This window comes from Ensifer sp. Root1252, from assembly GCF_001425885.1.
GTDB classification, from domain to species: Bacteria; Pseudomonadota; Alphaproteobacteria; order Rhizobiales; family Rhizobiaceae; genus Ensifer; species Ensifer canadensis.
Window position 1 is genome coordinate 1 of sequence record NZ_LMDT01000010.1, and the last position, 57671, is coordinate 57671.

Annotated in this window: 45 protein-coding genes and 2 pseudogenes (1 of these 47 running past the window's edge); 23 read left to right on the forward strand and 24 right to left on the reverse strand. The window is 60.1% G+C overall.

What is annotated here, in order from left to right:
- The first annotated feature begins 23 nt into the window (after positions 1-23).
- Positions 24-1172 carry a zinc-binding dehydrogenase gene (locus ASD02_RS39730; protein WP_244494208.1) on the forward strand — a complete coding sequence of 383 codons (1149 nt, stop codon included), beginning with the start codon at positions 24-26 and terminating at the stop codon, positions 1170-1172.
- A gap of 383 nt (positions 1173-1555) precedes the next feature.
- On the opposite strand, the gene ASD02_RS11590 is transcribed toward ASD02_RS39730, so the two are convergent.
- From ASD02_RS11590 to ASD02_RS11600, 3 genes are read right to left on the reverse strand one after another with little or no spacing between them, the layout of a single operon-like run.
- A complete protein-coding gene (locus ASD02_RS11590; RefSeq protein ID WP_057209569.1) occupies positions 1556-1867 on the reverse strand; it encodes an antibiotic biosynthesis monooxygenase in 312 nt (103 codons plus the stop codon).
- 54 nt (positions 1868-1921) lie between these two features.
- The gene (gene lsrK / locus ASD02_RS11595; RefSeq protein ID WP_057209572.1) at positions 1922-3484 is read right to left on the reverse strand and encodes an autoinducer-2 kinase; all 1563 of its coding nucleotides are present in this window, start codon (positions 3482-3484) and stop codon (positions 1922-1924) included.
- Between the two features lie 8 nt (positions 3485-3492).
- Positions 3493-4440, reverse strand: a complete 948-nt coding sequence (locus ASD02_RS11600; RefSeq protein WP_057209575.1) for a sugar-binding transcriptional regulator — start codon at positions 4438-4440, stop codon at positions 3493-3495.
- A gap of 239 nt (positions 4441-4679) precedes the next feature.
- On the opposite strand from ASD02_RS11600, the gene lsrA reads away from it, so the two are divergent.
- The 5 genes and pseudogenes from lsrA (at position 4680) to ASD02_RS11625 (ending at position 10575) form a co-directional block, all read left to right on the forward strand.
- Positions 4680-6182: an autoinducer 2 ABC transporter ATP-binding protein LsrA gene (gene lsrA, locus ASD02_RS11605; RefSeq protein ID WP_057220880.1), complete on the forward strand. Its 1503-nt coding sequence runs from the start codon at positions 4680-4682 to the stop codon at positions 6180-6182.
- Positions 6175-7206, forward strand: a complete 1032-nt coding sequence (gene lsrC, locus ASD02_RS11610) for an autoinducer 2 ABC transporter permease LsrC (RefSeq protein ID WP_057213586.1) — start codon at positions 6175-6177, stop codon at positions 7204-7206. Before lsrA ends, lsrC begins: the two co-directional genes overlap by 8 nt.
- Complete coding sequence (locus tag ASD02_RS11615) at positions 7203-8219, forward strand: autoinducer 2 import system permease LsrD (RefSeq protein ID WP_057209588.1); 1017 nt, start codon at positions 7203-7205, stop codon at positions 8217-8219. Before lsrC ends, ASD02_RS11615 begins: the two co-directional genes overlap by 4 nt.
- Complete coding sequence (lsrB, locus tag ASD02_RS11620) at positions 8216-9247, forward strand: autoinducer 2 ABC transporter substrate-binding protein LsrB (RefSeq protein WP_057209592.1); 1032 nt, start codon at positions 8216-8218, stop codon at positions 9245-9247. Before ASD02_RS11615 ends, lsrB begins: the two co-directional genes overlap by 4 nt.
- 72 nt (positions 9248-9319) lie before the next feature.
- Positions 9320-10575, forward strand: a pseudogene (locus ASD02_RS11625) (class II aldolase).
- Between the two features lie 403 nt (positions 10576-10978).
- On the opposite strand, the gene ASD02_RS11630 reads toward ASD02_RS11625, so the two are convergent.
- The 3 genes from ASD02_RS11630 to ASD02_RS11640 all read right to left on the reverse strand — a co-directional run bounded on the left by ASD02_RS11630 (position 10979) and on the right by ASD02_RS11640 (position 15100).
- Entirely contained in the window at positions 10979-12070 is a 1092-nt protein-coding gene (locus tag ASD02_RS11630) for a GSU2403 family nucleotidyltransferase fold protein (RefSeq protein WP_057209599.1), read from the reverse strand.
- A gap of 889 nt (positions 12071-12959) precedes the next feature.
- Positions 12960-13655 (reverse strand): response regulator transcription factor, encoded by a 696-nt coding sequence (locus tag ASD02_RS11635; protein ID WP_057209602.1) that lies wholly within the window; start codon positions 13653-13655, stop codon positions 12960-12962.
- A complete protein-coding gene (locus ASD02_RS11640) occupies positions 13652-15100 on the reverse strand; it encodes a HAMP domain-containing sensor histidine kinase (RefSeq protein ID WP_057209603.1) in 1449 nt (482 codons plus the stop codon). The genes ASD02_RS11635 and ASD02_RS11640 overlap by 4 nt, the downstream gene beginning before the upstream one ends.
- A gap of 390 nt (positions 15101-15490) precedes the next feature.
- Here ASD02_RS11640 and ASD02_RS11645 point away from each other — a divergent pair, with 390 nt between their 5' ends.
- From ASD02_RS11645 to ASD02_RS11660, 4 genes are all read left to right on the forward strand, one after another.
- On the forward strand, positions 15491-22360 hold the full coding sequence (locus tag ASD02_RS11645) for an autotransporter outer membrane beta-barrel domain-containing protein (protein ID WP_057213589.1): 6870 nt from the start codon (positions 15491-15493) through the stop codon (positions 22358-22360).
- Between the two features lie 169 nt (positions 22361-22529).
- A complete protein-coding gene (locus ASD02_RS11650) occupies positions 22530-22934 on the forward strand; it encodes an invasion associated locus B family protein (protein WP_082523715.1) in 405 nt (134 codons plus the stop codon).
- Positions 22935-23021: 87 nt separating this feature from the next.
- Entirely contained in the window at positions 23022-23465 is a 444-nt protein-coding gene (locus ASD02_RS11655) for a hypothetical protein (RefSeq protein ID WP_146160953.1), read from the forward strand.
- A 321-nt stretch (positions 23466-23786) separates the two neighbouring features.
- Positions 23787-24239 carry a DUF2721 domain-containing protein gene (locus ASD02_RS11660; protein WP_057209609.1) on the forward strand — a complete coding sequence of 151 codons (453 nt, stop codon included), beginning with the start codon at positions 23787-23789 and terminating at the stop codon, positions 24237-24239.
- A gap of 36 nt (positions 24240-24275) precedes the next feature.
- Here the strand turns inward: ASD02_RS11660 and ASD02_RS11665 are convergent, their stop codons facing one another.
- From ASD02_RS11665 to ASD02_RS11685, 4 genes are all read right to left on the reverse strand, one after another.
- A complete protein-coding gene (locus ASD02_RS11665; protein ID WP_057209611.1) occupies positions 24276-25052 on the reverse strand; it encodes an ATP-dependent Clp protease proteolytic subunit in 777 nt (258 codons plus the stop codon).
- On the reverse strand, positions 25039-26346 hold the full coding sequence (locus ASD02_RS11670) for a hypothetical protein (protein ID WP_057209613.1): 1308 nt from the start codon (positions 26344-26346) through the stop codon (positions 25039-25041). Before ASD02_RS11670 ends, ASD02_RS11665 begins: the two co-directional genes overlap by 14 nt.
- A 360-nt stretch (positions 26347-26706) precedes the next feature.
- Positions 26707-27753 carry a PAS domain-containing sensor histidine kinase gene (locus ASD02_RS11680; protein WP_063963344.1) on the reverse strand — a complete coding sequence of 349 codons (1047 nt, stop codon included), beginning with the start codon at positions 27751-27753 and terminating at the stop codon, positions 26707-26709.
- Between the two features lie 475 nt (positions 27754-28228).
- Positions 28229-29122, reverse strand: a complete 894-nt coding sequence (locus ASD02_RS11685; RefSeq protein WP_057209617.1) for an NmrA/HSCARG family protein — start codon at positions 29120-29122, stop codon at positions 28229-28231.
- A gap of 92 nt (positions 29123-29214) precedes the next feature.
- Here ASD02_RS11685 and ASD02_RS11690 point away from each other — a divergent pair, with 92 nt between their 5' ends.
- Positions 29215-29625 (forward strand): helix-turn-helix domain-containing protein, encoded by a 411-nt coding sequence (locus ASD02_RS11690; RefSeq protein ID WP_057209619.1) that lies wholly within the window; start codon positions 29215-29217, stop codon positions 29623-29625.
- Between the two features lie 306 nt (positions 29626-29931).
- Here the strand turns inward: ASD02_RS11690 and ASD02_RS11695 are convergent, their stop codons facing one another.
- From ASD02_RS11695 to ASD02_RS11725, 7 genes are read right to left on the reverse strand one after another with little or no spacing between them, the layout of a single operon-like run.
- Positions 29932-31239 carry an NtaA/DmoA family FMN-dependent monooxygenase gene (locus ASD02_RS11695; RefSeq protein ID WP_057213595.1) on the reverse strand — a complete coding sequence of 436 codons (1308 nt, stop codon included), beginning with the start codon at positions 31237-31239 and terminating at the stop codon, positions 29932-29934.
- A gap of 15 nt (positions 31240-31254) precedes the next feature.
- Positions 31255-31905: an NAD(P)-dependent oxidoreductase gene (locus tag ASD02_RS11700; protein WP_057213598.1), complete on the reverse strand. Its 651-nt coding sequence runs from the start codon at positions 31903-31905 to the stop codon at positions 31255-31257.
- A 19-nt stretch (positions 31906-31924) separates the two neighbouring features.
- Positions 31925-33175, reverse strand: a complete 1251-nt coding sequence (locus tag ASD02_RS11705; RefSeq protein WP_057213602.1) for an NAD(P)/FAD-dependent oxidoreductase — start codon at positions 33173-33175, stop codon at positions 31925-31927.
- 5 nt (positions 33176-33180) lie between these two features.
- Positions 33181-34071 (reverse strand): NmrA family NAD(P)-binding protein, encoded by an 891-nt coding sequence (locus tag ASD02_RS11710; RefSeq protein ID WP_057213605.1) that lies wholly within the window; start codon positions 34069-34071, stop codon positions 33181-33183.
- Complete coding sequence (locus ASD02_RS11715) at positions 34068-35102, reverse strand: ABC transporter substrate-binding protein (protein WP_057209634.1); 1035 nt, start codon at positions 35100-35102, stop codon at positions 34068-34070. Before ASD02_RS11715 ends, ASD02_RS11710 begins: the two co-directional genes overlap by 4 nt.
- Positions 35103-35112: 10 nt before the next feature.
- On the reverse strand, positions 35113-36345 hold the full coding sequence (locus ASD02_RS11720) for an acyl-CoA dehydrogenase family protein (protein WP_057213608.1): 1233 nt from the start codon (positions 36343-36345) through the stop codon (positions 35113-35115).
- A 12-nt stretch (positions 36346-36357) separates the two neighbouring features.
- Positions 36358-37398 carry an ABC transporter substrate-binding protein gene (locus ASD02_RS11725; RefSeq protein ID WP_057209637.1) on the reverse strand — a complete coding sequence of 347 codons (1041 nt, stop codon included), beginning with the start codon at positions 37396-37398 and terminating at the stop codon, positions 36358-36360.
- A gap of 293 nt (positions 37399-37691) precedes the next feature.
- Between ASD02_RS11725 and ASD02_RS11730 the strand changes: the two genes are divergently transcribed.
- The 5 genes from ASD02_RS11730 to ASD02_RS11750 are packed head-to-tail and all read left to right on the forward strand — an operon-like array spanning position 37692 to position 42684.
- Positions 37692-38678, forward strand: coding sequence for an ABC transporter permease (locus ASD02_RS11730; RefSeq protein WP_057209638.1), 987 nt, complete (start codon positions 37692-37694; stop codon positions 38676-38678).
- A complete protein-coding gene (locus ASD02_RS11735) occupies positions 38678-39685 on the forward strand; it encodes an ABC transporter permease (protein WP_057209639.1) in 1008 nt (335 codons plus the stop codon). The genes ASD02_RS11730 and ASD02_RS11735 overlap by 1 nt, the downstream gene beginning before the upstream one ends.
- A 2-nt stretch (positions 39686-39687) precedes the next feature.
- Positions 39688-40686, forward strand: a complete 999-nt coding sequence (locus ASD02_RS11740) for an ABC transporter ATP-binding protein (protein ID WP_057213614.1) — start codon at positions 39688-39690, stop codon at positions 40684-40686.
- Entirely contained in the window at positions 40664-41608 is a 945-nt protein-coding gene (locus ASD02_RS11745; RefSeq protein WP_057209642.1) for an oligopeptide/dipeptide ABC transporter ATP-binding protein, read from the forward strand. The genes ASD02_RS11740 and ASD02_RS11745 overlap by 23 nt, the downstream gene beginning before the upstream one ends.
- 14 nt (positions 41609-41622) lie before the next feature.
- Complete coding sequence (locus ASD02_RS11750; RefSeq protein WP_057209644.1) at positions 41623-42684, forward strand: aldo/keto reductase; 1062 nt, start codon at positions 41623-41625, stop codon at positions 42682-42684.
- Here ASD02_RS11750 and ASD02_RS11755 read toward each other — a convergent pair.
- Together ASD02_RS11755 and ASD02_RS11760 are read right to left on the reverse strand one after the other, a co-directional pair.
- Entirely contained in the window at positions 42659-42997 is a 339-nt protein-coding gene (locus tag ASD02_RS11755; RefSeq protein ID WP_063963345.1) for an amidohydrolase family protein, read from the reverse strand. The two genes, ASD02_RS11750 and ASD02_RS11755, sit on opposite strands and share 26 nt — an antisense overlap.
- Positions 42998-43303: 306 nt before the next feature.
- Positions 43304-44164, reverse strand: a complete 861-nt coding sequence (locus ASD02_RS11760; RefSeq protein ID WP_156407937.1) for a hypothetical protein — start codon at positions 44162-44164, stop codon at positions 43304-43306.
- A 582-nt stretch (positions 44165-44746) separates the two neighbouring features.
- Between ASD02_RS11760 and ASD02_RS11765 the strand changes: the two genes are divergently transcribed.
- Complete coding sequence (locus tag ASD02_RS11765; protein ID WP_244494205.1) at positions 44747-45898, forward strand: hypothetical protein; 1152 nt, start codon at positions 44747-44749, stop codon at positions 45896-45898.
- Positions 45899-46408: 510 nt separating this feature from the next.
- Here the strand turns inward: ASD02_RS11765 and ASD02_RS11770 are convergent.
- Positions 46409-47347, reverse strand: a complete 939-nt coding sequence (locus tag ASD02_RS11770) for a LysR family transcriptional regulator (RefSeq protein ID WP_057213620.1) — start codon at positions 47345-47347, stop codon at positions 46409-46411.
- 214 nt (positions 47348-47561) lie between these two features.
- Here ASD02_RS11770 and ASD02_RS11775 point away from each other — a divergent pair, with 214 nt between their 5' ends.
- The 5 genes from ASD02_RS11775 to ASD02_RS11795 all read left to right on the forward strand — a co-directional run bounded on the left by ASD02_RS11775 (position 47562) and on the right by ASD02_RS11795 (position 52234).
- Positions 47562-48143, forward strand: a complete 582-nt coding sequence (locus tag ASD02_RS11775; protein WP_057209650.1) for a flavin reductase family protein — start codon at positions 47562-47564, stop codon at positions 48141-48143.
- Positions 48143-48574 (forward strand): nuclear transport factor 2 family protein, encoded by a 432-nt coding sequence (locus ASD02_RS11780; RefSeq protein ID WP_057209652.1) that lies wholly within the window; start codon positions 48143-48145, stop codon positions 48572-48574. Before ASD02_RS11775 ends, ASD02_RS11780 begins: the two co-directional genes overlap by 1 nt.
- A complete protein-coding gene (locus tag ASD02_RS11785) occupies positions 48571-50172 on the forward strand; it encodes a 4-hydroxyphenylacetate 3-hydroxylase N-terminal domain-containing protein (RefSeq protein ID WP_057209654.1) in 1602 nt (533 codons plus the stop codon). Before ASD02_RS11780 ends, ASD02_RS11785 begins: the two co-directional genes overlap by 4 nt.
- Positions 50173-50243: 71 nt before the next feature.
- Positions 50244-51305: a maleylacetate reductase gene (locus ASD02_RS11790; protein WP_057220881.1), complete on the forward strand. Its 1062-nt coding sequence runs from the start codon at positions 50244-50246 to the stop codon at positions 51303-51305.
- A gap of 17 nt (positions 51306-51322) precedes the next feature.
- The gene (locus tag ASD02_RS11795; protein WP_082523713.1) at positions 51323-52234 is read left to right on the forward strand and encodes a dioxygenase; all 912 of its coding nucleotides are present in this window, start codon (positions 51323-51325) and stop codon (positions 52232-52234) included.
- Positions 52235-52969: 735 nt separating this feature from the next.
- Here ASD02_RS11795 and ASD02_RS11805 read toward each other — a convergent pair.
- The 4 genes and pseudogenes from ASD02_RS11805 to ASD02_RS11820 form a co-directional block, all read right to left on the reverse strand.
- Positions 52970-53413 carry a carboxymuconolactone decarboxylase family protein gene (locus ASD02_RS11805; protein WP_057209658.1) on the reverse strand — a complete coding sequence of 148 codons (444 nt, stop codon included), beginning with the start codon at positions 53411-53413 and terminating at the stop codon, positions 52970-52972.
- Between the two features lie 35 nt (positions 53414-53448).
- On the reverse strand, positions 53449-53856 hold the full coding sequence (locus ASD02_RS11810; protein ID WP_057209659.1) for a cupin domain-containing protein: 408 nt from the start codon (positions 53854-53856) through the stop codon (positions 53449-53451).
- A 206-nt stretch (positions 53857-54062) separates the two neighbouring features.
- A pseudogene (locus ASD02_RS39735) lies at positions 54063-54257 on the reverse strand (IS110 family transposase); the annotation flags it as partial.
- A 1138-nt stretch (positions 54258-55395) separates the two neighbouring features.
- Positions 55396-56325 (reverse strand): LysR substrate-binding domain-containing protein, encoded by a 930-nt coding sequence (locus tag ASD02_RS11820; RefSeq protein WP_057209715.1) that lies wholly within the window; start codon positions 56323-56325, stop codon positions 55396-55398.
- A 240-nt stretch (positions 56326-56565) separates the two neighbouring features.
- On the opposite strand from ASD02_RS11820, the gene ASD02_RS11825 reads away from it, so the two are divergent.
- On the forward strand, positions 56566-57671 hold the 5' portion of the coding sequence (locus ASD02_RS11825) for a TonB-dependent siderophore receptor (protein ID WP_244494206.1). 943 nt of this gene lie beyond the right edge of the window; only the first 1106 of its 2049 coding nucleotides appear in the window; its start codon is at positions 56566-56568; its stop codon lies off the right edge, out of view.

Genomic DNA, 57671 nt, shown 5'->3' on the forward strand with positions numbered 1-57671 from the left:
TCTGTTCCCGGCGATCCTCGGCCATGAGGGTGCCGGCGTCTCTGTTCCCGGCGATCCTCGGCCATGAGGGTGCCGGCGTCGTCGTTGATGTCGGCCCGGGCGTGACCTCGGTCAAGAAGGGCGACCATGTCATCCCGCTCTATACGCCGGAATGCCGCTCCTGCCCGTCGTGCCTGTCGCGCAAGACCAACCTGTGCACGGCGATCCGCTCGACCCAGGGCCAGGGCCTGATGCCGGATGGCACCTCGCGCTTTTCGATCGGCAAGGACAAGATCCATCACTATATGGGCTGCTCCACCTTTGCCAATTACACCGTGCTGCCGGAGATCGCGCTGGCCAAGGTCAATCCCGACGCGCCGTTCGACAAGATCTGCTACATCGGCTGTGGCGTCACCACCGGCATCGGCGCGGTGATCAACACGGCCAAGGTCGAGATGGGTGCGACCGCGATCGTCTTCGGCCTCGGCGGCATCGGCCTCAATGTCATCCAGGGCCTSMGGCTTGCCGGCGCCGACATGATCATCGGCGTCGATCTCAACAACGACAAGAAGGCCTGGGGCGAACGCTTTGGCATGACCCACTTCGTCAATCCGAAGGAGGTTGGCGACGACATCGTGCCTTACCTCGTCAACATGACGAAGCGCGGGGCCGACCAGATCGGCGGCGCCGATTATACCTTCGATTGCACCGGCAACACCAAGGTGATGCGCCAGGCGCTCGAAGCCTCGCATCGCGGCTGGGGCAAGTCGGTGGTCATCGGCGTTGCCGGTGCCGGCCATCGTGCCTTACCTCGTCAACATGACGAAGCGCGGGGCCGACCAGATCGGCGGCGCCGATATACCTTCGATTGCACCGGCAACACCAAGGTGATGCGCCAGGCGCTCGAAGCCTCGCATCGCGGCTGGGGCAAGTCGGTGGTCATCGGCGTTGCCGGTGCCGGCCAGGARATCTCCACCCGYCCGTTCCAGCTCGTCACCGGCCGCAGCTGGATGGGCACCGCCTTTGGCGGCGCSCGCGGCCGCACCGACGTGCCGAAGATTGTCGACTGGTACATGGAAGGCAAGATCGAGATCGATCCGATGATCACCCACACCTTGGCCCTCGAAGACATCAACAAGGGCTTCGAGCTGATGCACTCCGGCGAGAGCATCCGCAGCGTGGTTCTATTTTAGTCCAATGAAGGATCACGGTCGACCGGTCGGAATTCCATAAACCCCTCAGGGAATAGGGCAGCCCTCCACCTGTCCTATGCCGAGTTCCCGCTCGGCAAGCAGCGACCGCATTTGTGGTCGCCGCAACAAAATCGCGTAACAAAATCGCAGAATGTATCGACGGAACGCGGCGGTTGCAGCGATGGTGGCTTCCCCTGAGGGAGCATCAAAGCGGTGCCCTGCTCGGGTTGCACTCAGGATGAGAGCAGGCCGGTGTGGCTCCACCTAAGTTTGAGACACCGGCCTCTTCGCCTGGGACGGAAAAATTCACACGGCTGCAGCGTGGGCGCAATTTCGACCAAGCGCGAAGTTTGCATCGCCGCAGTTTTTCCAGAAGCTAAATTCTAAGCCGTCTTCTCAAGAAAGTCTGCCATCTCGGCGTTGTAGTAGACCTTGGTCCGTGGACCAGCAAGAATTGGGTCAATCATGCGGACGCACTCTTTGTAGTGCTCAGTCTTGCGATGGTCCTCCAGAGCCTCGGCCGATTGAAAGACTTCATAGATCAGGAACGTGTTTTCGTCCTGCGGATCGCGCAAAACATCGAAGCGCAGATTGCCGGGCTCGCGGCGTGTGCCCTCGTAGTTGATGCGAAAGGCTTGGAGAAATTCGGCCGCATGGCCTTCCTGGACCTTGATGCTGACCATCTGAATGAGCATGTCGTTTTCCTTGGTAAAGTTAGAGCGGCACGCTGGTGCGTGCGAAGAAAGGGTTTAGAGACCGGGAGCCTTCCACATGGCGGTGGTGACGCCTTCATCGACCAGTTGACGTTGAAGAGCGTAGGCTCGGGCCCAACGCTCGCCGGCATTGTCGTAGATCGCCTTGTGTTCGAGATTGGGTTCGAAGTGTCGGTCCCAACGAACCCAGCTTTCGGCGGCCTCGACGAAATTGCGGTGGAATCCAACGCCGATTGCCGCCGACGCGGCACAGCCGAGAGCAGTCGCCTCCTTGACGACGGGTGTTACCACCGGCAAGCCGGTTGCATCGGAGAGGATTTGTGACCAATGGGCGGACTTGGAGGCGCCGGCCGCAAAGACGATCTTGTCAGGTATTTTGCCGGAAAGTTTGAAAATGGCGGCAAGGTTGCGGGCCGCAACAATGGCGGCGTTTTCCTGCAGAGCGCGAAAGATTGCCGCCTTGCCGGATTTTTCCGGATCGATGGAGAGGTTCAGCAGTGACGGGGCCGCGTGATACCATTTTCCATAGTGCATCACGTCCGAGAACACCGGGATGATGCCGTACGCACCTGGAGGAACAAGGGCCGCCTTCTGCTCCAGCAAGCGATAGGCGTCGCCGCCGGGGCCGACGGTTATGATTTCCTCAGCGCCGAAGCTGTCGCGGAACCACCGCATCACGATGCCGACGAAGAAGCTGATTGCCTCGGCCTGGTTGAGACCCGTGACGACGTGGGGGTTGATACGCAAATCCATCGACGGATCCGTAACAGACGGCGCCACATTGACCACCTGCTGCCAGAAGGTGCCACCAAGCACCGCGCAGTCACCTTCGTTGACGATCCCGAGACCGGCGGCGCCGATCTGGCAGTCACCGCCACCCATGACGACCGGCGTGCCGGCGGCAAGACCGGTTTCTTGCGATGCCTGCGAAGTAACGCGGCCGATCACAGTGCCCGGCTCGGCACTCGGCGGGAAGATATCGTCACGCATACCGACCTTGGACATGGCATCCGGAAGCCAGTTGCGCGCCGCCAAGCTATAAAGACCGGTCGTGCCAGCGTTCGAGGGATCGCTCGCGATCACGCCTGAAAGCCGGGCGAGCACCCAGTCCGAAAGCATGCTGACGCGATGAACACGATCGTAGACGTCGGGAAGGTTGCGCTTCAGCCAGAGTAGACGGGGCAGGGCGCCCAGCGCAAAGGTTTGGCCGGATTGGGCATAGAGTTCCGCCTCAAGCTGCGGAAAGTCCTGCTTCAGGTCGCGAACCTCGTTGTTGGCGCGGCTGTCGACATTCGCGCAAGCCCAGATTTCGCGACCGTCGCGATCATAGGCGACAATGGCTTCGCGCATGCTGGTGGCACTGACGGCCGCAATATCGGCTGCCCGGATCCCCGCATCAGCAATGACGCGGCGGATCGCCCGCGCCAAAAGTGTCCAGTTGCCCGTAACATCGAAATCCATCGAGCCGGCAAAGCGCGGATCAGCCTTGTGCCACCACTCATGCTGGGCGCTGGCGAGCTGGTTGCCGTCGTGGTCGAAGATGACGGCGCGGCCGCTCCCCGTGCCAGCGTCGACGGCCAGGAGATATCTTGCGTTCATCGTGATGCTCAGTCCTTGATCTCGAGCAGGCCGGCTGCGGTGGTTTCATCGGTGATGAGGATACCGACGAATTTTCCCCGCAATGCAGAATGGATGGCTTGTACCTTTTGCAGGCCGCCTGCCGCGGCCACGACCTTTTCGGCGCGCGACAGGGTCGCGAGCTTCACCCCGATCACGCGATCGTGCAGCGGCAGATCGAGCACCTCGCCCTGTTCATTGTAGAACTGACAAAGGATGTCTCCGACTGCGCCCTTGCGGCGCAGCGGCTCCACTTCATCAGGGGTGACATAACCGGAGCGCACGACCGTCGAGGCAGGCGAAAGCTCGCCGATACCAACGAGCTGAAAGGATGCGTTGAGCGCCATGTCGAGCAGGTTGGCGACTGCCGGTTCAGAGGAGAGGTTGCTTGCAACCTGCGGGTCTCTGACGACAAGAGGGGCGGGGACGAGATGGACGCTGCTTCCCCAATTGGCGGTGCGCATACCGTCTACATAGGTTCCGACGCCGCCGGTGAGGCTGACAAGGCCGATATCGCGTTCATTGGCGAGATGGCCGAGCCGCTGAATCGTGTTGCTGACGGTGGCGCCCCAGCCAACCGCCAGGAGGTCGCCATGCTGCAGGCGCTGCATGAGGAACTGGGCGGCCGCCTGGCCCAGACGGTCGCTCGGATCCTGATCGGGCAGTTGCGGCACGACATAGGCCTCCAGCAATCCGTAGCGCTCCTTGATCTGACGTTCGAGTGCCAGACATCCCTGATAGCGCGAATTGATGCGCACCTGGATAATGCCCGAACGCCGACCGCTTTCCAGAAGACGCGACACCTTGATGCGCGACATGTTCAGCCGTTCGCCGATCTCGTTCTGAGTCAAGCCGTCATTGTAGTAATACCAGGCAATGCGGGTGAGGGTCTCCTCGTCCGCATCCGCGTAACTCCACTCGCCATTGTCCGAAGCCATGCGGCCCATTCCTTTGGGTTGTTGTGATCATTTGAATATTGCAAAAACATTTGATACGTCAACGGTGTTGAGTGCCGAAATAATTTATTGATCGGCAACCGACTGATATTGCGCGACTATTTGCGCGTCTGGTCCTCATGTAGTCATTTCCTTCTCCGTTCGACACAGATGACCATATTGACGGTGGTAGGGCATTATGATCACATGATGATAACAGAATACATTTGAACAGGTGGGGAATGGTGAAGGAACAAGCGGCCGGGAAGGTCGCCCTTCTAGAGGACATCTGGAAATCCTTTGGTGCGGTGCCGGTCTTAAAGGGCGTCTCGCTGGCGCTCGAAGCCGGAGAAGTGCACGCGCTTCTCGGAGGCAGTGGCGCAGGCAAATCCAGTCTGATGAAGATTATGTCCGGAGTTATCCCGGCCAACTCCGGCCGCATCGAAATCAACGGCCGGACGTTGATGCATGCCTCGCCGGCTCTCGCCCAAGACCTCGGTCTCTATCTGGTGCCGCAGGAAGCGCATATCCTGCCAAACCAGACGGTTTTGGAAAATATCTGTCTGGGCTTGACGCTGTCACCACGCTCGCTGCGGCCTCGCGTCGAGGCGCTTGTTGCCGAGCTTGCCGTTGCGGTGGATCTCGATGCGCAGGCAGCATCGCTCGAGATCGCCGAACGGCAGATCGTCGAAATTCTGCGTGGCCTGGTGCGGGACGCGCGCGTCCTCATCCTCGACGAGCCAACCTCGGCTCTGACACCCTTCGAGTCGAGCGCACTTTTCGAACGTGTGCGAAAACTGCAGGGGCAGGGCGTCGGCATTTTCTTCATTTCCCACAAGCTGCGTGAAATCCGAGAAATCTGCAGCGCGATCAGCGTGCTTAGGGACGGTGTCATCGTGCTCTCGGGGCCGCTCGACGACCATACGGACGCCGAGATCGTGGAGGCAATGAGCCGTGTACCGCTTGCAGCCGGCAACGGACCCGCCAAGCTCGGGCGCAAGGTGGCGCAGATCGGTCAGCCGAGGCTCACGGTGCGCGGGCTGTCGGGAGAGGGCTTTCGCGACATCGACCTAGATGCCAGGGCAGGGGAGATCCTCGGTCTTGCCGGTGTCGTCGGTGCCGGGCGCACGGAGTTTGCCGAGACACTTTTCGGCTTGCGCAGACAAACCGCCGGGAGCGTGCATCTTGAAGGCAAGGAGCTGAAGAACCGGCAGCCACGGTCGTGCATCAATCACGGCCTCGTCTATCTGCCGGAAGACCGCCAGCAGAACGGCCTTTTCCTCGAAGCGCCGCTCTACTGGAATGTCTCGTCCTATCTTATCCATCGCCTGCCGTTTTTCCTGCGGCCGGGAATTGAACGCCGGATCTTCGACGGCTTTCGCGACAGCATGGGCATAAAATGCACCGGCGCCGGCCAGGCAGCGCGTGGCCTTTCCGGGGGCAACCAACAGAAGGTTCTCATGGCAAAATGCCTATCGGCGAAGCCGAAGGTGTTGATCCTCGACGAACCGACGCGCGGGGTGGACGTTGCCGCCCGCAACGACATCTACGGACTGATCCGCACGCTTGCCGGCGACGGCGTCGCCATCGTCCTCATATCCTCCGATTTTGACGAGATCGAGCAATTGGCCGATCGCGTTCAGGTCATGGCCTTTGGCCGACACGGCGGCGAACTCTCGGACGCGATCAGCGTGGATGCAATCGCCAGACTGGCCTTCGGCGCCTCGGAGGCTCACCATGCTTGATCTCTTCGCCCGGAACCGCGTTGTCACGCTCATCTTCATCCTGACCCTTGCCTACGCCGCAATCGGCGCAGCGGCGCCGGGCTATCTCTCCGGAGCAACGGTCTCGACCGTGCTGTCGAGCAGCCTGGTTTTGATGCTGATCTCGCTTGGCACCATGGTCGTTATCCTGACGCGCAACATCGATGTGTCGAGCGGCTCGGTGCTCGGTCTGAGTGCCGCAGTGCTTGGCCTCACGTTGAATGCGGGTCTCTGCCTGCCGCTCTCGATCGCCCTTTGTCTGCTCACCGGCGCGCTGGCAGGTGCGTTCAACGGGCTGATGGTCGCCTATCTCGGCATACCGTCGATCGTCGCCACCCTTGGTACGCTTGGTCTTTATCGCGGCGTCATGCTGGTCATGACCGGTGGACGCTGGATCGAGGACCTGCCGCAGGATCTGAAGGCGCTTTCCACCAATCTCGGCTTCGGTTTCTCAGCGCTGACAGTCGTCGTCGTTCTGCTAATCGTCACGCTCTGGATTTTCGTGCGCAAGACGCGTTTCGGCCGCTTCTTCTATTCGGTCGGCGACAACAAGGCGGCAGCGCACCACCTCGGCGTGCCGGTGCGGCGCGTCCAATTTGCCGCCTTCGTCGCGGCCGGATCTTGCGCCGCTCTGGCAGGCGTCGTCTTTGCCGCCCAGATCGGCTTCATTCCCAACCAGGCGGGCAACGGCATCGAACTCAAGGCGATCGCGGTCAACGTTCTCGGCGGTGTCAGCCTTCTCGGTGGCACCGGATCGGTCGCAGGCGTTGTCGCCGCCGTGATCTTCATCACCTCGATCGACAGCGCACTCGTCTTCCTGAAAATTCCCGCCTACTGGAACGACTTCATCGCCGGTGCGCTACTGCTCTCGGTACTCCTTCTCGATGGCCGCATTCGTCAACTTATCGATCGGCGCATTCGTGCCCGCCGCTACGCCATCCACGATCGTGCGCCCGCCCACGATACCAAGTCTACAACATCCAGGATCGCGGAGACGAGCCGATGAAAAAGTTGATCTTCCGCTGGGAGACCGCGTTGCTCGCCATGCTGGTGGCGGAGCTTGCAATCTTCGGCATCATCAATCCGCGCTTTCTCAATCCCGCGAACCTGATCTACGGCACCTCGGATTTCGTCCAGATCGGCATCGTCGCCTTGCCGTTGACTTTGGTGATCATCGCCGGCGGCATCGACGTCTCCTTCGCATCGGCCATCGGCCTTGCAGCAATTGTGTTCGGAGTCGCGACTTTCTACGCCGTACCGCTGCCGCTATCGATCCTGATATCGCTTGCGACCGGCGCGATTTGCGGCCTGTTCAACGCCAGCGTTATTCACCTGTCGAAGATCCAGCCTCTCGTTGTCACCCTCGGCAGCCTCTATCTGTTTCAGGGAACGGCGACCGTCGCTTCGGGCTTTGTCGGGGCTGGCGGTTACGAGGGGATCGGCAACTTCCCGGAAGCCTTCAATGGGTTCGGCTACGCACAACTGTTCGGGCTGCCCGCGACCCTTGCCGTATTTCTCGGGCTTGCATTCGTGCTCGTGGTGCTCCTGCATTTCACGCGCTTCGGCCGTGCCGTCTTTCTTGTTGGCCAATCGGAGAGTGCGGCTCGTTTCGCCGGTATTCCCGTGGCCACCATCCAGACCGTCACCTACGTCGTCACCGGACTTTGCGCCGCGGTGGCGGGGCTGGTGATGTCCGCCTATTTCGGCTCTGCGCGCGTCGATCTCGGAGCCGCGACGCTGCTTCCAGCCGTGACGGCGGCCGTGCTGGGTGGTGCGTCGATCTACGGCGGGCAGGGGTCCATTCTCGGCACGCTGATTGCCACATTCGTCATCGGCTACCTGCAGCAGGGCCTGCAGGCGAGCGGTGTTTCAAGCCAGATTTCCAGCGCACTTTCGGGAGGGTTGCTGGTTATAGCGGTCGCACTGCGCCACGGAAGCGCTTTGCTTTCCGATTTCGTCGCCGTTGCCCGGCAACAGAAGAGCCGGGCGGCTGTCACCTCAGGAGGAGAAAGAAAATGAACAACACAATCGTCAAAACCGCCGCCCTTGCGGCCAGCCTTCTTGCCGGCACCGTGCTTGCATCAGGTACGGCGCAGGCCGAATCCCAGATCGCCTTCATCCCCAAGCTAGTCGGTGTCGGCTTCTTTACCAGCGGTGGGGCCGGAGCGGTAAAGGCCGGCGAAGAGGTTGGCGCAAAGGTCACCTACGACGGTCCGACCGAGCCAAGCGTCTCCGGCCAAGTGCAGTTCATCAACAACTATGTGAACCAGGGCTACAACGCCATCATCGTTTCGTCCGTTTCGCCGGATGGACTTTGCCCGGCCCTGAAGCGTGCGATGGAGCGCGGTGTGCTGGTGATGACCTGGGATAGCGACGTCAATCCGGATTGCCGGAGCTACTACATCAATCAGGGCACGCCAGAACAACTCGGAGGTCTGCTTGTCGACATGGCCGGCGAGGGCGTGAAGAAGGAGAAGGCGAAGGTTGCCTTCTTCTATTCGAGCCCGACCGTCACCGACCAGAACGCCTGGGCGGAAGCTGCCAAGGCGAAGATCGCCAAGGAGCATCCCGGCTGGGAGATCGTCACCACGCAATATGGCTACAACGATGCGCAGAAGTCGCTGCAGACGGCAGAAAGCATCCTGCAGACTTACCCCGATCTCGACGCGATCATCGCGCCCGACGCCAACGCCTTGCCGGCCGCAGCCCAGGCCGCTGAAAACCTGAAGCGGGCAGATGGCGTCACGATCGTCGGGTTTTCGACACCGAACGTCATGCGGCCCTACATCGAGCGGGGCACGATCAAGCGGTTCGGTCTCTGGGATGTGACCCAGCAAGGCAAGATCTCGGTCTTCGTCGCGGACCACGTCTTGAAGAACGGTCCCATGAAGGTCGGTGACAAGCTGGAAGTCCCAGGCGTCGGCACGGTCGAAGTCTCGGCCAACAAGGTTCAAGGCTACGACTACGAGGCCGAAGGCAACGGTATCGTGCTGCTACCCGAGCGTACCGTCTTCACCAAGGATAATATCGGCAATTTCGACTTCTGATCTTGAAAACACCAGGCCGGGTGGCCTGCGAATGGCCGCCCGTTCTCACTTGATGAAAAATGGAAACCCATCATGAAAAGCCGCTGGGACGACATCGACGCCAACCGTTACGTGGAGGCCGCCCGGTCCGCTGGCCATAGCGAAGCGTTGGGGCTACGCATCTATACCTCGCGCATCATCGGTGGCGATCCGGACCTTGTGCTGCACGGCGGCGGCAATACATCGGTCAAAGTGACGGGCGAGGACGGCTGCGCGCTCATGCATATCAAGGGCAGCGGTTGGGATCTCGACACCATCGAGGCGCCTGGCCTGCCAGCGGTGCGATTGCCGGAGCTTCTGGCGGCGCGCGACGGGCTGAGGCTCTCCGATCCCGATATGGTCGCCTTGCTGCGCGCCAATCTGCTGGATGCCAGCGCGCCCAATCCTTCGGTCGAGGCGCTTTTGCATGCCTTCATCCCCCACGAATTCGTCGACCACACGCATGCAACCGCGATCCTGGCGCTAGCGGATCAACCTGGCATGCGCGATACCGTCGAACGTCTCTACAGCGGCCGCGTAGCCTTCGTGCCGTATGTGATGCCAGGTTTTGACCTATCAATTGACGGAGCTCGCATCTTTGATGCCCACCGCGATTGCGAGGGCCTCTGGCTGGAAAATCATGGCCTGTTCACTTTCGCCGGCACGGCGCGGGCGTCGTACGAATTGATGATCGAGTTTGTAACATTGGCCGAGGAGGAACTGGCGAGCAAAGGGATTAAACTGACCGGTCCGCAACAGAGCGACCGGAGTCCCGACGCCGCTCTGCAAACACGTCTCACCTCAGTGCTGACTGGCGAACGGTCCCCTTTGCCCCCGGCGTTTCGCTGGATTATCGCTCAACGGAGGCAATACGTCAGCACGTGCGCAAGAGCAATGTCGAAGAGATTGCCCTTCGCGGCACCGTAACGCCCGATCACGTCATTCGCATCAAGCCTTGGCCGATGTTCATTGACGCAGGTGCGCGTGATCTCGAAATCGAACAGGCGCTGGAGAGTTACAAGGAGCGCTACCGCGCTTACTTCAATCGCCACGCCGCGCACTCAGCAGAGCCGAAAACCATGCTCGATCCCTATCCGCGTGTCGTGGTCGTGCGTGGAGAGGGCATGTTTAACATCGGCACCAACGTAAAGGCCGCCAAAATCGGCGGAGATCTTTGCGAGCAGGCGACACGTGCGATCAATGCTGCTGAGTCGTATGGCCGATTCACGCCAATTGGAGAGGCCGAGTTGTTCGCCATGGAGTACTGGGTTCTCGAACAGGCGAAACTGAAGGTCACTCAGGCAAACTGAGCCGGAAGACGGCAGCGGCGATTATGGCTGTATCGGCGCATGGCAACACAAGAATTGGCGCCGTTTTCCGCGTGGCTGCTTGACCGGGGATCGTCTCTAACCTGCGGGTATGCCGCATGCCATCGCCGCGCATCAACTGTTTTTTTACTTGAAGAATTCTTCGATATTGGCCGGAGTTTTTTGCCGGTTATGTTGGGTACGTTGCACCCAACTCCTTGGTCATGCTGGCGACGTGTTTTCGCGAGGCGGATTGCCAAACTCTAGTCCAGAAGCGACAAGCCACCCGACATTCGCGTGGTAGTTTTAGAAAAAAAACATGCTCCATAATGGGTCCGGTCTTTAACTTCGTCTTGTTGTCTCACGGACAGTCCCTATTACCTGCGACGACACGCCCTCTACTTCCTCACTGCCGATCTTCGGGGCGTACCTTGCCGATCTCCTGATTACCCCGCCGCAGAACTTGGAAGAGCATCTTTCGGCCTTGCTCCGTCAACAAGTCCGTACCCTCCTGCAGAGCCTCGCGCCATGCAGGTCCGCGCTCTTCGGCTTCTTCATATGCAAGTGCAAAGTCGGATGCCCGCCGCGTCTCGTAGAGAGCTTCAAAGAGGAGTTCGGCCTGTTTAAGGTCTTTGTCGCGCTTCAGAACGAAGTGGCCGTCCGTTCGGCGCTTGGTCGCAATGATAAGCTTGTGAACAGCGTACCGAGACGGCTCCGGAACATTAACCGGGATACCGCTCTTGTGCAGCAGCACCGTTCTCATCGGATCTCGGATGAGGAAGTCCAAGTAGCGCAGCGGGTCTGCGCTGGCACCGCCGAGAGCGGGCATCGTTGACGGCTGATCGCTATAGTCGTCGGAGCCGCGGTTGGAGGTCAGGAACTCCACCCTGTAGCCGCGCTTGGTTTGGAACGCACTCGACGCTGCCGATCCCGATCGATGCGGGACAGGCCGGAAGGTGGGATCGACCGAGCGCAGGAGATCGAGGATCGGGGGGAGGGAGTCTTCGACCTCCCGGCTGACGGCGTAGTCTTGAGCGATGTCTGCATCGCCAGTTACGATCGTCGCCATGGGCAGGCGCACGCCGAGGATGCCGCTGTAGGTCTGGAAGGCCACCGTGCCGATGAGGACGCCGCGGAGCCGAAACAGGCCTCCGGCTGCGAGCGCCTCGACGATATCGCCGGACATGGGGTCGGGCGCGATCATGCCTCCTTGCCGGGTCAGCGAGGCCACGATGCGCCTGCGATCCCGCAGACTGTCCTTGTCACGTTTGAAGTCCTCGACGCGCTGCGCGATCTCTTCATCGTCAGCAGGACCGACGTAGCGGCGCTTCTTGCCGCCCGAGCCATCCGGCATGTCGAAATACCAGTAGCGCTTGCCCTTGACCTCTGATGTGATGAAACGGCCCTCGGGCGGGAAGTCTGCTGTCCATGCCGCGTCCATAGTCCTCTGCGCCAGCTCAGCAAGCATCGTCTGGTACATGAGGTCGATGTTCTTCAACGTCATCTCCTACGAGTTGTGACCATTTATGCAAATATGGTCATAACAGAAAGGAGGCGGGAGGGGAACATGGGTTAGAAACGGTGTCGCGTGGATCGTCCTGCGGGGTTCGAAGACTGTGCATAATGCATGGGGCCGGCCACGTCGGCAATCATTCTTGACCATACGCTCGGGTGATCGCTTCTCCCCAGCGCGGCCGCCGGTATCATGGGCAGACGAGCATTATGCCCGTCTTGTTCTATTTTGGACGGCCTGGGATCGCACATGTGGCGGCTGGATTGCTAACCCTGTACGACGGTATCGAGGGCCAGCGTAAACCGGCTCCGGCGTATCCTCGGCTTGGTTTTTTCTTTCTCTCATGCTATATGTAGGTAATTGCTTACATTGAGGTCTACCGCACAACCCAGGCGTTGCTCAACAAGCGACTGAGATAACCCGTGGCCAAAACGAGATCGAGTGATCGCCGCATAATGTATACTCGCGGTCGCGCTGCGCACCCTGTTGACCGCCCGGAAAAGCCGAAAAGATGCAATAATACCTCGAAGCGTCGTCCGCTCACGCCGCCTGGTGGACGTTCCTTGTGAAGGCGTAGTCTATGCTTCGAGCACCAAAACTTTCGCTAAATCACTGAATTAATAGGGATGTTCTATGGATGTCCGCAGCTCGACCGTGACCCACGGCAACTTCGCCTCATGAAGGAGGCTCGCCGTTGCGAACTAAAGGTTGGAACGTCTCACTTCGAGGGCGTGACCGCCAAATTGCATTGTCGACATCATTTCCTACCAATTGGCCTCCTCACCGATCGACAGCGACCTCAAGGCGCGGAGAGGCCAGACGCGGCCTCGGCGAACATGCGGGCCGCAGATGGGGCCAAAATCTTGTAGAATCTTCATTGCACAACGGTCGGGGCTGTGAACGTATAGCCCACCCCATAGACCACTTTTATCGGCACATGCAGGTTGGTCTGCTCCCCTATCTTACGGCGAAGGCGGCTGACGACTGCATCCAGATGCCGGTTATCAAAATGGGTTCTGGGGCGGGCAAGGGTCTCCGCCAGTTCCTCGCGTCTGCAGATGCCACCGTCATGTTTGCAAAGCGTATTGACGAGCGCGAACTCGGTTGCCGTTAGCTTGAGCGAGCGTTGGTTGGGCGCAGTGAGAGTCCAATTTCTGCTGTCCAACGCCCATTTGCCTGCCCCGCCGTCCGCTAAATCACCTTGATCACCTGTTCGCCGCAGTAGGCTACGGATCGCTGCTTCGATCTCCCGCAAGGTGCTGTGCTTGACGAGATAAATGTCGGCTCCACTTTCAAAGCCGCGAATGCGGTCGTCACCGTCGCCAAGAGCTGTAAGCATGATGATGCCGCAGCGACCGGCCTCACGGATTTCGCTGGCCAGGTCGAAACCATTGCCATCAGGCAACCCGACATCGAGGATGATGACATCGGGCGGCTCATCATTTGCCAGTGTCTGCCGCAAACCTTCTGCTGTCGCAGTTCCTTCGGCCGTGAAACCGCACAATCCCAGAAAATCAACCAGATCCCTGCGCAGTCGCTGTTCGTCCTCGACGATCAAAATGCGGGTCAACCCATTATCTCCTCTTGCAGGGCGGGCTCTGTCGTTCCGCTCAAGATAGGCACACGCGCCACAGCCGCCGTTCCCCCTCCTTCACGGGGTAGCAGCTCCAATGTGCCGCTATGATAGGCCAGAAGCTTACGGGAAGAGTAAAGGCCAAGCCCGGTCCCGCTTCCGGCCTTGGCGTTGGAGGCTCGGAAGAAGCGGCGACCAATTTTGTGTGCCTCAGCTTTCGGTATACCGATACCGCGATCACACACTTGGATAACGACGAAGCCACTTGCCGACAGGGTATCAATATGAATGGACTGGTTCTCGGGCGAATATTTGAAGGCGTTGTCGATGAGATTGATGACGACGGTTGCCAGCATATCGGGATCGACGAAAACCGAAGTTGATTCCCCGTACGTTTTGAAATGCAATCGTTCCCCGCGCCCGGTCATTTCGAAATGGAACTGCACGTCGGTCATCAGAGATCCGATCTGCATCGATTGCGGTCGAAAGCCATTGTCTCGGTCGTTCGTCATGAAGCGATCAATAAGGGAGAACAGCCGGTCTAGCGCCTCGCCGATCCCGGTAAGCCGTTCCTTTGTTGCTTCACGCGATCTGTCACCGACCAGACCGATCATGTCGGCCGCATTACGGATGACCGCCAAGGGAGTGCGAAACTCGTGACTAACAATGCGCATGAAGTCCGCCTGCTCCTCACGAAGCGCGCGTTCGGTTTCAAGGCTGGTATTCAATTGGTTTTCAAGGCTCCTGCGTTCCACCACTTCCCGTAACAAAGCGTCGTTTTTCTCGCGTAGGGCCTCTGATAGTCGCGAACTGACCATGAAGAGGAGGCAGGCAAACAGAGCGATCAGAAACAGAACGCCCTGCAACAGGTACCAGGCGTTGCGATTGTCGAGGACCGTGATGTCTTGGGCGACGGCCGGGTTCCAGTACTCGATCGCGCTGTGAATTATACTGGCTGCGATATATTCGGCCAATACCGCAATGGTAATCCATCGCAAAAGCCAAGGCTGTGTCCGGTCATGCAGGAGCGCCACGGACATCAATGACATCATGATGATCGTGAAGAGGGTCGATGAGTGGATGCGGATGGCAATGTTGCCCGGATCGACGGCGAGGGCGATGCTCCAGGCCACAATCTGAAAAATGAGCAGCGAAATACCGATCCAGGTGTAGCGGGGTTGGCCAAGGAAGCGCGCCAGTCCTTCGGCGAGCAGGACCAGACCGAGTTTTATTACAGTGTTGTGCAACACGATCGACCATGCGGCAGGCTGCTCGCCTCTCAAGATCATCAAGAGAAGCCCTATGGCAATGGCGGTAAACCCCGCAGCAAGGAACTTGAGCTCGTAGAGATGACGCCATGCCAACCAGACGAAGATCCAGACGATCGCCTGCAGGCTGGCAGTCGCCAGATTGACGACCAGGACTGTCTTGAGGTCAAGCATTCTTGAGCATTTGTACGGTGTCCCCTGCTGCTTCAAGTCACGCGATCATGCAACCTATAGCTGGCAGGAGTCCAGCGCAGGCGCAAGAACAATCAAGTGATGCAAGAATTTACAAGAGTTCAGCTGAATTGATCGATTGATGTTTTTGTCTGTCATCGATCGCAAATCCCAAGAGCTCTGCATGAAGCGTCGGCTGTAGGATTTGGTCAGAATTGAATCGTTTTGTTCGGTTGAATCTCCGGCATTTGTCGCTTTATCGTTCGCATGGTTGTGGCCTTGCCGTTTTGGTTGAAGGAAGTCGCGTCGAGGATTTCGCGCAGATTGCGCATGCGACGAAGCTTGTCTCAAGGTCGGCAGGTCTTGTTCGCTTCACTTTTGGGGGCTCATCGCATGAAGCATGTCGCACGCACCGGTAAGACCCGGCAAGGATCGTCGCACCCTTCATCCAGGCGCAGCGACCAGGCTGCAGTCCTGTCCGACCGAAACGCATCGCGTTTAGTAATAATGTTGGCCTTGGGTCTCGGCGGCGCGGCCGTGGCCGACAATGCGTACGCGGGCTGCACCGGCTCCGCGACCCAGTCAATCGGCCAGGTCGACTATGGATATACGTGGTCCGCCTGCTGGGGCGACAGTGGTGTCGATCACAACGATGAGAAGGACGGTGACCCAGGAGCGAATATAACGATCAACACCCAAGCCTCGTACACGGCCGGCGCAAGCCTCCCTTACACAGTGCCGTGGGAATCCGTCGGCGGCGTCATCATGACCTATACAATGGGTGGCGCCGGCGTCGACGAGGGAAGCGCCGGTGCCGGGGGGGCCGTGACGATCACCAGTTACGGCCCCATAACCCTCACGAGCTCGACAGATCCAGGCTCGATCGGCAGCTTGATTTCGGCAACGAGCTTCGGCGGCGACGGGGATGGGGATAACGACAACTACAAATCCAGCGGCGGGGCCGGGGGGGCGGGAGGCGCGATAACGATCACCAACTACGGGGCGCTGACCGTAGAATCGCTCAACTCGAATACGGCCAGAGGTATGACCGGCATCTTTGCCGTGAGCAAGGGCGGCAGCGGCGGCGAACAGAATAGCGGTGCGGCGGGCGACCAAGTGGGTGGCAACGGCGGCAGCGGCGGTACCATCAAAATCTCTAACACCGGACAGGTGAATCTCGGCAGTGGGACAAACCCGCTGAGCGGACTGGACTATGTCTGGGGCCTTGCCGCCGAGTCCACCGGCCAGGCAGGCGGCCACGATAACGGTGCGGGCGGCGCGGGCGGCTTCATCGATATCGAAATCGGTTCCTCCGGCAATACATCCGCCGGCGCGATCGGCATCTACGCGAACGACGCCGACAGCGTGCGCGGCATCTATGCGCTGAGCCAGGGCAGCAACGGCACAGCTTCGCAAGACAGCTCCGATGAAGGCGGCACCGGGGGCGGCGGCTCGGTCATAAATGTCGACACGTATGCCGACATGAAAATCGTCGCGACCGGCAAGGTGAATGACCTGTCAGGTGGCGTCGTTGCCGTTACCCAGGGTGGCGAAGGCGGCGACGGCTGGAGCTCAAACGTCGCGGGCGCCGGTGGCGAGGGCGGCAGGCCAGAAAGTGGAATAGCGGCGACGACCGTGACGGTCCATTCAGGCACCATTTCGACCCAAGGCGACTATCTTGGTGGCGTGATCGCATTGAGCCAGGGTGGCCGCGGTGGCGACGGCCAGGCCGGCGAGAAGGACAGCTCCGGCGGCCGCGGCGGAAGCGGTGGGCAAATCCAGTTGAACCTGTCCGGCGGTAGCGTTGAGACGCAGGGCAGCTACGCCTATGGCTTGCTGGGCCAGAGCATTGGCGGCCAAGGTGGCAATGGCGGCGACGACACCGCCGTTGTCGGCACGAGCGGCGGGGGCGGCTATGGCGGCAATGCCGGCAGCGTAGGCGTCTTTTCGAGCGGGGCTTCGAAGATCACGACGACTGGAGATTACTCGGCCGCCATTACTCTGCATTCCATCGGCGGCGGTGGCGGCACCGGCGGCAACTTCACCGACGTGCTCGGGGGTGGCGCGGGCAATGGCGGCAATGGTGGCAGTGGAAACACGGCTATCGTCAACAACAACGCGGCGATCGCCACCTCGGGCGGGCATTCCTATGGCATCCTGGTGCAGTCGATCGGCGGCAGCGGCGGCACTGGCGGCATCGCCGACGGGCTGACGCTCGAGCTGGGTGGCAATGGGGGCGACGGCGGGCAGGCCGAAACGGCCAGTGTCCAGAATTCCGGCGCGATCACCACCTCCGGCTATTCGGCGCACGGCATCATTGCGCAGTCGATCAGCGGCGGTGGCGGCGCCGCCGGTATGGCGGGCGGCATCCTGTCGATCGGCGGTTCCGGCGGTAGCGGCAACTATGCCAGCACTGCCGAGGTCCAGAGCTCGGGCGCCATCAGTACGGCCGGCGACGCAGCGATCGGCATCATGGCACAGTCGATCGGCGGCGGCGGTGGTTCGGGCGGCGGTGCGAAGGGCATCGCGACCGTCGGAGGTTCGGGCGGGGCTGGCGGCTCCGGCAGCCATGCAAACGTATTGCTGACTGGCGGTTCGGTCACCACGCAGGGTGAGATGTCGCATGCGATCATGGCGCAATCGGTCGGCGGCGGCGGCGGCAATGGCGGCAATGTGATCGACCTGTCAGTCGGTGTTCCGGCACTAGGTGTCGGCGGCACCGCCTCGGGGGGTGGTAGCGGCGGATGGGTCTGCGTCACCAATGAAAATTCCGGCGGCGATTGTTCTACAGGCTCTGGAACGCAGGCAGTTGCCATCGCGACAGAAGGCTCCGGTGCGCTCGGCATACTCGCGCAGTCGATCGGCGGCGGCGGCGGTAATGGAGGCAACGCCACGGGCGGCGATGCCGGGCTCGGCAGCTTCCAGATCGGCGGCGGCGGCGGTGGCGGCGGCTACGCAAACACCGTGACCGTCGGCTTCCAGGGACTGAACCTGACGACCCAGGGCTCGCACGCGGCGGGCATCGTGGCGCAGTCGATCGGCGGCGGCGGCGGTACGGGCGGTTCCGCCAGTTCCTATTCCGCAGGTATCGGCTTCACGGCGTCGGTGGCTGTCGGCGGCACCGGTGGTTCCGGCGGCGCCGGCGGCGAGGTCTCTATTGACCTGACCGACAGCATTATCAAGACCGGGCAGGGCGGCGGCGGTGTGACCGACGCGATCGGCGTGCTCGCTCAGTCGATTGGCGGCGGTGGCGGCAGCGGCGGCTCCTCGGTTGCCGACGCGCTCACCGTGGCGGTGCCGACCGGCGAAGACGTCTCCCTGGCGATGAGCGTCTCCACGGCCGTCGGCGGCAGCGGCGGATCGGGCGGGACTGCTGAGGAAGTGTCGCTGACGCTGGACGGCAGCTCCGCGGTCTCCACGAAAGGTGCTTCGTCGCATGGCCTTGTGGCGCAATCGATCGGCGGCGGCGGCGGCAATGGCGGCAGTGCGTCGTCGATGGCCGCGACCGTCGGCACGGTGGACACCGTCAGCGCCGACATCGGTGTCTCGGTCGGCGGCTCCGGCGGCAGCGGCGGCAATGGCGGTATCGTCAAGGTCGATCTCAACGACAGCGCCTCCGTGACGACAGCCGGCGATTATGCCAATGCGATCGTGGTGCAGTCGATCGGCGGCGGCGGCGGCAATGGGGGCGTCGGCAGCGTCAACAGCAAGCAGATCGGTAGCGGCTTCAACCTGGCGGCAAATGTAGGGGTCGGCGGCTCCGGCAGCGGCGGCGCCAGCGGCGGAAACACGACCGTGGACCTCGAGAGCGGCACCAGCTTGCAGACCAGCGGGTCCGGTGCTCGCGGTGTGCTCATCCAGTCGATCGGTGGCGGCGGCGGTACTTCGCAAGGTGTTAGCGTCGGGCTGTCGGCCAGCGCCGACCTGCCCGGCGGCGAGGAAGCCGAAGATTCCGAAGGGGGTAGCGGTGCTTTCTCCGCATCTGTCGGCGTTTCCGTTGGCCGGACTGGCGGCAGTGGCGGGACGGCGGGCACGGCCACCGTCGCCACCAGGGGTAAAATCAATACCTCTGGCGCAGATGCGGACGGGGTGCTCGCGCAGTCGATCGGCGGTGGCGGCGGGCTAGGAGGCTCGGTGGGGCAGGCTACTTCTGACGATTCCGAGCCGCTCGACGACGCGGGTGACAGCGAATGCGCCAGCGAAGACGGCAATGGATATGGCTACTGCTTCAACGTCAGTGTGGGCGCTACCATTGACGACGGTGGAAGTGGCGGCACGGCCGCCAATGGCAACACAGTCACGCTGACGCATGGCGGCCACATTGCCACCATGGGCGACTGGGCAGACGGCATCGTCGCCCAATCGATCGGCGGCGGTGGCGGTGCCGGTGGCACATCCACCGCATCCGGCAGCCAGGCGACGGCCAACATCACCGTGGGTGTTGGCGGGAGCGGCGGTGCGGGCGGTAATGGCGGCTCGGTCGACATCACCTTCGACAGCGACCACGGCACCGCCGGCATCAGTACCGCTGGATATAGCGCCTACGGTGTGCTGCTGCAGTCGATCGGCGGCGGCGGCGGCCAGGGCGGCGATGGGTCCGACAAGGCGGCAGGCAAGATCACCGTTGGCGGCGGTTTCGGCGGCAGCGGCGGCGCCGGCGGCAGCGGGGGCAAAATTACGGTCGGTGCGGGAAGCTGGCTCGCCCTCCAGACCAACGGCGACGATTCGATAGGCCTCCTGGCCCAATCGATTGGCGGCGGCGGTGGTGTCGGCGGCGCCGGAAGCACCAAGGCGGCCGAAGAGGATAACAGCCATGCGATCGATCTTGTTGTGGGCGGCAGCGGTGGCGTCGGTGGCAGCGGCGGCGAAATCGACCTGAACTATGGCGGCGGCGTAGACACCTATGGCGATCGGGCCCATGGCATTGTCGCGCAGTCGATCGGCGGCGGTGGCGGCATCGGCGGCGCCGGCGAGGCCGACAGCATCGGCTCGCTCGTGGTCGGTGGCTCGGGCGGTGGAACAATAAACGGCGGCGCCGTCACGGTCGATCTGACCAACGGCAGCACGATTCATACGCGAGGTCTGGCCGCCCATGGCCTCGTGGCCCAGTCGATCGGCGGCGGTGGTGGTATTGGAGGCACCGCCTCGGGTGCTCCGCTCTCCTCCAAGGGCAACAGTCCCGGCAGCACCGGTGACGGCGACGATGTCTCCGTGTCTGTTGACGGCAACATTACCACGTCGGGCGACTACGCCTACGGCATCCTGGCCCAGTCGATCGGCGGCGGCGGCGGTTTCGGTGGCAACGCGACTAGTGCTTTCATCGGCTCCAACGGCAATCTCTCGTCGGCCGGCAAAAGCGGCGATGTGACGGTCACCCTCGATGCTGGCAGGGCTATCCAGGCGACCGGCAAAGACTCGATCGGCATATTCGCGCAGAGCGATGCAGGGACGGACAACAACGGCAAGATCAATGTGACCGTCAATGGTTCCGTCACCGGCGGCTCCGACAACGGCGCCGGCGTCTGGGTTTCGGCCGGGAAATACAACATGGTGACCGTCAATTCCGGAGGCAGCGTCTCTGCTGCTTCAGGCCTTGCCGTTAACTATACCGTCGGCAGAAGCTCGCCCGCCGGCAGCACCCTGACCGTGCTTAACTCCGGCACGATCAGCGGCAGCGTGAGAGGGGATCTCGTCGACAGCAAAGTCGTCTCCAACGACGACGACAACGTGCCGATGGCCCGTTTCGGCAGCGGCATGGCCGTCTCCGTGATCAATGAGGCCGGTGGCCTGCTGACGGATGCGGAGATTTATGAGGCTGACGTGATGAATCATGGCAGGCTGATGATCGGTCATTCCGGCGGCATCGACGCCACCAGAATCACTGGCGACCTCACGCAGGACGCGGGTGGCATACTGGAGCTCACCGCCGACTTCGCTGGCTCGCGCATGGATCGGTTGACCATCGACGGTGACGCTACGCTGGACGGCAAGTTCGCGGTGAACGCCATCAGCGTCCTGCCCGACATCAGTCTGCCGTTCCTCACCGTCGGAGGCACCCTCGACCATTCGCTGAGTGCCCAGTCGGCAATCTTCGACTATGCCATCACCCAGGCAGGAAACGAGCTGTCGGTTTCGGCGGAGTCGGCCCACTTCGCCGAGCCCGGCGTCGCGCTAAACGACGGCCAGGACAGCGTCGCAGGTCACCTGCAGGAAATCTGGGATGCCGGCGGTGGCTCCTATGGCACGCTGTTCGGCACGCTCGGCTCTCTCGCCGACGGCGATGCGGGCAGCTATGGAGCAGCTCTGTCGGACATGTCGCCCGGTGTCTCCGGTGCGGCTGCGTCCGGGAGCATCGCCATGACGCAGCAGCACCTCGACCTGTTGCTGAGCTGCCCCATGTTTGCCGCGGGCACCTCGTTCCTGACGGAGACGGAGTGTGGTTGGGCTCAGGCCGGCGCACAGACGCTCGACCAGAAGACCAGTGCCAGCGTGTCGGGCTTCGACACCACGACCTATGCCCTGCAAGCCGGCGCCCAGGTCGAGGTGTCGCCGAACTGGTTCGTCGGCTTGGCTGGCGGCTATGACCGCAGTTCCATCAGCGGCGACGACGGCCGGGTCAACGCCAACGGCGACATCCTCTACGGCGGCGTTTCCCTGAAGCACCAGAGCGGCCCCTGGTTACTGTCGGGTGCCGTTGCCGGCAGCTACGGTTGGTACGACAATACGCGCACGATCCGGATTCCTGATTTCGCCAGCCAGGCCGAAGGCGACCCAGAGGTTTACAATGTCAGCACCCGCGTGCGCGCAGCCTATACCTTCGCGCAGGATCCTTACTATGTGCGGCCTCTGGTGGACTTTGACCTGATTTATTCGCATGCCAATGGCTATCGCGAGTCGGGAGCCGGCGCCCTCGACCTCCTGGTCGATGATGTCGGCCAATGGAGCCTCCACGCCACTCCGGCCATTGAACTCGGTACGCGTGTTGACGTTAACGAGACAACGGTCATGCGGGCATTCGCGGCCGCCGGAGTGAGCTTCAGCAGCGCCGATAGCTGGGATACGTCTGCACGGCTGGCCAACGCGCCCGCCGGGATAGGCACGTTCGGCAGTGAGGTGCCGCTGGCCGCCGTGGTGGGGCGGCTGACCGCTGGCGTTGATCTGGCGAGCGACAACGGCTTCAGTTTGCGCTTGAACTACCAAGGCTCGTTTTCCGACACCTACACGAGCCACGGCGGCGCGTTGCGCCTCAGTTATAAGTTCTGAGAGGAGACAGGGGGCCTTGAGACAGTGCTTATCACCGAGGTTCCGGTCGAACCGGACAATCTTCGCTACCGTCTGCCTGCTGGTCCTGGCCATTGGTCAAACGTTCGCACAAGAGCACGCCACGCTCCCGGGCGGTGCGTCCTCTCTGCAGGAAACCTACGCGGACTGGATGGTTAGCTGCGTCCAGAGGAAGAACAGGCATTGTCTTCTCATGCAGCAACAGACACAGCAGAACGGACAGCGGCTTTTGGCCATCGAGATGGCAGCCGGTGGCGATGGGAAGACTGCGACGGGTACACTTGTTCTGCCCTTCGGGCTCGCACTTGATGCCGGCGTATCGCTTCAGGTCGATGAGAAGTCTTCGGAGGCACCTGTGCGTTTTAGCACCTGCGTCCCCGCCGGATGCGTTGTGCCGCTTAGCTTCGACGGCGCAGCCGTTGCCGAGCTGCGGACTGGAGCGGTGCTCAAGATGATGGCCAAGGCTGCCAAGACCAACGAACCTATCTCGTTGTCGGCTTCCCTGAAAGGCTTTTCCGCTGCCTTCGATCGGGTGACAGCCCTGATGATGAAATGACACCTGGGGTGCGTCGTCGGCGCGAACCGTCTTGCTCCATCTTGTTACAGCTTGCTTCCAATCGTCCGGCGGATAATGATGTGCACGTTGAACAAATTCATTACCAAAACCATCAAATGGTTTCTCATTGTTTTCGGTTTGGCGACCTGTGGGACACTGCCGTTCGCGCTCGACATCAAACTCATCACACCGATGCTCGGTGGACTTGTCGATTTCACCCCTTCCAGCGTACCGGCTCTGCGACACTGGGGCATCATGATCTTCGGAATTGGCGCACTGATGGTGGTCGCGGGGTTCCGTCCGTGGTTACGATTTGAGACCATGGTGTTCAGCACCTTCGAGAAGGCATTTATGGTCTATCTGTATTTAACCAATCTCGGGGAGCCTTGGATAGCAGGTTATTTTGCTGCCTTCCTTGTCGATTTCACCATCGTCGCATATGGCGTGCTGTACTTCATCAGCGCCGAGGGCCGGCCCAGCCGCTGGACCGTGAGGAGATTGGTCTGCCCCCTGAAAAGTGGTCCTTCTTGAAGTATGGCTTATAAGCCGCAGAAGGACATTCAAACCGCGGCGAAAAGACGCGAGGCGGAAATCACGAAGCATTGTCAGACATGCACTGTTCTTGTGAGGCGGCATTGACCGCCAGCATCAAACCGCTCGCCCTCAAATATAGCCGATATGGCTTTCGCCGCATCAAGGCGAATGCTGCGCCAGGCAGCTGGATTGTGAACTTCAAGCTCAAGGTCCCGGCGGGTCTACTATCAGCTTTATGATGGGCGTTCCGCCGTGACTACATCTACCGCTGTCCAAAGCTTGATGCATCGCAGTTCAATTTGTTTCTGAGAGGTACGCATGCACCCACCACCTATCGTTACAGACCATGCCTCTGTCATACAAACATCCCTTGCGCCGGTGTTTTTGTTGGCTGGTACCGCAGGCTTTGTCAGTATCTACACCACCCGCCTCGGGAGAGTTTCGGACCGGCTGAACGAAGTCGCGGATAGGGGTAAGCAAAGCAAGTTGTTTCGCATGCAGCTCGCGTATTTGCGGCGAAGGGCACTTGCTCTGGAGGTCGCGGTCGTGCTTGGGGTGATGGCCGGCATTTGCACGGGCTGCGCAATCCTTAATCTACTTGCTGGCGCTCTTGCCCTCGGACTGCGCCAAGAAAATCTCTTTTGGTTGTTTGGTGGTGCCATCGTCTCGCTCACCGGATCGCTTGTCGCATTCTTGTTTGAATTGCTCACCGCCGGACGGAACTTGTTGCGGCAAATACGAATGGACCAAGTTCCAATGGAGCAAGACTGACCACGGATCTCCTTCGGCCGGGCTGACCCAGTTCGGTTACTTTTTCTTCATCGCGCCCGAGAGGCCCGTTGTCAGCTTGAAATCGATCATCTCCTGTGCCGAAACATACTGAAGTTTGTCGGGCGGAGTTTCGAGAGCTTTGATCCATAGTCCGGCGTCGATCCCCATTTCTTCGAGATGCCGTGTGATCCGCGCTGTGGTTAATTGGGTGGACGACATCGCCTGATCTGCCGTTGTCCGATCAGTGCTGGCATTGGACAACTGATGCACGCCGACGACCGCTTCCGGTTCGGCCAATCGTCGCACGCCGCCGGCAAAGACAATCGGGCAGGAGGACGCGCAAAGAGCCCCTGACGCCACACGGGTATCAAGTCCCTTCTCACGGATCAGCTTGGAAATTGCCAATGCATCGTCAACCGATCCCCCTGGGGAATTGAGAGACACCGTTTTCACGTATTCGCCGCGCTGTTCAATTTCGCGGACGAACCGCTCGCCCGCGCCAATGTCGAATGTGCCTTCAGCGAGTAGAACTCCATCACGCTGGAGTTCCAGCTTCATGGGCTGGCGCAACACTTCATGTGAGCTTAGCAGTTCAACCGGCGGACCATCGCGTCCGGTCCCGCCTGGAGCCGGGAGAAGGATTGGCCAACGAGCCGGATCAATGATTGGTTCCTCGGCATTCCGTTCCCATAGAGAACGCATATCGATCACGAGGAATATCGCTGTTGCCGCTAACAGACTGAAGAACGTCCCGCGCATCCAGACGCCGTCATCGACCCGCGCCAGTATTTTGAGCCCTTCATCGATCCTCATGAGACCGGTCCTTTGCGCGCCCCCGCGGGTCGAGGTTGGTGATGTTGGCGGTGTCCTCAACCTTGCAATCAGCGTCCGCGAACTCCACCACTTTTTCAAGATCAACGCCGTTTGGGCTTATCGCGCGCTGGACTTCCAGCGCCATCAGAAGTTCGGCGGCCGTTATGCGTTCAGCGAACGGCATCGCCTCCTCCTGTTTGCGGATCGCGCCATGTACGACTGCCAGGATGAAGACCAGTACCCCGGGAAGAAGGTCGATAGAAATGGCACCGGCCCAAGCCGGTATGAAATCGGACGCGTAACGCAAGACTGCCTCCGCAGAAGATAACGGGACAAACCGGCGTTCCTGGACGTTTGCCCGGGAAAGGATTTCATCGGCCGATTCCGACAGTACTTTCGACTGCGCAGCTACAGAGGCGCGCACTGTTTCCATCACCCGGTCTTGGCGGTTGACAAGATCGGCGTCTCCGCCATCGGCGATCGGTGCGATGAAGCCCAGGGACAGATCATCGGCGGCGCGGCGGATGGAAGGAGCAATCGACGTTTGCCCGAGAGACGCTATGACGCCCGTGAGCGCGACCACTTCAGAGGAGAACTGGTCAGCGCGCGGTTCGATTGCGCCGGGCGCGGAAACAAGCGTGCGCATGGTTTCGAGCCGCTTCTGCCCGTCATCGAACAACGCTGTCACCTGCTCACGGGAGGCATTGATGCCGTTCTCGAGTTCCTTCATCTGTGCGGACATTTGCGACAAAAGCTGCACGACGCTTCCGGATCCGGTCGTGCCTGTGAGCGCTCCCGACTGACGCTCCGATGCGGCAAGCTGCGAAAACCGCTCGGACGCACGCTGGATATCGGGCAGCAGGCTTTGAGCGGCTAGAGCGTTCTGATGCGCCTGATCGAGGTCCGCAGTGTAGCCCTCCACCGTTTCGGCAAGGTGCTGTTCCAATGCCGCCGAGCCGGCGAGCGCCGCTGCGTTGAGCCAGCTCGACATGGCCATAATCATGGCAGCACCCATGGCCATGACGCCAAGCATCGCGGCTCTACCCGTATGCGTGGTCACGTGCGGATAGAAGCGGGCCATGTAAGACCAGAACGCGTAGATTCCGACCGAAACCGACGCTGAATAAATGATAGCCGCAAAGAAGACCGCCGTTGCCGATCCATCGAGGATGCTGCGCACACCGAGATATGTGTAAACGCCGGACGCAAGCGCAAGCACCGCAACCGCGAAACGCGTCATCGTTTCAACGGCAGCGACCCCCTCATGCAGTCGCTGGGATGCGCCGGTAGCCATGAGCAGGATCTCCGAGAAAGGAAACTATTCCTTAACAAGGGATGATGAACGAGGCGGAATCAAGGCCCACCGTCCGCAGCGCCCGTTCCGTTCCCTCTCAAAAGAATGAGAAGAATGTCGAAGCGCCATTTTGGATCCGGAACCTTGTGGACGCTGATGGCGTCTACACGGAGGCGCGCCAGCTTCAATTGTTGAAGACTTTTGCCCGCGCATGCAGTTTAACGGTGTTTCGGTCCTCGAACAGGATCGATGATGTGGCGCTGTAGTGCTGACCCGAGATAACGAGCTTTGCGCTTGGAAGGGTTTCGACTGGCAACGACGGGTCGGCGACCCAGCGCTGGCGATCCACGAGGATATTGTTTACGCGTTCTCAGCGCCCAACAATGATCCAGTCAACTGAAAATGGAGACCTTCGGGATTATACGAGGACTTCGCTTCCCCAAAAAAATACGTGGCAACGATCTTGTTCGCGAGTATCGAGCCAAACCCGGTTCTCTGCGGCGCGCATACTCTAGGTCCGCCAGCCTCGCGCCAGGTAAAAAAGAACCCTTTATCCCCGTCGGTCGACCAGACGACTTCGACGTGACCTTCATCGGTAGAAAGCGAACCGTACTTCACCGCATTCGTCGCTAGCTCGTAGATTGCCAGTGAAATGCCTGTGGCTTGCTGTGCTGACAGCTGAAGGTCTGGACCAGACATGGTTATTCGATCCGGACGGTCGATGTGCGGAGCGATGGCTTGTGAAATCACCTCGGCGATCTGCGCGCCGTCCTCTTCTGATAAGAGGTCCTGCGCCTTGACCAGAGTGCTGATCCGGCTGGTGATGGTTTCTCGCGCGTGATCAAGGCTGTTGGCATTTCTCAAAGATGCACTGACCACCGCGTTCACGATGGCCATCGTATTCTTAACGCGGTGCAGCAACTCCCGGCGCAGGACGAGTTCAGTCTCTCTTGCGCGCACAGTAGCCGTTGTCTCTGTAACCGTGTCGATCAGACCAGCGATTTTCCCATCATCATCGCGAAGCGGCGCGTAGCAGAACGTGAAAAAAGCTAATTCGTCGAAGCCATCACGATTGATCGTCAGCGGGTAATTCTCGATGTACGTCGCTTCCCCGGCATAAGCCTTTTCTGCAATCGGCCCTATACGGTCCCAAGCTTCCGACCACACGTCCGCGAACGACCTGCCGAGAGCGGGCGGTTTCGCACCGAGGATCGGTAGGAATGCGTCGTTGTGAATCGTGGTGAAGTCAGGACCCCAGACGATCGCCTGGGGGAACTCAGAGCCGAGGATCATTTCGACGATTGTTCTGAGGGAAACTGGCCATTCGCGGATGGGGCCGAGTGGGGTTAGCGACCAATCGTGTTGTCTGATCGCTCTGCCCATTCTGGTATCGCCCCATGCATCCATTCGGATTCCCCTCAGTCCCGGCAAGGAATTTTCGCTTGGCTAGTTGCGCCACCTTTTCATGACGACGATAGCGGTCGTCAACGCCAGCATCGAAATTGCTCCCAAACAACCATTCCTTGGGTCGCAAGCCATAGATAAGCGCGCCCTAGGTTTGATGCCAGGGATTTCTTGCCCGTTTATCATGGCAGCTTCCGCCGAAGCGTCGGGGGCGTGTCGTCGATCGCCACCGGCATCTCGACCGGGCGACGTGCATCGAACTCGGCTTGCGCCGTAGCCGCAGACGATTGGGACGCGCGGCCTCGTCAAGGCCGCAACTGCTAGCATCCGCCGCGACTGCGACACGCCGACGCGTTCGGCGGCTTATATGCCGGCTTTCGGCCACGCGGCAGCTCGGCGTGTCAGAGCGATCAGGAACAGCGAGTGTTGGTGGTTTCCTGCTCGCGCGCTATTAGACCCCGTGTGAATAAAGCCGGAGTCACGCCAGCGTGTTGGTTGTCCTCAAGGCTTCATCGAGTGCCCTGCGTCCGTTCCCGGCAAGCCAAGACCGGAAAGAGAGTAGCTCCGGGTTGATCTCACGCATGGCGTTCAGATCGACACGTTCTGCAAGCGGGCCATCCTCCAAGCTCTTCGCCATGTGCGCGAGGTCCGCATTCGCCGCGAGAACGTCATCGGAAAAGCGTGCGTAGGCGATTGGACGACCGGCGCCTTCGGTAAGGGCGGCTTCAAGCTCGTGCCCGGTCACGCGGTCGCTTGCGATCTTCAAAGTCATGCCGCCGAAGCGGGTCTTGTCGGCAAACACCGCAGCAACGAATTTGCCGATGTCCTCCACCGCGGTAAGCTGGATTGAATGATCCGGTCTGATCAGGGATACCAACCGTCCTTCATCCAAACCGAAACCAGGTCGTACGAGCATCTCCATGAAGATCATCGGCCGGATGATGGTCGTGGTGATGCGGAGTTCTCGAACGTGCGCTTCGATGCGAGGCTTGGCATCGAAACGCGCGACACCTGTCAGTTCATCCCCAACGCTAGCGCCTGAAGAATAAACGAGATGGTCGACACCGATTTCGGCTGCCAGATCAGCAATTGAGATACCGTAGCGGACTTCGTCTTCTGCCGCTAAGTTGGCCGGCAGTACGCTGAAAACACCATAGGTGTCTTTCATAGCTGCGCGGATCACGTCCGTGTCTTCGAAGGCGCCCTGCACAATATCGACGCCTGCAATCCCCAGCTCTAAAGACGCGGCATCAGTGGAATTCAAAACGAGCGCGCGAACAGGCCATTCCGCCTTCAATAAGGCTTTGGCAACAGATCCTCCCTGCCGTCCGGTGGCGCCGAAAACAAAAATTGGCTGTTTGCCATTGGTCATTGAAAACCCTCGTGTTGAACAACAAGGGTCATCGATATATACGAATGGAAAACCGCTGGAAGACGGCACATTTTTCAGCGTCAGGCACAAGGATGATACCCTTGAACAAACAACTCCATGCCGATGCGCTGCAAGGATCAGAGGGTAATCGGCTGTTCAGACCTATCCCGGCAAACGGGGTGTGCACGCTGCTGGGCGACAAATGGACTGTTCAAGTCCTTTGGCGCCTTTCGCTCGCGAAGGAGCATCGGCTCCGCTTCTCAGCCCTTAAGAAAGAGGTTGATGGCGTCACCCAGCGGATGTTGACGCTTACACTGCGCAATCTGGAGCGTAACGGCCTCGTTGTGCGCCATTATTTTCCCGAAGTGCCGCCGCGTGTCGAATATGAGCTGACCGAGATGGGCGGCGGGGCTTTGCGCGCCCTTGAAGGGTTCAACTTTTGGGTCCGTGATAATCTGCACACCATCCAGGAATACCGTCGCGCTTACGACGATGCCACGTAGTTAACCCAAGCGTCGTTTTCTACTCGACGACTGCGGGACCACCGGTAGTGCCTCCCGCAAGATCCGCTTTTGGGCAATTTTGCCTCACTGTCGGTGCCGGCTATCTCATTAAACTCTGTGCTTGGTCGGAAATCAGCCGGCATGCGTATCGGCTGCGTTGCGAAAACATTATAGCTGGTCGAAGTTATAACGTTATAACTCTCCCGCTGGCATCAGCCGCGGTCGATCTTTGCAAGAGTCTGCGCTCGGTCGAGAACGCATGTGAAACTCGGTACTCGTTCATCGTTCGTGTTCTGTCGAGCGCTTTTATTCGGGGTAGGGGAGGCCATAACGCTCGCGGACCGTTCGCTCTTCATACCGAGTGCGGTAGACGCCGCGATCCTGCAGGATGGGCACGACCTTGTCGATGAACTCCTCGATATCGTCAGGGGCGCGTGGTGGCTGCAATGTATAGCCATCCACGGTTCCGTCAGCCCAAAGATCAATGATGGCTTCGGAGACCTCCTCCGGCGTGCCGAGCAGCAGACGGTGATGGCCCTCCGAGCGGCGCACGACTTGTCTTGCCGTAAGCTTCTCGTGTTTCAGCAGGTCCGAGAGCCCGAGGCCCATGCCCACCGCCTGAAGCCGGTTGGGATCGGGGACGAAGCGTTCGGCATCGAGAACGGCATCCGGGTCAAAGCCGCCAGGATTGATACCGTTCTCCTTGGCAAACCTCGCGATCAGCGCGTCTTCAGAGCCGGCGCCGCTGAACAGTTCGTGCTTGCGCAACGCCTCCTTTCTTGTCTCACCGAGGATGACCACGAGCCCGGGCACGATGCGGATGCCGGCCGGATCACGGCCAAGGGCGGCAGCGCGACCTCTGACTTTCGCGCCGAATGCCCGGCCGGCGGCGCGGGAGAGGATATTGCAGTAGATAATTTCGCCATGGCGCGCGGCGAGATCAATCCCGCCCTCCGATGCCCCTGCCTGCGCGATTACCGGGTGACCCTGAGGGCCGCGCGGCACATTGAGCGGTCCCCTGACGCTGAAGTGGTCGCCTTCGTGGTCGATCGCCTGGGCGCTTGCCGCGTCCCAGAACCGATCGTCGGGGACGCTGCCCTCGCGGGCAGGATCCCAGCTTGCCCAGAGTTTCTTGGCGACATCGAGAAACTCGGAAGCCTTGGCGTAGCGCTCGTTGCGCGGTGGCAGGGGTGCCGAGCCGAAATTGGCGGCGACATTCGGGTTAAAGGACGAGACGATGTTGATGATCAGCCGGCCGCCGGAAGTGATATCCGTCGACTGGGTGCGGCGAGCCAGATTGTAGGGTGAGTTGTAGGTGGACGACATCGTCGCCACGAAGCCGATGTCGGGCACCTGTGCCGCCAGGGCCGTACAAAGGATCAGCGGGTCGATCGTGTGGAACGGCCGGCTGTTCGGGTCGGTCATCATCGCCGGATGGTCGGAGAAGAACACGGCGTCGAACAGCCCCCTGTGCGCGAGCTCGGTCAGGCGGCGGTAATAGTCCGGATCGTAGATGTCGTGACGGTCGCCAGTGCGGTATTTCCAGGCGGCCGGCAAATAGCCTGTCGTGTTGATGCCGACATTGAGGTTGAGCTTGCGCGTCTTGCGGGACATGCCAATCACTGTCCTTCAATAGGCTGCGGTGAAGCGGCGGCGGATGAACTGTCCTTGGTCCAGCTCATCGAGAATGGCGATGGCGAAGTCGGCCTCCGAAATGCGACTTTCGCCCGCTTCGTCGCGCAACAGCCGGTCTTCGCCAAGCCTGTAGGTGCCGGTTCTCTCGCCGGCCTTGATCGAAAGCGGCGGAGAGACATAGGTCCAGTCGAGATCGTGTTCGCCGCGCTTCAAGCTGCGCAGGATCTCGCGGTTGCGCAACGTATGGGCCTTGTGTTCGACGGGATAAAAGTCGCTGTCGACAACGTCGACACCGGGGCTCGCCTCCAGGCTGCCCACGCCGCCGACGATGATGATGCGGCGGACGCCCGCTTGCTTCACGCCGGCAAATAGCGCCGCGTGGGCATCTCGGATCAGTTCCGCGGCCACTTCTGCGGAATGACGGCGCAAACCTGGGCTATAGGCACTGATGACGGCATCGTGTCCTTTGACGATGCTTGCGACCGCGCTCGCATCGGCGATATCGGCCTTGCGCAGGGTGAGGCGCTCTTCGGGTTCGATGTCGGTGGACCGGGTGACGGCTGTCACACGACGGCCACGCGACAGCGCCTCCCTGCGGATATTGCTGCCGATGTTTCCGGAGGCGCCGAAGACGACGATGGACATGATCAGATCTTTCCTGGGATTAGAGTGCAGGCACCGACTTTAGCGGCCGGTTTGCCCCGACATTGCGTTGCATGGCTGAGAGCGAGGAGCGGACGGCCTCGTAGCCGTGTTCTCGCATGGCGTTCTCATAGTCGTGGACGGCTGCGATCAGCGGCTTGTCATGGCGTCGCGCGGCGACGAGCTCGCGAACCAGCAGACCGGTGTCGTAGAGCGCGGTGTTGCCGCCGAGAGCGCGGAAATAGGTCATCGCGTGGATCGCATCGCCGAGCAGCGTGACCGGACCGGGCTGCCATTTCGCGCCGGGCGTCGAGCTTTTGACCTTGAGGAAGGCGACCGTCGACGGATCGCTGTGGCGGATGAGCTTCAGGATGCGCTCGTCCCAATGGCCGATACGTTGAAGTAGCGCTTGCCGCAGGCCGGCGCCATCGAGCGTTTCAAGGAGTTCATCCGGTCCCAGTTCGTCCGTATCGTAAGCGGTGTTCCACCAGGTGTAGCTGGTGGTGTTGTTGAAATGGAAACCGGGGATGTTGCGATGATCGGGGTCTTCGGCGCCAATGAAATCGTGCCGGGCATAGGCGGCTGGATCGACCCGGTGGCTGGTGATCATCAGGCCACGGCCGTCGCTCGGGCGGATATTGGTGTTGAACTCGGTAAGAAGCGGTGAGATGTCATGGTGCGCAGCCGCTTCAAGGCTGATCTTGCCCGCCAGGCGCCGAACACCGGTATCGATGCTCTTCAGATCCGGCAGCAGTTGGCGGCGAACGGCCGACCCCGCACCGTCGGCACCGACCAGAAGGTTGGCGCGGACAGTCGAGCCGTCAGCAAAATGCGCGATAACCGTGCCGTCTGGGAGCGGTTCATAGCGCTCGAAGCGTTTGCCCGTATGGAACCTGCCCTTCAGCCCGGAAAGAAGGATCTGCCGCAGCGTGATCCTGCTCACAGACTTTTCGATATGCGTGTCCTCGGTCTCCCGACTTTCGAGCCCGGCATTATCGAGACGCTCGAAGCCCTCGTCGAGGATCAGGTTCTCGGTCGGGGCAAACCCGAGCGTGTCCAGAAAGACCTGGAAGAGATGCGTCGGCAGATTGGCCTGAAGTGCGTCGATGCCACGCTGGCGGATACGCATGCGAAAGCCTTGCACGTAGTCGGCCCGGCCCGGATCGCGTTCGAACACGGCGGCATCGATGCCGTTCTTCTTCAGACCCTGGGCCAGCGCAAGGCCGCCTGGGCCCCCGCCAATAATGGCGATGTCAACAAAAGAGATGCTCATGACTGTTACTCGCTGAGCGCTGCCTCTGCGGCTGCATGTTCGGAGATGAAGGCTGCGACACTGCGCGGTGGTCGGCCCAGCAGCGATTTCACGACATCGGTCGTCGTGGCCGCACGACCGGCAGCGATCAACTTCGCGAATTGCGCTATGGCACGGTGTTCGAAGTCGGCATCGCCTGATGCCGCCAAAGGGGGCTTCTCGACGACGGCAAACCGCCGCTTCAAAGTCGTCGAGAGCAGATCGGCGAGCTGGCGCGCGCTGACGATGTCAGGACCGGTGAGATTGAGTGTTCGCCCAGTGACGGTGTCGGCGAGAAGCTGATCGACGGCGACATCGGCGATATCTCGTGCATCGATGTAGCCGACACCGGCGTCGGGATTGGCCGCTGCCACCGTATCGGTAGCGATTGCCTGGCGGACGGCGTTGGCGAGCGAGACCTGCATCCAAGCATTCGGTCGAAGCGAAACGGTATCCAGTGCAAGACTGTTGAGGTGCCGCTCGACAGCGGCGTGGGCATCGCCGGAGATGGAATGACCGGGCGGGTCGATGGTCCAGTCGGAACCTGAGATCTTGACGATGCGCCGGACGCCGGCCGCTAAGGCGGCATCGGCTGCGCTGATCTGATCGGTGACGAGCCTGGCGCTGATGGGCGACAGGAGCAGGAGCCGTCCGGCGCCGCGTACCGCGGTATCGAGCGAAGTACGATCGCCGAAGTCGCCGACGGCAATCTGTACGCTTTCGCCAAACAGGCGGCGTGCGGCATCGGGCCGGCGCGTAAGGATGCGAACCGGTTGTTTCAGAGCGGCCAGCCTCCGAACGATGAGCTGGCCGAGCTTGCCGGTGGCGCCGGCGATGATGGTTGTCGCACCGGTGACAGGAACTGCTGCTTTGCTCATGCGGCCGCCCGCCGTGATGCGGCCTCCAGCGGCCGGTGATCGATCCAGCCAAACACGTCGAAGTCGGCCGGAAGGAAGCCCCATTCGAGCAGGAAGCGTTTGAAGTGGTCGAAGGCAGCCAACTGCTCATCGTCGAGTGTCAGCTTGAGATGGCTGTGGACATCCGGACCATTCGCAGCCCGGATCGCGTCTTCGCCCACGCCGATTTCATTGGCGATGAAGCGCACCGCTTCATTCGGGTTCGCCTCCGCCCATTCGGCAACACGTGCGACCGTTGCGACAAGGCCCGTGACAAGGTCGAAATGCTCGTCGAGAAATTTGAGGTCGACGGTCAAGGGCCTCGGCGTACCGTTGTTGATGCGGATCTTTGCATCAGAGTGGAAGCCGAATTCCGAGACGACGACGGCGCCGATCTGATTGGCTAGCACCAAACCTTCGGCACCCTTGACGAAGAAGGCATCGATCTTGCCGCCCGCCAGCGCCAGAAGCTCGTCGCCGTAGGGATAGCGGCGCTTCAACCCGAGAAACGCGGCATTGCCCCTTTCGATCAGGTTTGCCTCGCTGCTGTCGAGATAGACCAGTTCGACATCGCGATGGGTGAGCCCCTCAAGCTCCAATGCGGACACGATGCCTTTCAACGCGGTGGCGCGCTGGAAGTCGACGATGGCTTCATTCGGTTTGCGCGGCACCCCGATGCGCCGGCCCTTCAGATCCGAGCCTTTGGCGATGCCTGAGCCGGGAAGCGCGATGATCGCCTGGAATTCGTCCGTGGTCGTAATGCCGACCACTCGGGTCTGCCGTCCGCCCGATCGTGCCCAAAGGGGCGGGATGTTGCCACCCTGGCGGAACGAGTGGTCCAGCGTATGGGTGAAATGGCTCTCGCGGACGGTCTGATCCTTGCTGTCGCGGATCGATCGAACCGCGACACCGGTGGCTTCGAACTGCCGATCGACCCAGCCGAGTTGGTGGGCGATCGACAGGGGCGTGGGGGCCGGGCAACGGGTGTACCAGACGGAATTGAGTGATGACATCGCGAGGCTCCTAGCTGCGGCCGACAACGGCAAGGCGGGGTTGTTGATGGGTGCGAACCGGCACCGGCTCCAGCGGCAGCGCCGGGGCAGCGGCGTGCCGGCTGAGTGCCGCCTTGGCGAGCATCGTGCGGATCAGGTTGTTCTGCGGCGCATGGGCCTTGCCGGACAGCGCATCGCGGTGGTGACGCTCCAGCGGGTTGTCGCGGCTGATGCCGGGATTGCCGCCGAGTTCCAGTGCAAGCGTGGTTGCGGCGATCGCATTCTCGATGACGGTGTGCTTGACCGCCGCCGCATCCGGGCCGAATGGCCGACCGGCGTCGAAATCCTCGGCAATAGACCGGAGCAGCCGGCGATTGACCGTCAGCAGGACCTCGATCTGGCCGAGCCCGTCCTGGATGCGCGGCACGGTGGAGAGCGGTGCGCCGAGGCTTGTGGGTGCCCGCGTGGTGGTGAACTCGATCAGCCAGTCGCGGGCGCCGCGCGCAGCACCGTCGTAGATCGCTGGCACAAGGCTGAAGTACCAGGCGCCCATGCGTTCGTCGCGTTTCAGGCCTTCGCTCGCGGGCGCTATATCAAGCACATCCTCCACCGGAACGGCGACGTCGTCGAGGATCAGATCGTCGCTGTTGGTGGCGCGCATGCCGGTGGCGTTCCAGGTCTTTTCGACGCGAATGCCGTCGGCGGACGTCGGCACGAGAAACGACCCGAGGCGCGGCACCGGCTCGTCGGTGACGGCGAGCACGGCGATCCAACGCAACAGCGGAATGCCAGTCGCATAGGTCTTGTGGCCAGTAATCCGCCAGTGATCGCCGACCCGGCGCGCGATGGTCTCCGGTAAAGAGCCGTGTGACGGAGATCCGACACGCGGTTCGACCTGCGCAGCATTGATCAGCGCCACGCCCTCGCGGTTGGCCTTGATCACCCGTTCGACAAGATGCTCCGGCCATTTGCCCGAGGTGCGCAGCGAATAATGCTGGTTGTAATGCATCGAGAGAACGAGCGCTGTGGACGGCTCGCCGCGGGCAATCGCCGAGACGACCGAGAGCGCTTCGGTCAATCCGCCGCCCAGACCGCCTTGCTCCGTCGCGGTCACGAGGCCGAGCAGCCCGGCTTCGTGAAGCGCATCGAAATTGGCGAAGGGAAATTCGCCGGTTTCGTCATAATGCCGGGCGGTCAGCGCAAAGCGCTTTCCCAAGTCCTCGGCCCTTTCAATCGCCAACTCGATTTCAGTTGCGGCGGTCATCGGCTTCTCCGGTCAGGCAACGGCGCGTGTTTCGAGATCGGCCCAGGGACGACGATCAACCCAGGCTTCGATGTCGAAGTTCTGGGCAAGGAAGCCCCACTCGTGCAGGAAGTCCTTGTAGTGACCGATCGCGTCCACCAGCTCAGGCTCGAGACCGATCCCAAGATGGCGATGCAGGTCCGGGCCGTTGGCGGCGGCGACGACCTCTTCGGATGCGCCGACTTCGCGGGCAACGAAGCGGCGCACGTCATCCGGATGCGCTTCGGCCCAGGCGCTTGCGCGCTTGAGGGTCTCGATCAGCTTTGTCACCAGATCGGGCCGGTCCTCTGCCAGCCGCTCGTCGACCGTCAGGATGCGTGGTGAGCCTGAATTGATGCGGATTTTGGGGTCGGGGTGGAAACCGAACTCGGTCACGGTATGGGTGGCAAAAAGGTTGGCGACGCTGATGCCGGGCGTGCCCTTGACATAGATTGCATCGACATCGCCGCGAAGGAGCGCTGCGATTTCAGGGCCATAGGCCTGCCGGTTGCGCAGGCCGTAGAGCTGAGGTCCGTCTCGATTGTCGAGCACGGTATCTTCAAGCGGGATGTCGACGATTTCGACATCCGTATGCGTCAGCTCTTCGAGCGACAAAGCAGAGACAAGGCCCTTCAGAGCGGTAGCCGCCATGAAGTCGACGATGCCGGGAGGGCGCCGGGCAATGCCGAAGCGACGGCCGACAAGTTCCCGCGTCGTCTTGATGCCCGTTGCCGGCAAGGTGATGATGGCCTGGAACTCATCGGTCCAGGTAATGCCGACGAGCCGCGTCGGATTTCCTTCCGAACGGGCGCGGATTGGCGGGACGTTGCCGCCGTGGCGAAACGAGTAATCCAGATGATGGTTGAAGTGGCTGGACCGGATCGTCCGGTCCTTGCTGTCGATGATGGAGTTGAGGGTGATGCCCTCGCTGGCAAAGGCTTCGTCGAGCAGACCCAGCTGGGTCGCAAGGCCGACCGGGGTCGGGACCGGGCAGCGGGTATACCAGATTTGTGAGATAGTGTTCTTGCGCGTCATGGATCCTCTGCCGTCCTCAAGATGATATCAGGAAGCCTTTTCCGCTCAGGGCGCGCTTTGTAGTGAGCTGTTGCCGAGCGGTTCGCATTTTGAGAATAATCCACCGAAATCAGTGTCTTTTGAGAGCTGTATGGAAAACTGGTTCTCGCAGATCGCCGTTGTCGGGTCGAATTTACCAAAACACGTTTGACAAAGCCTATAGAGTTAGTCAACAATAAAATCATCGGCGTGGGAAATCCGGGGCCGACGACACGTTTCGCCTTGTGCGAATTTTCAAGTGAGAGACGACAGGCATGCCGGCTTTGGTCAGAATTGTCAGAACGCTGCGACGCACGCTGGTCCAGGCAATTCCGACGCTGCTCGGGATCATCATCCTCAACTTCTTCCTGCTGCAGCTGGCGCCGGGAGATGCTGCCGACGTGCTTGCCGGCGAGGCGGGTTCGGCAACCGAGGAAAGCGTGGCAGCACTCAGGGCCCGCTTCGGGCTGGACAGCCCGGTGCTGGAGCAACTGGCGACATACCTCAACAATCTCGCGCATTTCAGTCTGGGATTTTCGCCGCGCTACGGCATGCCAGTCGCCGACCTGATCGCCCAGCGCCTACCGGGCACCTTGACTCTGATGGCGGTGGCGCTCGTCATCGCGATCTTCCTCGGCGTCGTTCTAGGATCCTTGATGGCGACATTTGCCGGACGTCTTCCCGATCGGCTGCTCTCGGTCTTCTCATTGCTGTTCTACTCGATCCCGAGCTTCTGGATCGGCCTGATGCTGATCGTCTTCTTCTCGGTCAAACTCGGCTGGCTGCCAAGCGGCGGCTCAGGCACCATCGGCTCGCGGCTCACAGGCTGGCCGGCACTGCTCGACACGGCGCGCTATATGGTGCTGCCGGCGACGTCGCTCGCGCTTTTCTACGTGGCGATCTATGCCAGGCTGACGCGGGCCTCCATGCTCGAAGTCAAAAACCAGGATTTCGTCCGCACCGCCTATGCCAAGGGACTGACGCCGTTCGGCGTTACTGCCAGGCATGTGCTGCGCAATGCCCTGATCCCGATCACCACCATGGCCGGCATGCACATCGGCGGCATGCTTGGCGGTGCCGTCGTGGTCGAGACGGTTTACAGCTGGCCGGGGCTCGGCAGGCTCGCCTTCGAAGCGGTCATGGGCCGTGATTTCACGGTGCTGCTCGGCATCCTCCTGTTGTCCTCGCTTCTCGTCATCATCGCAAACGCTGCCGTGGACCTCGTTCACGCCTGGCTCGATCCTCGAATTGGAGCACGCTGATGTCCTCGACCGGTGTCGGAGCACTCCGCAATATTCCAGGCGCCACCTATGCGCCTGCGACAGAAAATGAGCAGCCTGCCGGGGTTGCGCCGACGGAGGGCCCGGCCTGGTCCAACGTGAAGGCGCCGGACGCGCGCTCCCAGCAAAGTGCGACGATCGCAATTACCAATGGGCGACGCGCCATGAGGGTCTTCTTCGCCAATCCGAACGCGCTGTTCGGTACTGGCTTTCTCGGCCTCGTCATCGCCGTCGCGCTTCTGGCGCCCGTGTTTTTCCCCGACGACCCGCTTTCGATGGTGGGGCGGCCGTTCCTGTGGCCGGGACAGGATCCGGCCTTTCCTCTCGGAACGGATTCGCTGGGACGCGACGTGCTATCAGGCATCCTGCACGGCTCGCGCATCTCGCTGTTTGTCGGGCTGACGGCGACCGCACTCGGGCTGACGTTCGGCGTTCTGGTTGGCGCAGTTGCCGGCTATTTCGGCGGCTGGGTCGACGATATTCTCGTCAGGCTCGTTGAGATCTTCCAGACGCTGCCGAGCTTTGTCCTTCTTGTCGTCCTGGTGGCGATCGCCCAGCCCTCGGCGACCACCGTGACGCTTGCGATCGCCGTCATCTCCTGGCCGACCGTGGCACGGTTGACCCGCGCCGAGTTCCGCGCAATCCGCGAGAAGGACTTCGTCATGGCTGCCCGCAGCCTTGGCTTCGGCCATGCCCGCATCATTTTCCGCGAGATCCTGCCGAACGCCTTGCCGCCGATCATCGTCACGTCGTCGGTCATGGTCGCGACCGCCATCCTGATGGAATCGGCATTGTCCTTCATGGGGCTCGGCGATCCGAATGTGGTCAGTTGGGGCTCGATGATCGGGACCGGCCGAGAGCTGGTCAGAACCGCCTGGTATCTGACGGCACTGCCTGGGCTTGCGATTGTCTTCACGGTGCTGGCGCTCAACCTCATCGGTGACGGATTGAACGACGCCCTCAATCCCCGCTTTTCGCAGGATCGTTGACGATGGCTCCCTTGCTTCGGGTCGAAAACCTCACCATCGGCTTCCCACGTGCAGAACCGGTTCGCAACCTCTCCTTCGAGGTTGCTCAGGGCGAGACGCTTGCGATCGTCGGGGAATCCGGATCCGGAAAATCCCTGACCGCGCTGGCTTTGATGCAGCTGCTGCCGCGCGCGGCAAGGGTGACGAGCGGCCGTATCACGTTCGGCGACCGCGACCTGCTGGCACTCGATGCGCGCGAGATGCGGCGCCTGCGCGGGCGCGAGATCGCCATGATCTTTCAGGAACCGATGACCAGCCTCAATCCGGTGATGACGATTGGCGGTCAGATCGGCGAAGTGCTGAAGGTTCACGAAAGGCTTTCGGGAAAAGCGGCGCGGGCGCGCGCTATCGAACTCCTGCAGCTGGTCCGTATTCCGGGAGCCGACAAACGGGTCGACGACTATCCGCACCAGCTGTCCGGCGGCATGCGCCAGAGGGTGATGATCGCGATGGCGGTCGCCTGTCGGCCGAAGCTACTGATCGCCGACGAGCCGACCACCGCCCTTGACGTCACGATCCAGGCGCAAGTGCTCGATCTGCTCGACACGCTCAGGCGCGAGCTACAGATGGCCGTTGTGCTCATCACTCATGATCTGGGTGTGGTTGCGCAATGGGCCGACAGGGTAGTGGTGATGTATGCAGGCCGTAAGGTGGAGCAGGCACTGCCGGCAGACCTCTTCAAGGATCCGCTGCACCCCTACACGCGCGGGCTGCTTGCCGCTTCGCCGCGGTTGAAGAACGATTTCCACTATCGCAACGGCGCTTTGACCGAAATTCCAGGATCGATCGTCTCGGCGGTGGGCGAGGCGGGCTGTCCCTTCAGGCCGCGCTGCGCCCAGGCGCGGGCGAGCTGCGGCCACCATATCCCGCCCTTGACCGCCCCGGCACCCGATCGCCTCGTTGCCTGCCCCTTCACCTCGTCCATCAAGGCCGTGCCCGATGCCCTTGCTCTCAGCCACTGACCTCAAGACCCACTACCAGAGCCGTGATGGGCTTCTGCGCTCTGTCGATGGCGTCGATCTTCGCGTCGAGCGCGGGGAGACGGTGGGGCTGGTGGGTGAAAGCGGCTGCGGCAAGTCGACCCTCGGCAAAACTCTTCTTCGGCTGGTTGATCCGACCGAGGGGCGGATCGAATTCAAAGGCGAGGACATCACGCTCATCGACCAGCGGCGATTGAGGAGCGTGCGCAAGTCGATCCAGATGATTTTCCAGGATCCGTTCGCGTCGCTCAATCCGCGCCACACGATCGGTGAAATTCTCGAAGCGCCGCTGGTGGTGCACAAGGCAGGCGGGAGCATGGAGCGACGGCGGATCGTCGCCGGCATCGTATCGAAAGTCGGGTTGCCGGCCGATGCCATCAACCGATATCCGCACGAGTTTTCCGGCGGCCAGCGACAAAGGATCGGCATCGCCCGCGCGCTGTTGCTCAATCCGGAGCTGATCGTCTGTGACGAACCTGTCTCGGCCCTCGACCTCTCGATCCAGGCACAGATCCTCAATCTTCTGGTCGAGATGAAGAAGGAATTCGGCCTTTCCTACATCTTCATCAGCCACGACCTTTCAGTGGTGCGCTACTTCTGCGACCGGGTGATGGTCATGTATCTCGGCAGGATCGTCGAAAGCGCAGACAACGAGACGCTGTGGTCCGATCCGCGCCATCCCTATACGCGTGCTTTGATGGAGGCGGTGCCCGATCCATCGCGCCCGCGCCACGCCGCCCCGCTTGGCGGTGATCTGCCGAGCCCCAGCAACATTCCTTCCGGCTGTCGGTTCCACACCCGATGCCCATTGGCGGCGGATCTGTGCCGCACCGCCGAACCCGAATTCCGCTTCATAGCACCACGCCACAAGGTGGCCTGCCATTTTGCGGACAGCATCAACTGAAATGGAGATTTTAAATGGTTGAGTATCGTTATCTCGGGCGCAGTGCCCTCAAGGTATCACCGCTGACACTCGGGTCCATGATGTTCGGTAACCAGACGCCTGATGATGTCGCCTTCCGCATCATCGACAAGGCACGCGAACAGGGCATCAACTTCATCGATACGGCCGACGTCTATCACGACGGCAAGTCGGAAGAGGTGGTCGGGCGTGGCATCAAGGCCGACAGGGATCACTGGGTGCTGGCGACCAAGTTCGTCAATTCGCACAAGAAGGGACCCAACCTCGGCGGCTACTCGCGCAAATGGGTTTACCAGACGGTCGAGAACTCACTGCGCAATCTCGGCACCGATTACATCGACATCCTCTATTTCCATCGCGCCGTGTTCGACGCGCCGCTGGAGGAGCCGGTCAGGGCTATCGCCGATCTGATCAAGGCCGGCAAGTTGCGGTATTTCGGCGTCTCGAACTTCCGCGGCTGGCGCATTGCCGAGATCGCGCAGCTCGCCGATGAACTCGGCATCGACAGACCGGTCGCAAGCCAGCCGCTCTACAACATCGTCAACCGCACGGCGGAGGCCGAACAATTGCCGGCGGCAGCCGCCTATGGGCTCGGCGTCGTCACCTACAGCCCGCTGGCGCGCGGCGTTTTGACCGGCAAATACAATGTGGGCGAGGCACCTGGCGCTGATACGCGGGCGGGCCGCGGCGACAAGCGCATGCATGACGTCGAATTCCGCGACGAATCCATCGCGATTGCCAAGCAAATCGCTGCACACGCTCAGGCGAAAGGCATTCCCGCCGCGGATTTTGCGCTCGCCTGGGTCCTGAACAACCGTCTCGTCACCTCGACCATCGGCGGACCGCGGACCGAAGAGCAATGGGACGGCTATGTCCGTGCGCTAGACGTGAAGATCGATGCCGATGACGAAGCCCTGGTCGACCGGCTGGTCGCTGCTGGCCACCCATCGACCCCCGGTTTCACCGACCCTGGCCATCCGCTCGAAGGCCGGCTGCCGCGCTTTGGCGCGGCGGAGGCAGAGATCATTCCGCTCACACGGGCGCAGCGCGTCGCCTGAGGCGGCTTGCCCGGCTGTCTGCCGGGCAAGCTCCGCTCAAAAAAGGAAGCCCCGGACCGAAAATCCGGGCTTCGTTTTGTCGGGTGTCTATTCGGCGGCGGCAGCCCTTTGTCTCTCGCAAGCCGAGGAGGCGCCTGGCATTGCCGCCGGCAACACGTCGGAAATCCATGTCGTTTAGTCCGGCTTCCGCGAGGCTCTCGGTCAGGCTCTTGCCGTCGAGTGCGGCAAGGATCGGCCAGTCCGTTCCGGCCAGCACCCGCTCTGCGCCGAAGAAGCCGGTCAGGCTGCGGATGATCTCGGGATCGTGCCCCATCGTGTCGAAATAAATGTAGGGGCGTTTGCCGGCCGCGCGCTCGGGCGGCTCTCCGCGAAAGCGCGGTCGTAGCTTTCATCTGGTGCGCCACAGCTGATGGTAGGCCCTCTTACTTGAGCCAACAACTTCTTCGGTGGATCGGCATCTCTACGGACGACAGTCGAACCGCCCAAAACCAAACCAAAAATGGCAACCCCAATTATCGAGATGGTACATTCGGACGACAGGTTCTCGTTTCGACGATGAGCGGCGGGCTGGATACAGCGCTGCACATGTACAGCGACGGCCGTGATTGTGCGACCCACCCTATAGGCGACCGCGTTGTTGTCTGCTCGCAAAACCAGCGCTCCACCATCTGATCCGCAAAGGCGACCAGCGTTGTTCGGACTTCGCGGTTGTCGCAGGCTTGCCGGAACTCACCATCTCATCCTTCGGCGACTCGCAGTTTTCGTCGATCCATTCAAAGAACTGCGAACCCGTACGGTGATTGTGAACAAGCAAGGCGTCATCGACTTGCAAGGCGAATTCAGCATGCACTGGGTCGGTGAAGCCGATGAACAGCATCCTCTGCCGCATAGCTGAACCACTGATCGATGTCACGCGGGCATCCACCAGTCCGATAGTCGCGTCCCAATGTGCGTTCATCAGCGGACTGCGGTCGAAGGTCAGCGCCAGGTCGGAGTACGCGTAGACTTCCGGCAGCTTGAAGAAGTGTTCTATTTCCTCACGGCTGAGTGTGCCGTCGTCGTGCTTGAGCGCCTGACTATGGACCGGGCCAATTTTGTACTCGCTTACCAGGGATCGCTCTTGAAGCCGCTCCGTGCTCCTATAGGCATAGCCGTTCCGACAAATGGCTAGCTTTATGGTTGCACGCTCGAACAATGACGGCTTTTCACGAACCTGATCGATGGTCGTCTTCAGATCCCTGACGTACTGGGTGTAATGAGTTATTGTCATGCCGATCTGCCCGACCCGTTTTTGCGTCCGACAGCAAGAGACCGTCGCCGCGCGTGTTATGCCAAGATGTTGGTTACGGGCATGATAGCCTTCTCTGCCGCTTGTTTTAGCTATACGCATGTTTGATTCTGGCAATTCCTCTTGCAGACGCGGCCTTTGTTCGGAACACATCTGCTTGTAGAAAAGGCGTGGTCGCGGCGCACTAAGCAACTTGCTTCTCCAGGCTGACATACAGCTGGGGTGCGGTTCCCGATCCGTGCCAAACCTTCGTATAGCTTCGGTTTCGCCGCAGGGTACCTATCATTGCGTCCATGCCGGCACCATGTCCGACGGTCGGCGGGAACGAAGACGAGGTATCCTGAGTGCAATCGAATGACATATCCTCCCGCTGTTCACAGGAAGCGCGCCCTCTAGTGCGCGTTTCTGAATACTGCGAGCGTGCCGGAGTAGGTGAGGCGGAGGAGAGGCGACTGATTGTACAACTGGGTTGCCGCGCTTCTCAGAATGAATTGCAGATCAACCTCACGCTCTTGCCGTTCAGAACCCGATAATTTTGGGGCCACTTCTGCGAAAGGCTTCCGATCTTCGTGCGCGAAGACGCGGAGTGATCTTGATCGGTATGTCCGCCGTGGCTTCCATGCGAAGAGCTGGAGCGGGGCTAGGTAGCCACCAGGCAAAGGTCGCTGTTACGACTTCAATGGCTGCGCCTCCATTGCGAATTTTTCGGGCCGGCGCACGAACTCATTGTCGCGTCCTTTCAGTGAAAACATCCTCTCAAAGAAAGTGACTTCCATGTGGAAGCAGATCCAACCGCCGATACGGGTTTTCTTTGCTTGGGCAATTATCACCCTCGCGCCAATACCGGCATTCGCTCACGTGAAGTGGTTTGCCCCCTACATCGTTGGGGCACCGCCTGAGCTGGTCGGCGATACCTTGCAGGATACGTGGTTCTGGGCAGGAATTGCCCTGGTCCTGGTATTCTTCATTCTAACCCGCATCTTAGAGCGCACATCTGTGGGCGAAACAGCCATCAACGCTTTGAACTGGATGACCGATCCCCTGTGGATGCGCCAGGACGACTACATCAGGTCGATCATCGCCGCGTTCTTCATTGCCATTTTTGCCGTCGGCGGCGTGTATCTGACACCAGATCTCAAGACCCCTGCTGAGTGGGTCTCCTGGCTTCAGTTCGTGATTGCCTGTTGCATTTTCTCCAGACGCACCATGCCCATCGCCGGAATTGGAATTGTCGCCCTCTGGGTACTGGCGTTGCGGGACTATGATCTCTTCCACCTGTTCGACTACCTGGCGTTGGGTCTCGGTGTTGCCGGATATCTCATACTTGAGCCTCTCAAGAATGAAGAACTAAGGTCGCGCCGTTTTGAAGCGTTACGCTGGGGCCTTGCGATCGCTCTGATGTGGTCAAGTCTCGAAAAATTTGCTTTTCCAAGTTGGTTTTATCCCCTGGTCGTGGAGAAGCCGTTTCTCACATTTGGCATGCCGAGAGACGTCTTCATTCCGATGGCCGGCGTCACCGAGTTCACACTTGGCTTCGGTTTGCTTTGGACCCCGTTGATCCGCAGGCTCTCCGCGATCGTGCTGCTCGTCATCTTCACGGCCGCGGTCTGGCCATTCGGTCGTGTTGACCTGATCGGCCACGGCTTAATCATGGCCATTTTGATCGCTGTCGCCGCTGACCACCGCAGGGGCGTCGACCTGATGACTGCCTTCAAACGCCGGGTGGTCAATATTCCTGTCGGGCTCTCAGTCGCGTTGGTCGTCTTCTGTACCGCATACTGGGGTTTGCACTTCGTATTCTATGGCGCGAACCGTGATGGCTCTGTTGGTGACGGAGCGAAGACAACTCATAGCTACAGTGTCGAGCATCCTCATGGTCCGGGCGGGCCAGATGACCACAAGTTGGAGCCGCATGCGCATCCATAAAGCAGTTTACAGCCGAGGTGTGTTAGCTTGCCGCATGGAGCCTCGGTATTGAGCAGCACGAGACCGTTGTCGCCGGAAGCAGCGAGAGTTCGGGACCATTCTCGAGTGATCGGTGTTCCGGCGCGGCGCGTGAACGCAATGACAGGAAGCGGTTGATCATCATGGTGGCTGGCCACGACCCTGATTTCAGGAGGCTCGATTTCCTTGAAACTGGCGATGACATATGAATAAACAGATCTGCAACAGCGTGTGGATATTTGCCTAAGTCGGCCATCGTTCCGGGCGAAGGCGATTTCTCTTGCCTTGTTGCCTAGCGCCGGCTTGCCTGCTCGACATTTTGGTGTCGAACTCGATGCCGCGGTCGGTCAGGAAGGTCTCGAAGAAGATTGGCTGGCAGTTGTCGCCGTCGCCCTAGAGCCATGCGGCAGATTTCGTGAGAAAAAAAGTCGCCCCCATTGGCCGCGATAGCGGCTTACGATCGAGATCAATTCTCCGCGCAGGCCGGCCTATTCAACGCATTGGGGGCGCAGAGCCGCCTTGGATTTCGGCTGCTGTTTTTCGCAAGCAATCACGCAACCAGCAGTGTGCGAGATTACTCGTGTGCCTTGGGTGCCAAAACATGCGTTCATGAATGTCTGGTAACAACATCGGCGGTTCCGCGCCTATTATGCCCGGCGCTGCAAGCTCGCGGATTACCCTTTCCAATACTAGACTTATCAAATTGGAGTCGCGCAGAAGGAACGGGACCAGTACGAAACTTTCGACCGTTGCCGCAATTCGGCGGCTGATGCCCTCTCGCGCCAAATGCTGGTCGGCCAGGTTTGGTCGCCGGTCGGGGCCGATGCCGTACGCAAGGTGCGACGAGCGAAGGAATGCATCCATCGAAACCTTGCCCGCGCCCCCAACTGCCTTGTTCCTGCAATCGGCAGCACACAGCCATCTGTCACTCAGAAGAGGCTCGGACGGGAAGTCGCTATCGGGAAGCAATTCGCTCGGTTCGATCACAACGTCCACGAGGTCGTCATGGAGCATCTTTTCGGTGTCTCGCGAACGCGGAACAAGATGGAGGGTTATCTGCGGCGCTTCAGTCTCCAAGCGTTTGATCAGTGGCCCCAGCAAGACGAGAACGGCGTAATCTGAGGCGCTTATGGTGAAAGTGCGAGCATCGAGCAGCGGATCGAAACCACCTTGTTGCATAAGGGTTTGCTGAACTTTGCTCAGAGCATCCCTTAGCGGTTCCACCAAGTTTTCCGCGTTCTGAGTCAGCGCCAATTGGCGGCCCACGCGAACCAGCAATGGATCATGAAACAGGTCTCTTAATCGACTGAGAGCAGCGCTCGTCGCCGATTGGCTTAGTCCAACAAGCTCACCTGCACGGCTTACGCTCTTCTCACGAAGCAAGGCCTCGAGGACCACTAGCAGGTTAAGATCCACTCCCCGAAGGTTCATAATTGCTCCTCCCTATGTATCCGTTAGCTCGATAGATTCCTTCCGAATAATCGATTGGACACATTACGACAGCAGCGTAACATCCAAGTCAATAAAAAATCTTTGGGAACGAAAGCAAATCCGCAGTCGATTGTTAGTATATCTAGCGATCATGAGTGTCCATCTTGTTCATTAGCGAGTGCAAACAAAGTAACGTTTGCGCAAAGGAGGAGTTATGCGCAATCAAGACAATGTCAATTCTTCATTTGAAGATGTTCACGATGCTTTCCCGCCGTGGGAGCTCAATGCTGGGCCGGAAGCGCTGGCATTTCGGTCGGCGATGCGCAAATTCGTCGGCGGCGTCACCATCATAACGACTCTCCATGAGAGCCGTCCATGGGGCATGACCGTAAGCGCCTTTAGCCCGGTATGCATGGACCCCCCCATCCTGATTGCTTGTGTAAATCGAGACACGGTGACTGCCAGCGACATCACCCGTGATCCCCATTTTGCCGTGAACATCCTCAGTGAGGAGCAAGTGGCAGTCTCGCAATTTTGCTCAAGGCCCCGAGAGGACAAATTCATTGAGGATTTCGTTTTCCCCTCGGCAGCGGTTCCCGACAGGATTCAGATGCCCGTCCTTAGGAACTCGCTCATAACTTTTGATTGTAGAGCAAACACGACATTTGTCGTGAACAGCCATCTCGTAATGCTGGCGCAGGTCCGGGCGGTCCTCGCGCCTTCTGCCAAGAAGCCGCTCCTTTACGGAGAAGGACAGTACATGCAGGGGGTTTCAATGCAGAGGGCTATGTCGTGATGGAAGCCGCTGCAATAACTGCTGTCGTCAGGGCGTTCTGCGCCGCCTACAACAGTCATCGCACGGGCGATGTCGCTGCACTCTACACAGTGGATGCAATCCACCAGGACATCGCTCATGGTCGCTCCAAAGAAGGCGCGCAGGCCATCGCCGATGGCCTGCAAAAATTCATTGGCTGGTTTCCCGACGCCCAATGGAAGCTCGGCTCCATAATCGCAGGCAACGAGGGCAGAGCCGCGATCCAGTACACATTGACGGGGACCTTGTGCTCCTCGCTGGGACCGATTGTCCCTCGTGGCCAAAAAATTTCTCTGCGCGGGTTGATGGTTCTCACTCTCGAGAACGGAAAGATCGCGCGCAGTGAAGACTACTGGGACGCAACGACGTTCCAGAAACAGCTCGACTGCAACACTCCAGAGGAAAGATCATGAGAACGGGTAAAGAATATCTTGAATCGCTACGCGACGAACGCCGTGTTTATGTCGGTGGGGAACTTATCGACGATGTCACCACTCATCCTAAGACGCGAGGCTATGCGCAGGCGATAGCGGACTATTACGACTTGCATCTCGATCCCGCCAATCAGGACATCGCGACGTTCATCGACGAGAAGGGCAACCGCCAGTCCATGCATTGGTTCCTTCCCCGGACGAAGGAAGACGCAGTCCGCCGACGCAAATACGCCGATTTCATCTTCCGTTACTTCAAAGGCGGCATCTTCACCCGCCCTCCGATGGGTATGAACTGCGTGATGTTCACACAGGTCGACGACCAGCAGCCATGGGCCGACAATTCCCGCTTCAAAAACGGTCATCGCGATCTGTCCGGCAACATCCAGCGTCAATGGGACGAGGTTACCAGCAAGGATTTGGCCATCTCTCCGATGTTCGTTGACGTTCAATTCGACCGCGGTCGGGTTGAAGCACTGAGCGAGACCCCGATGCTGAGCATCGTGGAAGAGCGCGACGACGGCATTCTCGTAAGAGGTTGGAAGGCTATCGGCACATCTGTTCCTTTCGTCAACCACATCCTCATCGGCAATCTCTGGCGGCCGGGCCAGACATCTGAGCAGACGGTCTACGCACTGGTTCCGATTGCTACCAAGGGTATCTCGGTAGTCGCCCGCGAGTCCCGTGTTCAGCCCGACGCAGACCCCTACGATCGACCCCTGGCTACCATCGGCGACGAACTCGACGCCATGGTTTACTTCGAAGACGTTCTGATCCCCTGGTCTCAGGTGCAGCATATCGGCAGCCCCGAGCATGCCAAATGGTATCCACAGCGCCAGTTCGACTGGGTGCATCTGGAAACCCAGATCCGCCATTGTGTTCATGCCGAACTAATGGTTGGCCTCGCGCTTCTGCTTACTCAATCCCTCGGAACAAGCAACAATCCGGTGGTTCAGTCTCAGCTTGCTGAAATGATCAGGTTCCGTGAAACCTGCACGGCCTTCATGCTGGCTGCCGAAGAGACCGGCTTCGCTACTCCGGGAGGTCTCTTCAAGCCTAACAACATCTACATCGACTTTGGTCGAGCTCACTATCTGGAACATCAGCCGAAGATGGTGAACATGCTGATCGAGTTCTGCGGCCGCGGGATCGTGCTTCAACCGACGAAGCGGGAGCTCGATGATCCTTACCTCGGTCCGAAACTTGCCGAGGCACTCCGTGGGGCTGAGATCAGCGCACATGACCGTATCAAGATCTTCCGCCAGATCAGCGAGCGGTTCCTGACGGAATGGGGCACGCGCCACGAGATGTTCGAAAAGTTCAATGGAACGCCGCTCTATCTCATAAACCTTCTTACGCTCCAGCGTACCGAGTACCATGTAGACGGCCCTCTCACTGCGCTCGCACGCGAAGTGCTTGGTTTCGGCGATACCGCCGAGCTCGGAAAGCGCGCGCAGGAAGCTGAGAAGAACGCCCATTATGCCAACGTTCGCTTCCAGCCGGAATACGCTCGCGCTCAGGACGTTCACGAGGGCTACATTGGCTCTTCCGGGGACCGGGCTACCGTCAACGCTGCCTGATGAACCTGTGCCGGCGCCGCTTTCGCGCCGGCACGACCTCTTTGCCTTCTTGGGGGCTGCAGGAGCATTCAATGTATTCGTTCATTTACACCGCTGGTTCAGCCCGCGTTCTTTTCGGATCTGGAACGGTGAGGGAGCTTGGTCGTGAATTGGAGCGGCTGGGCATGAAGCGCGCGCTCTTTCTTGCGACCCCTGGACAGGAAGATTACGTAAGAGAGTGCGCCCGATCGGTCGGTTCAGTCGCCGTTGGCGTGTTCCCCAACTCTACGATGCACACGCCAGTGTCGGTCACCGAAGATGCGCTTCGGCTGGTAGATGATCTGCGTGCCGACGGGATTGTGGCCATCGGCGGGGGCTCCACCACGGGGCTGGGCAAGGCGATCGCCTGGCGAACGGACCTTCCCCAAGTCGTTGTTCCCACGACATACGCCGGGTCAGAAATGACGCCAATCCTGGGTGAAACGGAAAACGGTCAGAAGGTCACCCGCACCGATTCCAGGATTCAGCCTGAAACCGTTATCTACGACAGCGACCTGACCAGGACGCTGCCGAGAGACGTCGCCGCGGCAAGCGGCATAAATGCGATGGCGCACGCCATCGAGGCTCTCTATGCCGAAAACCAAAATCCGGTCGTGAACCTGATCGCCGTCGAGGCAATCGGCGCCTTGTATGGAGCCTTGCCGCATCTCTCGGACGGTCAAGACGACGCGACGGCAAGAGAGAGGGTTCTTTACGGAGCGTGGCTAAGCGGAATTTGCCTCGGATCAGTTTCAATGGCTCTTCACCACAAGCTCTGCCATACCCTGGGCGGCATGTTCGATTTACCGCACGCCCAAATGCACGCGGCGCTTCTCCCTCATGTGGTGGCGTACAATACCCCAGCCATTCCTGACGCCGTCAGCAAGCTACGCGGAACCTTCAATCGTGATCCGGTGCAGTCTTTGTATGAGTTAAACCAAAAGCTCCGGATCAAAGCAGGTTTAGGAGAACTGGGGATGCCGCTGGACGGCATCGAGCCCGCAATCACTGCTGTTCTGGCGCAACCGTACAAAAACCCCAGACCTTTGGAGCGGAAACCCCTGATCGAACTACTTATGCGCGCCCATGAGGGATCGCGTCCCGAACGCAGTTGAAAGTTGGAGGAGCAAGAATGAATACGAGGACGACCACCAAGGAAACTGCTTTCCTGACTGAAGAAAACTCGGTTGGGACGGTAAACGCCCGTATGGGTTCCAAAATAAGTCCGCGGATGAAGCTGGTCATGTCAGCGGTGGTGAAGCATCTCCACATGCTGACGAAGGAGATTGAACCGACGCACGAAGAGTGGCAGCAGGCGATCAGTTTTCTAACGGCGGTTGGCCACAAATGCACGGATTGGCGACAGGAATTCATATTGCTTTCCGACGTCCTCGGACTGTCGATGCTAGTCGAGGTCATCAATAGCCGTCGTCCCGCTGGCGCAACGGAAAATACGGTGCTTGGCCCATTTTATGTCCCGGAGGCCCCGCGTTATCAAAACGGGACAAATATCTGTCTCGACGGCAAGGGCGAGCCGCTGGTTGTGAAGGGCAGGGTGACAGATCTGGAGGGCAATCCGATACCTGGGGCCCTGGTGGATGTCTGGCAGACAAACAATGACGGATTCTATGACGTTCAACAAAAAGACATCCAACCTGATTGGAACCTGCGGGGTGTCTTCACCGCCGAGGAGGACGGGACGTACTGGTATCGCTCAACCAAACCCCGTTACTACCCGATTCCAGATGATGGCCCGGTCGGACAACTTCTAGGGCAGCTAAATCGACACCCGAATCGTGCCGCCCACATCCACTTCATCGTCAGCGCGCCGGGCTACGAGCCTGTTATAACGCACATCTTTCCAAATGATTGTCGCTATCTGAATGAGGATACGGTCTTCGGCGTCAGGGAGTCCCTTATCGCTCACTTCAAAGAAGTTGACACGCCTAATGAGGCCGAAAAGCTTGGGTTGAAAAATCTTGGACAGTTTAAGCCGTTCCACTTCGTCAACTGGGACTTCGTGCTTACACCTAGCGCAAAATAGCGCCCCGCAAATCACCGCTTTCCCCATGGTAACGGGTGCCAACGACTTCGATGAAGCCAGTCGCCCCGTCGAAGTGGCGCTTGCCATCCTGAACGCGCACACATCGCTGTCCACGGATCAATTCGGTGGACAGCGCCGACTGTTTCCGACGCAGGATCAATTTTCCGGGATCGAGCGGCGTCACTCATGGGTGGGGTCTCACCACCATCGCCAGGTTACCGCGATTTGCGCGGGACCTCTGCTTATCGGCAGCTCCGCCTAGCGGACGATACGTAAAAATTGAGGTTCTCACGTTGTACGAAGCGGCTCGGGTTTGGGAAGGGCGGAAGCGTAAAATCGTGTCGCCGAAGTTCTCAATGGAGCCAAGGCGGGTCGTCTGCAACGCGTTTCCGACTCCGTGGCGTCTTCGAAATTACCTACACGGCGAATTCGCCGAAAGAACCTGCTGGGCGGTGTGTCTTGGCCAGAGGCGGCCCGGGCTCCAATAGTAGGCGTCCGGGCGATTAATCCGCTCCCAAGAATTGGGCATTGTCGTCCGGATGCGGTGTCTTGCTTTCAACTAGTAACGCAATAGCGTGAAAAAAGAACTTACGAATTTTCGACTGTCAGCTTCGCGGCCCGGTTCGAGAGCTCGTGGGTCCGGCGCTGTCTTCTGCCCGATCCCGTCAAGTCTACATGCCGGCACGGGAACCGCTGCGCCACACAGACGTAGTCAAGATGGCGCAGCGCGGTCAATCAGGCAGGATGAGTAGCCCTGAATCCTACCTGAATCCGGTTCCAAAGATTGATCGCTCCGATCGCAAGGGACAGCCAGGATCGCTCTTCTGCGGTAAAAGCCTCCTCGATCAGCGCCCAATCCTCGTCGGGTGCCCCGGTCTGCGCCACGTTGGTCAGCGCCTCTGTCCAGGCAAGAGCAGCGCGCTCGCGTCGGGTGTAAATCGTTGCCTCACGCCACCCCGTCAACAGATATAGGCGCATCGGCTCTTCGCCGTCCTTGAGAGCTTCTGTAGTGTGCAGATGGATACAGAACACGCAGGAATTGATCTGCGACGCGCGCAATTTAACAAGGTGCAGCAACTTCGGCTCCAGCGGACCATTCTTGAAAGCACCCTCAAGCGCGAAGAGGTGTTTGATGCCCGGTTCAGCTAGTTTGAAGTAGTCGCTTTGACGAGATTGCATGGTTTGCTTTCCTTTCGTTTTTCAGGTTGGACTGTTCATTGGACGGGCATAACCGCCGGCGCGTCCTTCTTTTTCAGCAGCACCACAACGAACCTCGCCGGACTGGTCGTGCTCGCGTTCCTACTAATCAGGTGAATGTCGGAAGGGCTTTCGTAGTAGGTCTCCCCTGGAGCGACGGTAACCTCTTTGCCACCCTTCACCTGCATCACGATCGAGCCCTCCAGTACGTAGACGAAGGCGTGAGCGTCGTGTCGGTGGATGGGCGATGAGCCACCTGGCTGATATTCGACCGACAGCATCAATCCCTCCTTTCCGGGATAATCCTGCAAGTCCTTGGACATCAACGGCGTGACCCTCGCGCCGTCGTCTGCCGCGATCGCGACTTGTACGGCTCCTAGAGCAACAACGGCAGGAACAAGCATGGTTCGAAGAATAGACTTCATCATGGTCTCCAATGAAAGAACTCAAGGGGCAAAACACCTCCATTTGGCGGCTTTCCTTGGGTTCGGTTGTGTTTTGACCGGCATTTGCGCCGATCGGCTAAATCTCTTCCTTCCGCTGGATGGGTGATTCCTCGGTTGTCGAACCAGTTTCCAGTGCGTGACCTGATGCCTGTGGCTTCGGTCACAGAGTGGCGTTTGGCTCCCGGCACCCGGCCAGAGCGTAGCGTCTTACCCGCCGAATCCTGCACCACCAGATGGCTGTAGGATTTGTGGTAGTCCACCCCGATATGGTAATCATAAGAGGCAGTCATGCTTCCAACTCCCTTGTTGAGATCTCGAAAACCCCAATAAGATAAGCCGAAAGGCTGGAAGCGTGACTGTCCCTCGTTCATCATCGGCATCTCTCAGTGATCCGTTCTCTCAGCGGGCGCGGCCTTTTTCATGCCACCTCCTTAGCGGTTCCGGCGACGGCGGAACCAAAGAACTGGAAATGTCGCAAAGTCGCTGAACAGTGCCCTCGTTCCGACGAGCGGTTTCATGGGCTATTTCCTGCAGAGTGACGCAAGGTCGGCCAACCACCCGTCGGGCATCCCGTGGATTGCTTTTCCGCCGGGCAGCAGTGCCAAGTCACGGAGTCGAACACCCAAATAGAGCGCTTCGGGATCGGCGAGCGCGCTGTCGGTGTGGAAATACTTAAGACCGGTGATTTCCAATGCGTCGATGGCGGAGCAAGAAGAGCAGCCCGCGCAACTATCGCCGCGGCATCCCCGGCCGGAATCGGATGCCGAGGGCCCACCGTCTGAGACAGCATCGCTTCTCGCACCAGGCGTCGCAGTGCCGCTGCGATTGTTCTGCTGCGCGACAGTGTTCACTTTTGAACCTGTTCGTCCCGTTCTGCCCATGACCTTCACAGCTGGATCCCTTCAGTGTGTTATCTGAGTTGCAGAAGTCCGTGGTCTCGATTGCAACCGCGCTATCCGCGCTTCGGCGCTGGTGGAAGAATGATGCAACACGGGGTGTCATAGCTATTATTCGAACCGGCGTTTGCTCACGACGTGGCGATAGGTAGCCCTAGACCTTCTGCTAGCTTGCCCTAGCAGCACGGTTGTTCGATCCGTGCAATACCGACGCGAACGCCAGTCGCTGACGCGGTGCACTGGCCGTCCGGGGAGTCCGTGGTAATTCGGAGATTTCGTGCATGGCCGCTTGGGCAAGATTGCACGTCAACACCGGTAAATTGCAGATGCGGCAAAATATTTGCGCTGCACGAAAGCCAACCGCGCAACACGGAAAGCAGCACTTTCATATACTCGTGTTGGCTGGAATAACGCAGGAGGCAACAAGGAAAAGCGCCGTGCCGGCGATGATCAACCAAGGGTCGGAGGGCAAGGTGGTTGCGGGTTGTAGCGGCGTAATAACCTTCTCCTAGGTTCCAGTCTTCGAGGTCGGCTCAATTACCTGGATCCCTTGCTGTCATTTTAAGACTGAGCGTAGTCCCCTCGAGCACAGAGCTTTACAAGGAGATTGTAAGAGCATGCGCTAGGCGGGACGGCCGAAGCGTGCTCGATGGTGCGCGACAAAGGCGCGCACGGCCGCCGAGGCTTCGACCTTGCGGTAGGCGACCGCGAGGTCGGACGTGACGCGATTTCGCGCCAGTGAAACATAACGAACGCCGGGAAGCTGCAGGCATTGCAGCGACTGCGGCACGAGCGCGATGCCGAGCCCGACGGCGACCATGCTTATGATAGTGGTAAAATCCCGGCCTGTCGCACTGATCTTTGGGGCAAGGCCGGCGTCCTTGCAGGCATCGAGCGTATTGGAGTGGAAACCGACATCGGCGGGCTGGCGCGGCGTTATGAAGGTCTGTTCCGAGAGGGCCGTGAGCTCGATCGCATGCTGTGCGGCGAGGGGATGGGCCTCCGGCAGCGCCACGACCAGTACCTCGCGAAGCACGGTTGTCGTGGTGAGGCCGGCCGGGATCGGCGCGGGCGGGCGGATGTAGCCGAAGTCGAGGTCGCCTTCCGAAATCATCGCGAGCTGCTGGCGCATCTCGATCTCGACAAGCTGGAGTTCGATCTCGGGGAATTCATGGCGGAAAGAGGTCAGTGATTCCGTCAGCACGCCGGAATAGGCGGCCGAGGCCACATAACCGACCGATATCCTTCCTGTCTGGCCGCGCCCGACCCGCTGCAGTTCGGACAGTGCGAGGTCGGCCTGGGCGACGATCTTTCGGGCTTCGTCGAACAGCAATTGTCCCGACAGCGTCAGCTGCACGGACCGCTTGGCTCGATTGAGTAGCGGGATGCCGACTAGGCTTTCCAGATTCAGAATCTGCCGGCTGAGGCCGGGTTGGGCGATACCGAGCCGGGCGGCAGCCCGCTCGAAATTCTTTTCCTCCACGAGCGCGATGAAATAGCGCAGGTGGCGAAGTTCGAAGGTCGCCGCGCGTGGCGATTTTGGAGCCGACATGAGGTCTCGCATTGCAATAACTGAAAACGATGCTGTGCCCCCATATCATAATTCATAGTTCTGAAAAATCCTGTGCCGACTTATTGGAATGCCGGAAAATTTGACTATAGAAAGATGACAAAATCACTCCAGATTGAGCGCGTAAATGCCGCGCGCAGAGGCTTTCGTCGTCACATGTCACGCATTCACTGGTTGCTGCTTACGTCCGTCGCTTTGACAGGATTCGCCGGACAGACCGCCATGGCGCAGCAGCAAAGTGAGACCAAGCTCGAGGCGATCGTCGTGAAGGGCGACAGGGATGCCGGCGGTCCTGTCGAGGGCTATGTGGCAAAGTCGAGCCGTACCGCTTCGAAGACCGGCACGCCGCTTCTTGAGACGCAGCAGTCGGTGTCCGTCATCACCCACGACGAGATCGAGGCTCAGGGCGCTCAGACGGTGGGGCAGGCGCTGAACTATACGCCCGGCGTGCTTGGACAGCCCTTCGGTACCGATCCGCGCTTCGACGCGCCGATCATCCGCGGTTTCGACGGGCGTCAGGTCCAGTTCCTGAACGGGCTGCGGATGATGCGAACGGCCGGCGCGCCTGCCTTCGAAATCTACGGGCTCGAAAACATCGACGTTCTTCGCGGGCCCGCTTCGGTCATGTATGGCCAGGGCAATCCGGGTGGCATCATCAACATGATCAGCAAAAAGCCGGTCTTCGAGAATTTCGGCGAAGTCGGCGTGCAGGGCGGAAGCTACGAGACCATTGGTGGCTTCTTCGATTTCGGCGGCACTCTGGGCGAGCAGTCGGATTTTGCATACCGGCTGACCGGGCTTGGCAAGAACGCCGCTGCCCAGGTCGACGAACTGGACAACGATCGCTATTTCATTGCCCCGGCGCTCACCTGGCAACCGGACGAGGATACCAAGCTGACGATCCTTGCGAGTGTCCAGCACGACAATCCCAGCACGCCCTCCGGACTGCCGCCGCAATACACGCTGAACGCCACCGATTTTCGCCTGCCACGTGACTTTTATGTCGGTAACGAGTCCTTCGACCGTTCCAGCCGCACGCTTGCAAACCTCGGATATGAATTCGAGCATCGCTTGAGCGAGAGCTGGATTTTCCGGCAGAGCTTCCGCTATAGCGACTTCAATTGGGACTACCAATCGCTCGGTATGTCGACGCTTGGTCTCGCGGCTGACGGTCGGACACTCCGCCGAAACGCGACCTTTCAGGACGAGGCTCTCAATACCGTCAATATCGACAACAATCTGCAAGGCGAGTTCTCGACCGGCGATGTCGACCATACGCTGCTTTTCGGGCTCGATTATCGCCACTTCGGCAATAATGTGCGGACCCG

Bases quoted from the DNA above. Each gene is read 5' to 3' on its own strand.
- ASD02_RS11590 (WP_057209569.1), bottom strand. From the start codon at position 1,867: ATGCTCATTCAGATGGTCAGCATCAAGGTCCAGGAAGGCCATGCGGCC.
- lsrK (WP_057209572.1), bottom strand. From the start codon at position 3,484: ATGAACGCAAGATATCTCCTGGCCGTCGACGCTGGCACGGGGAGCGGC.
- ASD02_RS11600 (WP_057209575.1), bottom strand. From the start codon at position 4,440: ATGGCTTCGGACAATGGCGAGTGGAGTTACGCGGATGCGGACGAGGAG.
- lsrA (WP_057220880.1), top strand. From the start codon at position 4,680: ATGGTGAAGGAACAAGCGGCCGGGAAGGTCGCCCTTCTAGAGGACATC.
- lsrC (WP_057213586.1), top strand. From the start codon at position 6,175: ATGCTTGATCTCTTCGCCCGGAACCGCGTTGTCACGCTCATCTTCATC.
- ASD02_RS11615 (WP_057209588.1), top strand. From the start codon at position 7,203: ATGAAAAAGTTGATCTTCCGCTGGGAGACCGCGTTGCTCGCCATGCTG.
- lsrB (WP_057209592.1), top strand. From the start codon at position 8,216: ATGAACAACACAATCGTCAAAACCGCCGCCCTTGCGGCCAGCCTTCTT.
- ASD02_RS11640 (WP_057209603.1), bottom strand. From the start codon at position 15,100: ATGCTTGACCTCAAGACAGTCCTGGTCGTCAATCTGGCGACTGCCAGC.
- ASD02_RS11645 (WP_057213589.1), top strand. From the start codon at position 15,491: ATGAAGCATGTCGCACGCACCGGTAAGACCCGGCAAGGATCGTCGCAC.
- ASD02_RS11650 (WP_082523715.1), top strand. From the start codon at position 22,530: ATGGTTAGCTGCGTCCAGAGGAAGAACAGGCATTGTCTTCTCATGCAG.
- ASD02_RS11660 (WP_057209609.1), top strand. From the start codon at position 23,787: ATGCACCCACCACCTATCGTTACAGACCATGCCTCTGTCATACAAACA.
- ASD02_RS11665 (WP_057209611.1), bottom strand. From the start codon at position 25,052: ATGAGGATCGATGAAGGGCTCAAAATACTGGCGCGGGTCGATGACGGC.
- ASD02_RS11670 (WP_057209613.1), bottom strand. From the start codon at position 26,346: ATGGCTACCGGCGCATCCCAGCGACTGCATGAGGGGGTCGCTGCCGTT.
- ASD02_RS11680 (WP_063963344.1), bottom strand. From the start codon at position 27,753: ATGGATGCATGGGGCGATACCAGAATGGGCAGAGCGATCAGACAACAC.
- ASD02_RS11685 (WP_057209617.1), bottom strand. From the start codon at position 29,122: ATGACCAATGGCAAACAGCCAATTTTTGTTTTCGGCGCCACCGGACGG.
- ASD02_RS11690 (WP_057209619.1), top strand. From the start codon at position 29,215: ATGATACCCTTGAACAAACAACTCCATGCCGATGCGCTGCAAGGATCA.
- ASD02_RS11695 (WP_057213595.1), bottom strand. From the start codon at position 31,239: ATGTCCCGCAAGACGCGCAAGCTCAACCTCAATGTCGGCATCAACACG.
- ASD02_RS11700 (WP_057213598.1), bottom strand. From the start codon at position 31,905: ATGTCCATCGTCGTCTTCGGCGCCTCCGGAAACATCGGCAGCAATATC.
- ASD02_RS11705 (WP_057213602.1), bottom strand. From the start codon at position 33,175: ATGAGCATCTCTTTTGTTGACATCGCCATTATTGGCGGGGGCCCAGGC.
- ASD02_RS11710 (WP_057213605.1), bottom strand. From the start codon at position 34,071: ATGAGCAAAGCAGCAGTTCCTGTCACCGGTGCGACAACCATCATCGCC.
- ASD02_RS11715 (WP_057209634.1), bottom strand. From the start codon at position 35,102: ATGTCATCACTCAATTCCGTCTGGTACACCCGTTGCCCGGCCCCCACG.
- ASD02_RS11720 (WP_057213608.1), bottom strand. From the start codon at position 36,345: ATGACCGCCGCAACTGAAATCGAGTTGGCGATTGAAAGGGCCGAGGAC.
- ASD02_RS11725 (WP_057209637.1), bottom strand. From the start codon at position 37,398: ATGACGCGCAAGAACACTATCTCACAAATCTGGTATACCCGCTGCCCG.
- ASD02_RS11730 (WP_057209638.1), top strand. From the start codon at position 37,692: ATGCCGGCTTTGGTCAGAATTGTCAGAACGCTGCGACGCACGCTGGTC.
- ASD02_RS11735 (WP_057209639.1), top strand. From the start codon at position 38,678: ATGTCCTCGACCGGTGTCGGAGCACTCCGCAATATTCCAGGCGCCACC.
- ASD02_RS11740 (WP_057213614.1), top strand. From the start codon at position 39,688: ATGGCTCCCTTGCTTCGGGTCGAAAACCTCACCATCGGCTTCCCACGT.
- ASD02_RS11745 (WP_057209642.1), top strand. From the start codon at position 40,664: ATGCCCTTGCTCTCAGCCACTGACCTCAAGACCCACTACCAGAGCCGT.
- ASD02_RS11750 (WP_057209644.1), top strand. From the start codon at position 41,623: ATGGTTGAGTATCGTTATCTCGGGCGCAGTGCCCTCAAGGTATCACCG.
- ASD02_RS11755 (WP_063963345.1), bottom strand. From the start codon at position 42,997: ATGGGGCACGATCCCGAGATCATCCGCAGCCTGACCGGCTTCTTCGGC.
- ASD02_RS11765 (WP_244494205.1), top strand. From the start codon at position 44,747: ATGTGGAAGCAGATCCAACCGCCGATACGGGTTTTCTTTGCTTGGGCA.
- ASD02_RS11770 (WP_057213620.1), bottom strand. From the start codon at position 47,347: ATGAACCTTCGGGGAGTGGATCTTAACCTGCTAGTGGTCCTCGAGGCC.
- ASD02_RS11775 (WP_057209650.1), top strand. From the start codon at position 47,562: ATGCGCAATCAAGACAATGTCAATTCTTCATTTGAAGATGTTCACGAT.
- ASD02_RS11780 (WP_057209652.1), top strand. From the start codon at position 48,143: ATGGAAGCCGCTGCAATAACTGCTGTCGTCAGGGCGTTCTGCGCCGCC.
- ASD02_RS11785 (WP_057209654.1), top strand. From the start codon at position 48,571: ATGAGAACGGGTAAAGAATATCTTGAATCGCTACGCGACGAACGCCGT.
- ASD02_RS11790 (WP_057220881.1), top strand. From the start codon at position 50,244: ATGTATTCGTTCATTTACACCGCTGGTTCAGCCCGCGTTCTTTTCGGA.
- ASD02_RS11795 (WP_082523713.1), top strand. From the start codon at position 51,323: ATGAATACGAGGACGACCACCAAGGAAACTGCTTTCCTGACTGAAGAA.
- ASD02_RS11805 (WP_057209658.1), bottom strand. From the start codon at position 53,413: ATGCAATCTCGTCAAAGCGACTACTTCAAACTAGCTGAACCGGGCATC.
- ASD02_RS11810 (WP_057209659.1), bottom strand. From the start codon at position 53,856: ATGAAGTCTATTCTTCGAACCATGCTTGTTCCTGCCGTTGTTGCTCTA.
- ASD02_RS11820 (WP_057209715.1), bottom strand. From the start codon at position 56,325: ATGTCGGCTCCAAAATCGCCACGCGCGGCGACCTTCGAACTTCGCCAC.